The sequence below is a fragment of the Kribbella endophytica genome (genome assembly GCF_054781295.1).
The window spans coordinates 1,070,463-1,124,977 of sequence record NZ_BAAGUR010000001.1; the positions used below are offsets into that span (position 1 = coordinate 1,070,463).

The 54,515-nt window shown below is 69.3% G+C and carries 59 protein-coding genes and 1 riboswitch (2 of these 60 cut by a window edge); of the genes, 24 read left to right on the top strand and 35 right to left on the bottom strand.

Annotated features, from left to right (window positions below; translation table 11 throughout):
* Window positions 1-197, bottom strand: the beginning of a protein-coding gene (locus ACYVIO_RS05120) for an AAA family ATPase (RefSeq protein ID WP_460649472.1). 1,531 nt of this gene lie to the left of the window's left edge; the window shows 197 of its 1,728 coding nt (coding positions 1-197); its start codon is at window positions 195-197; its stop codon lies off the left edge, out of view.
* 78 nt (window positions 198-275) lie between these two features.
* Between ACYVIO_RS05120 and ACYVIO_RS05125 the strand changes: the two genes are divergently transcribed.
* Window positions 276-683 (top strand): nuclear transport factor 2 family protein, encoded by a 408-nt coding sequence (locus ACYVIO_RS05125; protein WP_460649473.1) that lies wholly within the window; start codon window positions 276-278, stop codon window positions 681-683.
* A gap of 84 nt (window positions 684-767) precedes the next feature.
* A complete protein-coding gene (locus ACYVIO_RS05130; protein ID WP_460649474.1) occupies window positions 768-1,100 on the top strand; it encodes a TFIIB-type zinc ribbon-containing protein in 333 nt (110 codons plus the stop codon).
* A gap of 1 nt (window position 1,101) precedes the next feature.
* On the opposite strand, the gene ACYVIO_RS05135 is transcribed toward ACYVIO_RS05130, so the two are convergent.
* On the bottom strand, window positions 1,102-1,413 hold the full coding sequence (locus tag ACYVIO_RS05135) for a WhiB family transcriptional regulator (protein WP_425553172.1): 312 nt from the start codon (window positions 1,411-1,413) through the stop codon (window positions 1,102-1,104).
* A gap of 75 nt (window positions 1,414-1,488) precedes the next feature.
* A complete protein-coding gene (locus tag ACYVIO_RS05140) occupies window positions 1,489-3,894 on the bottom strand; it encodes an immune inhibitor A domain-containing protein (protein ID WP_460649475.1) in 2,406 nt (801 codons plus the stop codon).
* 142 nt (window positions 3,895-4,036) lie between these two features.
* Here ACYVIO_RS05140 and ACYVIO_RS05145 point away from each other — a divergent pair, with 142 nt between their 5' ends.
* Entirely contained in the window at window positions 4,037-4,507 is a 471-nt protein-coding gene (locus tag ACYVIO_RS05145; RefSeq protein ID WP_460649476.1) for a GNAT family N-acetyltransferase, read from the top strand.
* A 108-nt stretch (window positions 4,508-4,615) separates the two neighbouring features.
* On the opposite strand, the gene ACYVIO_RS05150 is transcribed toward ACYVIO_RS05145, so the two are convergent.
* On the bottom strand, window positions 4,616-5,476 hold the full coding sequence (locus ACYVIO_RS05150; protein WP_460649477.1) for an NAD-dependent epimerase/dehydratase family protein: 861 nt from the start codon (window positions 5,474-5,476) through the stop codon (window positions 4,616-4,618).
* A gap of 109 nt (window positions 5,477-5,585) precedes the next feature.
* Here ACYVIO_RS05150 and ACYVIO_RS05155 point away from each other — a divergent pair, with 109 nt between their 5' ends.
* The 3 genes from ACYVIO_RS05155 to ACYVIO_RS05165 all read left to right on the top strand — a co-directional run bounded on the left by ACYVIO_RS05155 (window position 5,586) and on the right by ACYVIO_RS05165 (window position 8,897).
* On the top strand, window positions 5,586-7,064 hold the full coding sequence (locus tag ACYVIO_RS05155; protein ID WP_460649478.1) for a DNA polymerase IV: 1,479 nt from the start codon (window positions 5,586-5,588) through the stop codon (window positions 7,062-7,064).
* 64 nt (window positions 7,065-7,128) lie between these two features.
* Window positions 7,129-7,830 (top strand): hypothetical protein, encoded by a 702-nt coding sequence (locus ACYVIO_RS05160; RefSeq protein WP_460649479.1) that lies wholly within the window; start codon window positions 7,129-7,131, stop codon window positions 7,828-7,830.
* Window positions 7,831-8,105: 275 nt separating this feature from the next.
* Window positions 8,106-8,897, top strand: coding sequence for a maleylpyruvate isomerase family mycothiol-dependent enzyme (locus ACYVIO_RS05165; RefSeq protein WP_460649480.1), 792 nt, complete (start codon window positions 8,106-8,108; stop codon window positions 8,895-8,897).
* 203 nt (window positions 8,898-9,100) lie between these two features.
* Here the strand turns inward: ACYVIO_RS05165 and ACYVIO_RS05170 are convergent, their stop codons facing one another.
* From ACYVIO_RS05170 to ACYVIO_RS05195, 6 genes are all read right to left on the bottom strand, one after another.
* Window positions 9,101-9,940, bottom strand: a complete 840-nt coding sequence (locus ACYVIO_RS05170) for an amidohydrolase family protein (RefSeq protein ID WP_460649481.1) — start codon at window positions 9,938-9,940, stop codon at window positions 9,101-9,103.
* A gap of 206 nt (window positions 9,941-10,146) precedes the next feature.
* The gene (locus tag ACYVIO_RS05175; protein WP_460649482.1) at window positions 10,147-11,664 is read right to left on the bottom strand and encodes a sugar ABC transporter ATP-binding protein; all 1,518 of its coding nucleotides are present in this window, start codon (window positions 11,662-11,664) and stop codon (window positions 10,147-10,149) included.
* Window positions 11,661-12,656, bottom strand: a complete 996-nt coding sequence (locus ACYVIO_RS05180) for an ABC transporter permease (protein ID WP_460649483.1) — start codon at window positions 12,654-12,656, stop codon at window positions 11,661-11,663. The genes ACYVIO_RS05175 and ACYVIO_RS05180 overlap by 4 nt, the downstream gene beginning before the upstream one ends.
* Window positions 12,653-13,738 carry an ABC transporter permease gene (locus tag ACYVIO_RS05185; RefSeq protein WP_460649484.1) on the bottom strand — a complete coding sequence of 362 codons (1,086 nt, stop codon included), beginning with the start codon at window positions 13,736-13,738 and terminating at the stop codon, window positions 12,653-12,655. Before ACYVIO_RS05185 ends, ACYVIO_RS05180 begins: the two co-directional genes overlap by 4 nt.
* A complete protein-coding gene (locus ACYVIO_RS05190; protein WP_460649485.1) occupies window positions 13,735-14,820 on the bottom strand; it encodes a mandelate racemase/muconate lactonizing enzyme family protein in 1,086 nt (361 codons plus the stop codon). Before ACYVIO_RS05190 ends, ACYVIO_RS05185 begins: the two co-directional genes overlap by 4 nt.
* Window positions 14,817-15,917 carry a sugar ABC transporter substrate-binding protein gene (locus tag ACYVIO_RS05195; protein ID WP_460649486.1) on the bottom strand — a complete coding sequence of 367 codons (1,101 nt, stop codon included), beginning with the start codon at window positions 15,915-15,917 and terminating at the stop codon, window positions 14,817-14,819. Before ACYVIO_RS05195 ends, ACYVIO_RS05190 begins: the two co-directional genes overlap by 4 nt.
* Before the next feature lie 140 nt (window positions 15,918-16,057).
* Here ACYVIO_RS05195 and ACYVIO_RS05200 point away from each other — a divergent pair, with 140 nt between their 5' ends.
* From ACYVIO_RS05200 to ACYVIO_RS05210, 3 genes are all read left to right on the top strand, one after another.
* Window positions 16,058-16,753 (top strand): GntR family transcriptional regulator, encoded by a 696-nt coding sequence (locus ACYVIO_RS05200; RefSeq protein WP_344178134.1) that lies wholly within the window; start codon window positions 16,058-16,060, stop codon window positions 16,751-16,753.
* Window positions 16,754-16,773: 20 nt separating this feature from the next.
* Window positions 16,774-17,625: a fumarylacetoacetate hydrolase family protein gene (locus ACYVIO_RS05205; protein ID WP_460649487.1), complete on the top strand. Its 852-nt coding sequence runs from the start codon at window positions 16,774-16,776 to the stop codon at window positions 17,623-17,625.
* Between the two features lie 67 nt (window positions 17,626-17,692).
* Window positions 17,693-18,070 (top strand): VOC family protein, encoded by a 378-nt coding sequence (locus ACYVIO_RS05210; RefSeq protein ID WP_460649488.1) that lies wholly within the window; start codon window positions 17,693-17,695, stop codon window positions 18,068-18,070.
* On the opposite strand, the gene ACYVIO_RS05215 is transcribed toward ACYVIO_RS05210, so the two are convergent.
* The 5 genes from ACYVIO_RS05215 to ACYVIO_RS05235 all read right to left on the bottom strand — a co-directional run bounded on the left by ACYVIO_RS05215 (window position 18,071) and on the right by ACYVIO_RS05235 (window position 21,343).
* Entirely contained in the window at window positions 18,071-18,448 is a 378-nt protein-coding gene (locus ACYVIO_RS05215; protein ID WP_460649489.1) for a hypothetical protein, read from the bottom strand.
* A complete protein-coding gene (locus ACYVIO_RS05220) occupies window positions 18,445-19,695 on the bottom strand; it encodes an alpha/beta hydrolase (RefSeq protein WP_460649490.1) in 1,251 nt (416 codons plus the stop codon). The genes ACYVIO_RS05215 and ACYVIO_RS05220 overlap by 4 nt, the downstream gene beginning before the upstream one ends.
* 61 nt (window positions 19,696-19,756) lie before the next feature.
* Complete coding sequence (locus ACYVIO_RS05225; RefSeq protein ID WP_460649491.1) at window positions 19,757-20,317, bottom strand: histidine phosphatase family protein; 561 nt, start codon at window positions 20,315-20,317, stop codon at window positions 19,757-19,759.
* A complete protein-coding gene (locus ACYVIO_RS05230; RefSeq protein ID WP_460649492.1) occupies window positions 20,314-21,081 on the bottom strand; it encodes a CbtA family protein in 768 nt (255 codons plus the stop codon). The genes ACYVIO_RS05225 and ACYVIO_RS05230 overlap by 4 nt, the downstream gene beginning before the upstream one ends.
* A 64-nt stretch (window positions 21,082-21,145) precedes the next feature.
* The gene (locus ACYVIO_RS05235; protein ID WP_460649493.1) at window positions 21,146-21,343 is read right to left on the bottom strand and encodes a CbtB domain-containing protein; all 198 of its coding nucleotides are present in this window, start codon (window positions 21,341-21,343) and stop codon (window positions 21,146-21,148) included.
* Between the two features lie 31 nt (window positions 21,344-21,374).
* Window positions 21,375-21,511: riboswitch (cobalamin riboswitch) on the bottom strand.
* 90 nt (window positions 21,512-21,601) lie between these two features.
* Between ACYVIO_RS05235 and ACYVIO_RS05240 the strand changes: the two genes are divergently transcribed.
* Window positions 21,602-22,240 carry a LysE family translocator gene (locus ACYVIO_RS05240; protein ID WP_460649494.1) on the top strand — a complete coding sequence of 213 codons (639 nt, stop codon included), beginning with the start codon at window positions 21,602-21,604 and terminating at the stop codon, window positions 22,238-22,240.
* Here the strand turns inward: ACYVIO_RS05240 and ACYVIO_RS05245 are convergent.
* From ACYVIO_RS05245 to ACYVIO_RS05260, 4 genes are all read right to left on the bottom strand, one after another.
* On the bottom strand, window positions 22,221-23,585 hold the full coding sequence (locus tag ACYVIO_RS05245; RefSeq protein WP_460649495.1) for an MFS transporter: 1,365 nt from the start codon (window positions 23,583-23,585) through the stop codon (window positions 22,221-22,223). The genes ACYVIO_RS05240 and ACYVIO_RS05245 overlap by 20 nt on opposite strands.
* 46 nt (window positions 23,586-23,631) lie before the next feature.
* On the bottom strand, window positions 23,632-24,000 hold the full coding sequence (locus ACYVIO_RS05250; protein ID WP_460649496.1) for a DUF1304 domain-containing protein: 369 nt from the start codon (window positions 23,998-24,000) through the stop codon (window positions 23,632-23,634).
* Window positions 24,001-24,078: 78 nt separating this feature from the next.
* Window positions 24,079-24,975: a phosphotriesterase family protein gene (locus ACYVIO_RS05255; RefSeq protein ID WP_460649497.1), complete on the bottom strand. Its 897-nt coding sequence runs from the start codon at window positions 24,973-24,975 to the stop codon at window positions 24,079-24,081.
* 77 nt (window positions 24,976-25,052) lie between these two features.
* Window positions 25,053-26,837, bottom strand: coding sequence for a DEAD/DEAH box helicase (locus ACYVIO_RS05260; protein WP_460649498.1), 1,785 nt, complete (start codon window positions 26,835-26,837; stop codon window positions 25,053-25,055).
* A 176-nt stretch (window positions 26,838-27,013) separates the two neighbouring features.
* On the opposite strand from ACYVIO_RS05260, the gene ACYVIO_RS05265 reads away from it, so the two are divergent.
* The gene (locus ACYVIO_RS05265) at window positions 27,014-27,535 is read left to right on the top strand and encodes a DinB family protein (RefSeq protein WP_460649499.1); all 522 of its coding nucleotides are present in this window, start codon (window positions 27,014-27,016) and stop codon (window positions 27,533-27,535) included.
* 3 nt (window positions 27,536-27,538) lie between these two features.
* Here the strand turns inward: ACYVIO_RS05265 and ACYVIO_RS05270 are convergent, their stop codons facing one another.
* Window positions 27,539-28,579 (bottom strand): amidohydrolase family protein, encoded by a 1,041-nt coding sequence (locus ACYVIO_RS05270; RefSeq protein ID WP_460649500.1) that lies wholly within the window; start codon window positions 28,577-28,579, stop codon window positions 27,539-27,541.
* A 71-nt stretch (window positions 28,580-28,650) separates the two neighbouring features.
* On the opposite strand from ACYVIO_RS05270, the gene ACYVIO_RS05275 reads away from it, so the two are divergent.
* Together ACYVIO_RS05275 and ACYVIO_RS05280 are read left to right on the top strand one after the other, a co-directional pair.
* Window positions 28,651-29,010: a YybH family protein gene (locus ACYVIO_RS05275; protein WP_460649501.1), complete on the top strand. Its 360-nt coding sequence runs from the start codon at window positions 28,651-28,653 to the stop codon at window positions 29,008-29,010.
* Between the two features lie 187 nt (window positions 29,011-29,197).
* A complete protein-coding gene (locus ACYVIO_RS05280) occupies window positions 29,198-30,718 on the top strand; it encodes an ankyrin repeat domain-containing protein (protein WP_460649502.1) in 1,521 nt (506 codons plus the stop codon).
* Here the strand turns inward: ACYVIO_RS05280 and ACYVIO_RS05285 are convergent.
* Window positions 30,674-31,945 (bottom strand): calcium:cation antiporter, encoded by a 1,272-nt coding sequence (locus tag ACYVIO_RS05285; RefSeq protein ID WP_460649503.1) that lies wholly within the window; start codon window positions 31,943-31,945, stop codon window positions 30,674-30,676. The genes ACYVIO_RS05280 and ACYVIO_RS05285 overlap by 45 nt on opposite strands.
* A gap of 16 nt (window positions 31,946-31,961) precedes the next feature.
* On the opposite strand from ACYVIO_RS05285, the gene ACYVIO_RS05290 reads away from it, so the two are divergent.
* Window positions 31,962-32,798 (top strand): class I SAM-dependent methyltransferase, encoded by an 837-nt coding sequence (locus ACYVIO_RS05290; protein WP_460649504.1) that lies wholly within the window; start codon window positions 31,962-31,964, stop codon window positions 32,796-32,798.
* A gap of 2 nt (window positions 32,799-32,800) precedes the next feature.
* Window positions 32,801-33,301 carry a GNAT family N-acetyltransferase gene (locus ACYVIO_RS05295; protein WP_460649505.1) on the top strand — a complete coding sequence of 167 codons (501 nt, stop codon included), beginning with the start codon at window positions 32,801-32,803 and terminating at the stop codon, window positions 33,299-33,301.
* Between the two features lie 1,148 nt (window positions 33,302-34,449).
* On the opposite strand, the gene ACYVIO_RS05300 is transcribed toward ACYVIO_RS05295, so the two are convergent.
* Window positions 34,450-34,845, bottom strand: a complete 396-nt coding sequence (locus ACYVIO_RS05300) for a VOC family protein (RefSeq protein WP_460649506.1) — start codon at window positions 34,843-34,845, stop codon at window positions 34,450-34,452.
* 330 nt (window positions 34,846-35,175) lie between these two features.
* Between ACYVIO_RS05300 and ACYVIO_RS05305 the strand changes: the two genes are divergently transcribed.
* Window positions 35,176-36,048, top strand: coding sequence for an SCO6745 family protein (locus tag ACYVIO_RS05305; RefSeq protein ID WP_460649507.1), 873 nt, complete (start codon window positions 35,176-35,178; stop codon window positions 36,046-36,048).
* Between the two features lie 33 nt (window positions 36,049-36,081).
* Here the strand turns inward: ACYVIO_RS05305 and ACYVIO_RS05310 are convergent, their stop codons facing one another.
* Both ACYVIO_RS05310 and ACYVIO_RS05315 read right to left on the bottom strand, forming a co-directional pair.
* Window positions 36,082-36,276: a hypothetical protein gene (locus ACYVIO_RS05310; RefSeq protein WP_460649508.1), complete on the bottom strand. Its 195-nt coding sequence runs from the start codon at window positions 36,274-36,276 to the stop codon at window positions 36,082-36,084.
* 66 nt (window positions 36,277-36,342) lie between these two features.
* Window positions 36,343-36,954 carry a TetR/AcrR family transcriptional regulator gene (locus tag ACYVIO_RS05315; protein WP_460649509.1) on the bottom strand — a complete coding sequence of 204 codons (612 nt, stop codon included), beginning with the start codon at window positions 36,952-36,954 and terminating at the stop codon, window positions 36,343-36,345.
* A 46-nt stretch (window positions 36,955-37,000) separates the two neighbouring features.
* Between ACYVIO_RS05315 and ACYVIO_RS05320 the strand changes: the two genes are divergently transcribed.
* Window positions 37,001-38,224, top strand: a complete 1,224-nt coding sequence (locus tag ACYVIO_RS05320) for an FAD-dependent monooxygenase (protein ID WP_460649510.1) — start codon at window positions 37,001-37,003, stop codon at window positions 38,222-38,224.
* On the opposite strand, the gene ACYVIO_RS05325 is transcribed toward ACYVIO_RS05320, so the two are convergent.
* Complete coding sequence (locus tag ACYVIO_RS05325; protein ID WP_460649511.1) at window positions 38,175-39,062, bottom strand: LysR family transcriptional regulator ArgP; 888 nt, start codon at window positions 39,060-39,062, stop codon at window positions 38,175-38,177. The two genes, ACYVIO_RS05320 and ACYVIO_RS05325, sit on opposite strands and share 50 nt — an antisense overlap.
* A gap of 71 nt (window positions 39,063-39,133) precedes the next feature.
* On the opposite strand from ACYVIO_RS05325, the gene ACYVIO_RS05330 reads away from it, so the two are divergent.
* Together ACYVIO_RS05330 and ACYVIO_RS05335 are read left to right on the top strand one after the other, a co-directional pair.
* Entirely contained in the window at window positions 39,134-39,730 is a 597-nt protein-coding gene (locus ACYVIO_RS05330; RefSeq protein ID WP_460649512.1) for a LysE/ArgO family amino acid transporter, read from the top strand.
* A gap of 17 nt (window positions 39,731-39,747) precedes the next feature.
* The gene (locus tag ACYVIO_RS05335; RefSeq protein ID WP_460649513.1) at window positions 39,748-40,482 is read left to right on the top strand and encodes an MBL fold metallo-hydrolase; all 735 of its coding nucleotides are present in this window, start codon (window positions 39,748-39,750) and stop codon (window positions 40,480-40,482) included.
* On the opposite strand, the gene ACYVIO_RS05340 is transcribed toward ACYVIO_RS05335, so the two are convergent.
* The gene (locus tag ACYVIO_RS05340) at window positions 40,473-41,387 is read right to left on the bottom strand and encodes an SDR family oxidoreductase (RefSeq protein WP_460649514.1); all 915 of its coding nucleotides are present in this window, start codon (window positions 41,385-41,387) and stop codon (window positions 40,473-40,475) included. The two genes, ACYVIO_RS05335 and ACYVIO_RS05340, sit on opposite strands and share 10 nt — an antisense overlap.
* Before the next feature lie 52 nt (window positions 41,388-41,439).
* Here ACYVIO_RS05340 and ACYVIO_RS05345 point away from each other — a divergent pair, with 52 nt between their 5' ends.
* Window positions 41,440-42,123 carry a TetR/AcrR family transcriptional regulator C-terminal domain-containing protein gene (locus ACYVIO_RS05345; protein ID WP_460649515.1) on the top strand — a complete coding sequence of 228 codons (684 nt, stop codon included), beginning with the start codon at window positions 41,440-41,442 and terminating at the stop codon, window positions 42,121-42,123.
* On the opposite strand, the gene ACYVIO_RS05350 is transcribed toward ACYVIO_RS05345, so the two are convergent.
* The 3 genes from ACYVIO_RS05350 to ACYVIO_RS05360 all read right to left on the bottom strand — a co-directional run bounded on the left by ACYVIO_RS05350 (window position 42,051) and on the right by ACYVIO_RS05360 (window position 44,963).
* On the bottom strand, window positions 42,051-42,992 hold the full coding sequence (locus ACYVIO_RS05350; RefSeq protein ID WP_460649516.1) for a DMT family transporter: 942 nt from the start codon (window positions 42,990-42,992) through the stop codon (window positions 42,051-42,053). The genes ACYVIO_RS05345 and ACYVIO_RS05350 overlap by 73 nt on opposite strands.
* Before the next feature lie 69 nt (window positions 42,993-43,061).
* Window positions 43,062-44,264: an MFS transporter gene (locus ACYVIO_RS05355; protein ID WP_460649517.1), complete on the bottom strand. Its 1,203-nt coding sequence runs from the start codon at window positions 44,262-44,264 to the stop codon at window positions 43,062-43,064.
* A gap of 90 nt (window positions 44,265-44,354) precedes the next feature.
* Window positions 44,355-44,963 carry a DUF4865 family protein gene (locus ACYVIO_RS05360; protein ID WP_460649518.1) on the bottom strand — a complete coding sequence of 203 codons (609 nt, stop codon included), beginning with the start codon at window positions 44,961-44,963 and terminating at the stop codon, window positions 44,355-44,357.
* A 60-nt stretch (window positions 44,964-45,023) separates the two neighbouring features.
* On the opposite strand from ACYVIO_RS05360, the gene ACYVIO_RS05365 reads away from it, so the two are divergent.
* The gene (locus ACYVIO_RS05365) at window positions 45,024-45,896 is read left to right on the top strand and encodes a hypothetical protein (protein ID WP_460649519.1); all 873 of its coding nucleotides are present in this window, start codon (window positions 45,024-45,026) and stop codon (window positions 45,894-45,896) included.
* On the opposite strand, the gene ACYVIO_RS05370 is transcribed toward ACYVIO_RS05365, so the two are convergent.
* From ACYVIO_RS05370 to ACYVIO_RS05380, 3 genes are all read right to left on the bottom strand, one after another.
* Window positions 45,883-46,275: a GNAT family N-acetyltransferase gene (locus ACYVIO_RS05370; protein ID WP_460649520.1), complete on the bottom strand. Its 393-nt coding sequence runs from the start codon at window positions 46,273-46,275 to the stop codon at window positions 45,883-45,885. The two genes, ACYVIO_RS05365 and ACYVIO_RS05370, sit on opposite strands and share 14 nt — an antisense overlap.
* A complete protein-coding gene (locus ACYVIO_RS05375) occupies window positions 46,276-47,172 on the bottom strand; it encodes a pyridoxal-phosphate dependent enzyme (protein ID WP_460649521.1) in 897 nt (298 codons plus the stop codon). It lies immediately after the preceding gene.
* A gap of 105 nt (window positions 47,173-47,277) precedes the next feature.
* Entirely contained in the window at window positions 47,278-47,637 is a 360-nt protein-coding gene (locus ACYVIO_RS05380) for a helix-turn-helix domain-containing protein (RefSeq protein ID WP_460649522.1), read from the bottom strand.
* 126 nt (window positions 47,638-47,763) lie between these two features.
* Here ACYVIO_RS05380 and ACYVIO_RS05385 point away from each other — a divergent pair, with 126 nt between their 5' ends.
* Entirely contained in the window at window positions 47,764-48,336 is a 573-nt protein-coding gene (locus ACYVIO_RS05385) for a ClpP family protease (protein ID WP_460649523.1), read from the top strand.
* Window positions 48,337-48,396: 60 nt separating this feature from the next.
* On the opposite strand, the gene ACYVIO_RS05390 is transcribed toward ACYVIO_RS05385, so the two are convergent.
* Window positions 48,397-49,530, bottom strand: a complete 1,134-nt coding sequence (locus ACYVIO_RS05390) for a trans-sulfuration enzyme family protein (protein ID WP_460649524.1) — start codon at window positions 49,528-49,530, stop codon at window positions 48,397-48,399.
* Between the two features lie 137 nt (window positions 49,531-49,667).
* Between ACYVIO_RS05390 and ACYVIO_RS05395 the strand changes: the two genes are divergently transcribed.
* Both ACYVIO_RS05395 and ACYVIO_RS05400 read left to right on the top strand, forming a co-directional pair.
* Window positions 49,668-50,156, top strand: a complete 489-nt coding sequence (locus ACYVIO_RS05395; RefSeq protein WP_460649525.1) for an Lrp/AsnC family transcriptional regulator — start codon at window positions 49,668-49,670, stop codon at window positions 50,154-50,156.
* A 222-nt stretch (window positions 50,157-50,378) separates the two neighbouring features.
* Entirely contained in the window at window positions 50,379-51,884 is a 1,506-nt protein-coding gene (locus tag ACYVIO_RS05400; protein WP_460649526.1) for an alpha/beta hydrolase, read from the top strand.
* 84 nt (window positions 51,885-51,968) lie between these two features.
* Here the strand turns inward: ACYVIO_RS05400 and ACYVIO_RS05405 are convergent, their stop codons facing one another.
* Together ACYVIO_RS05405 and ACYVIO_RS05410 are read right to left on the bottom strand one after the other, a co-directional pair.
* A complete protein-coding gene (locus ACYVIO_RS05405; RefSeq protein WP_460649527.1) occupies window positions 51,969-52,988 on the bottom strand; it encodes an LLM class flavin-dependent oxidoreductase in 1,020 nt (339 codons plus the stop codon).
* 29 nt (window positions 52,989-53,017) lie between these two features.
* Window positions 53,018-54,515, bottom strand: partial view of a right-handed parallel beta-helix repeat-containing protein gene (locus ACYVIO_RS05410; protein WP_460649528.1) — the 3' portion only. 179 nt of this gene lie beyond the right edge of the window; only the last 1,498 of its 1,677 coding nucleotides appear in the window; its start codon lies off the right edge, out of view — the gene reads right to left on this strand; the stop codon is at window positions 53,018-53,020.

Genomic DNA, 54,515 nt, shown 5'->3' on the forward strand with positions numbered 1-54,515 from the left:
GCCGCGTGGAACCCGAGCCAGGCATCGGTCATCCCCGGATCCAGCTCGACCGCCTTGGTGAAGTTCTCCAGCGCCGCCGGCTTGTCCACCGTCGCCGCCTTCTCGTCGGCCTTGGCGAACCCCAACTGCCGCGCCCCACGCACCCACAACCCGCGAGCACGACGCCGCCCCAGCAGCCCCGCGGCCTGCTCAGCCATTCCCACACTCCTCGTCGACCGGATCGGGTTGCATCCTCTCATCACAGAATGTCGGCCCCCGGGTCTACCGTCGCCGCCATGACCGCCACCGAACACACCCGCACCGTGGCCGAGCGCTACTTCAGCACCATGAACGCGCGCGCCTGGTCCGATTTCGGCGCCCTCCTCACCGACGACGTCCGCTACGAGCTCCCGCAGACCGGCGAGCAAATCACCGGCCGGGACACCTACCTGCGGTTCAACCAGGACTACCCGGGCGACTGGCAGTTCCGCGTGACCCGACTGATCGCCGATGGCGGTACGGCGTCGGCGACGCTGCTCTTCACGGTCGGTGAGCAGCAGCTGGTGGCGGTGGTCTTCCTCGAGCTGCGTGACGGGCTGGTCGCGCGCATCACCGACTTCTGGCCGGAGCCGTACGACGCTCCGCCGGGCCGCGATCACCTGACGGAGCAGGCGGTCTCCGACCAGGATCGGTTCGTTTCCTAAGAGTTTCCAGCCGTCACTGTGTGGGTTCCTGAGAGTTCGCTGAAACCGCGTCAGGGCGGGCTTTTCGTCACTTAGGGTGGTGCGATGGAGAGCCTGATCTGCCCCAAGTGCCGGGGCGCTATGCGGATGTACGAGCGCAGCAACGTCACCGTCGACCAGTGCACCGAGTGCCGCGGGATCTTCCTCGACCGGGGCGAGCTGGAGAAGCTGGTGGACGCCGAGGTGGCCTACAACGGGCCGCAGCAGCAGACCCGCGCGCCCGAGCCCCGCTACGAAGAGAAGCGGTACGAGGAGAAGCGGTACGACGACCGCCGCCACGACAGCGACCGCCGGTACGACGACCGCAACAAGTACGGCCAGCAGCAGTACCCGCAGCGCAAGAAGAAGAAGTCCTTCTTCGACGAGCTGTTCGACTGAGTTAGCGGTGCCGGCCGTGGAGCGCGGGTTCGCGCTCCTCCTCGGTCGTGCCGCCCCAGACGCCGTACATCTCGCCGACCATCAGCGCGTGTTCGCGACACTGCTGCCGGACCGGGCAGGTCCCGCAGAGGGACTTCGCGAGCAGTTCGCGGGCGTGCTTGCGCAGCCCGCGTTCGGACTCGGCGGAGAAGAACAACTCCGGATTCACGTCCCGGCACGCGGCGTGGTCGTGCCACGCCCAGTTCTCGATCATCGCCGACGGCAGGCCGTCGGGCGCCTTGGTGACCGCCCCCGCGGGCGGTTTACGCCTCATGAGGGTGTCCTCAGCAGCAGACGGTAGACACTCACCCCAAATCGGTACCCGCTGACAAACGCTCACCCAGCGTGGCTACCGCCCGACCACCACCCGCACGTTCGTGCCCCGCTGGCCGATCACCTTGATCTTCACCCCGACGTGCGGCACCTTCACGCCGTACGACGGCACCTTGTCCGACCAGAACTCGTTGCGGTCGTCGAACGTCGCGACGCCGTCCGGCCCGGCGAAGTGGTTCTTCTTGCCGTTCACGGTCAGGTCGAACGAGTCCGACTTCTGCAGCCCGAACGTCGAGTCGTAGCTCTGCAGCGTGCTCTTCCAGAACCCGCCGGCCGGGTTCGGCCGCAGCGTCGGGTTCGCGTCGATCGGCAGCCACTGACCCTGGCCCGGGTGCACCGCGGTCTCGTTGTCGGACTGCGAAGTGTCCCAGTACGAGACGAGCAGTCCGTCCTGGTACGGGTAGTGCTCGACCCAGTTCGGCCGCGGGTTGCCGACGAAGTTGTACGGGCCGGTCTGCAGGTAGCGGTTGAACGAGTTGTACGTGTAGTTCGACGCCAGGTAGTAGTGGTCGTACTCGGTGGTGACCGTCTGACCGGCCGCCTGGAAGCCCGCTGCTGTCCAGCCGCCCGTGCCGCTCTCGGCGCCGTCGGTGACCAGAGTTTGCCCGTTCGCGGTCAGCTTGATCTCGTCGGCGAAGAAGCCGAGCTCGTGCGTCGCCGAGTCCGTCGCGTACCGGAACCGCAGGTCGACCGTCTTCCCGGCGTACGCCGACAGGTCGAACGTCGCGGGCTTCCAGCCGCCGGAGTTGCCGTCGATGCCGTTCGCCTCGGCAGCGTGCGTGATGTTGCCGGCGATCGCCTTGAAGCCCGAGCCGTCGTTCACCTCGACGTACGCGTAGTCGCAGGCGTCGGCGCCGCAGTCCTCGATGCGCCAGTTCGCCTGGAACGCCAGCGAGGCCTTGCCGGCCGGCAGCGTGACCTTGCGGGTCAGCGTGTTGTCGAGCTTGTCACCGGTCCCGCTCCACCACGACTTCGCGCCGGCCGCCGGAGCGACCAGCTGCTTGGTCACCTTCTTCTTCGGCAGCGAGACGACGAGGCCCTGCGCTCGGGTCGAGTTGTATTCGTGCGGGCCGAGCTCCACCGTCTTGGTCTGACCGGCCTTGACCGTCACGTGGTCGAGCCAGCCGAGCTGCAGCTTGTCCCAGGTGCCGAGGTCCTGCGGCTTGAGGCCGATCCCGACGTCGCCCTTGGCACCCGACCGCGACTGCGACATCACGCTCCACCAGTTCACCGGGTTCTGGCTCGGCCGGCCGGACGTGTCGTAGTGGTCCGGCAGACCGAGGTCGTGGCCGTACTCGTGCGCGAAGACGCTCAGGCCGCCGTTCTCCGGCTGGATCGTGTAGTCGCCGACCCACAGACCGGTCGTGCCGACCTGGACGCCGCCGAGCTTGTTGGTGGCCGGGCCGGTCGAGTTGTTCTGGTCGGCGTACCAGCGGTGCGACCAGATCGCGTCCTCACCCTGGTGCGGATCGCCGTCGGCCTGATCGCCGCCGGCGTGCACGATCTGGAAGTGGTCCAGGTAGCCGTCCGGCTCGTTGAAGTTGCCGTCGGCATCGAAGTCGTAGCGGTCCCACTGGTCGTAGGACTGCAGCGTGCTGCGGATGTCCGCGGCGGACTTGCCGGCCTTCTGCTGCAGCGTCACCCACTGGCCGACCGCGTCGGTGATCAGCGCCCAGGTGTTGCTGCAGATCGTGTCGGCGCACGGCGTACCGTTCGACCGGCCGTACCGCGCCTCGTTGTAGGGCACCTTCACCCAGTCCGAGACCGTGCCCTCGACGCTGTACCGGCCGGACGACTGCTTCTCGTAGTACGTCTTGACCGACTCGCCCTTGCCGAAGTACAGGTCGCGGTAGTGCTGCGCGGAGTAGTCGGCCTGCCAGACCGTCGAGTTGTCGGTCTTGCGGTCGGGCGCCGGGATCGCGTTGTGCAGCGGTCCCTCGTACGTCGTCGGCCCGGCGGTGTCCGGGTCGGTGTCACGGTCGGGAAAGTCCGGGTGCCGCTTGGTGCCGAACTCGGCCAGGATGACGAAGATCTTGTCGGTCTTCTCGCGCGCCAGTTCGACGTACTGGGCCTTGCGCTGCTCGGCGAACTTGATCCTGCCGAGCCCGTCCCTGACCGCCGGTACGGCGACCTCCTGGCCGACCTTGACCACCTTGCTCGCGCCGCGCTGCTCGGCCTTGACCGAGCCGCTGAGCACGCCGTTCAGCGCGGCCTCGCGCAACTCGCGCCGCTTGTCTTCGAGCGGGTTCGCCAACTCGTCGGCGTGTGCTCCCGTGCTGCCCTGGGAGGCGGCCGGGCCGCCACCTGACGCCGTACCGGTCGTGTCGGCAGCGGCCGATCGCGACGGCAGTTGCCCGATTCCGATCGCGACCGCCGCGGCGAGGACTCCGACCGCCGTGGTGCGTACAGGTGACACGCGCACGTTTGTTCCTCCTGGTGGCCAAGGGCAACTACCTCGGCAGACACCCTATGAGCACTGTGCGTGACGGAGCGCTCTGTGAACCAACAGAGCGCCGACCGCAACACGATCGCCATCTGGCCGCCCGAGGACTATCGTCGGCGAAATGAGCACCCCGCCCCCGGTCACGCTGCGCACGATGACCGACGCCGAGTACGCCGGCTGGCAGGACCGCAACGCGCAGTCGTTCGCCGCGGGGATCGGCCCGCTGCGTGGCCTGGACGGCGACGCAGCGCTCGCGTTCGCGCGCGCCGAGGTCGACAAACTGCTCCCGGACGGCCTCGGGACCGACAAGCACCTGCTCTGGACGGCCTTCGCCGGCGACGGCACGCTGGTCGGCAGCCTGTGGATCAGTGTGCTGACGCCGGTCCCGTACATCTACGGCGTCGAGGTCGCCGAAGCCCAGCGCGGCAAGGGCTACGGCCGCTCGATCATGGTCGCCGCGGAAGAGGAGTGCCGGCTCCGGGGTTACGCCCAGTTGGACCTGAACGTCTTCGGCAACAACGCGACCGCGATCAACCTGTACGAGTCGCTGGGCTTCGAGACCGTCAGCCAGATGATGCGCAAGCAGCTGTAGCTCCCTTTCGTTGCGGCAGGGGGCTGAGGCCAAGGCGCCGGGGACTCGCGCTCACCGCCGGGGCTGCGCCTTCAAATCTTCCCCGGACCAAGGAGTCCGGTGCCCGACTCAGCGCCCCGCGCCGAGGTCCTTGACCGCATCCAGGTGCTGCGGAATCCACCCGAGCTCTTTCCGCGCCCGCTCGCCGGTCATCCGCTGATCCAACGCGAACGCCTCGGCGATCGGGCCCATCTGCTCAGCCGCGTCCTGCAAGTGCCGGACCTCTTCCTGCCCCGCCGCCTGCGCCAACGCCGGCCCGAGTTCCGCGAACGTCGCGTTCTCCGCCACCCCGACGTACACCGATCCCGCCGGTGCCTTCTCCAACGCCAGCACGTACAACTCCGCGACATCGTCCACATGCACCAACGTCGTGTAGTTGGACCCGTCGCCCACCAGCCCGACGGCCTTGTTCTCCCGCGCCGGCTCGACGAAGAACGTCTCGATCAACCCTTGGGACCGCCCGTAGACCAGCGCCGGCATCACCACCACCGGATGCCATCCACGCTCGACCGTCGCCAGCACCCGCGCCTCGTTCTCCAACCGCCACGCCGTGATCGCCGGCGGCTTCTTCACCGCATCCTCGTCCACGACACCGTCGGTATCGCCGTACACCCAGACCCCACCGGTGTGCACGTACGTCCCGCGCCCGTCGAGCCCTTCCAGCAACGCATCCGCCGCAGCCCGGTCCACTTCCGCACTCCGCTCGTACGACGCCCCCAGATGCAGTACGCCGTCCGCCGCGCCTGCTGCTTCCCGCAGTACGTCGACGTCGGTCAACTCGCCAACCACCGCCTTCGCGCCAAGCGCCGTCACCACCTCAACAGCCCGATCACTCCGCGCCAACGCGGTCACCTCATGCCCGTGCCGCAGCAGCGTCTCGATCACGACGCCGCCGATGTAGCCGGATCCACCGGTCAGGAACACCTTCATGCTTTCTCCTTTGTTCTCCTTCCACTCTGCTGTGGCTCGGCCCCGGATTTCCAAGACCTGTTCGGGGGCCTGTGATACCCCTGAGGTATCAACCTCGGAGGAGCCCCCGATGAGAGCCTCGGAAGCCGCCCCAGCCCCGGACCCCGCCGACGCGGGCGCCGGGCCGGTGGGTGCGGGCGCCGGACCGGAGGATGCGGGCGCCGAGCCGGAGGGCGCGAGTGCTGGGCCGGGGAGCGCTCCCATCGGCGGGGAGCCCGGTCCGGTCGGCGCGGACGCCGAGCCGGAGGGCGCGGACGCCGAGCCGGAGTGTGCGGGCGCCGGACCGGAGCGTGCGGGCGCCGGACCGGAGGGCGCGAGCGCCGAGCCGGAGGGCGCGGACGCCGGACCGGAGGGCGCGAGCGCCGAGCCGGAGCGTGCGGGCGCCGGACCGGAGGATGCGGGCGCCGGGCCGGCGGGTGCGGGCGCCGAGCCCGTCCGCGCGGCGCCCGGCCCGACCGGCACGGCATCGGCAACCGGGGGAGCTTCCGGTGCGGACTGGTGGTTGCTGCACGTCGACATGGACCAGTTCATCGCGGCAGTGGAGATTCGGCGGCGGCCCGAGCTGCGGGGATTGCCTGTGGTGGTGGGCGGGTCGGGCGATCCGCAGCAGGCGCGGCAGGTGGTGGCGACGGCGTCGTACGAGGCGCGTGTGTTCGGCGTCGGTTCGGGGATGCCGCTGAAGGCGGCGTACAAGAAGTGCCCGGACGCGGTGTTCCTCCCGTCGGACCCCGCGGCGTACGAGGCCGCGTCGACCGAGGTGATGGACGTGCTGCGGTCGTTCCCGGTGATCGTCGAGGTGTGGGGCTGGGACGAGTGCTTCGTCGGCGCGACAACGGATGATCCCGAGGCGCTGGCTGTCGAGATGCAGGCCGCCGTCCTGGCGCGGACCGGGCTGACCTGCTCGATCGGGATCGGTGACAACAAGGTGCGCGCCAAACTCGCGACCGGGTTCGCGAAGCCCGGGCCCGACCAGCGCGCCGGCGACGGCGGGACGTTCCGGCTCACGCAGGCGAACTGGGCCGAGGTGATGAACCACCGCCCGGTCCGCGACCTGTGGGGCATCGGCGCCCGCATGTCGCAGAACCTGAACGACCTCGGTCTGCAGACCGTCGCCGACCTGGCAGCCGCGGACCTCGACGCCCTCCGCGAACGCTTCGGCCCGAAGATGGGCACCTGGTACGGCGCCCTCGGCCGCGGCCTCGGCGACACCGAAGTCACCGACGTGCCGCGCGAACCCGTCTCCCGCAGCCACGAGGTCACCTACCCCGAGGACCTGTCCGACCCGGCCGAGATCCAGGACAAGGTCCGCGAACTCGCCGAGGAGCTCACCCGCTCGGTCGTCGCCGAAGGCCGCTGGATCCAGCGCGTGCACGTGAAGGTCCGCTTCATCACGTTCTTCACGCCGATCAAGTCCCGCAAACTCTCCGCGCCGACCCAGGACCCCACGGTCGTCGCCGACGCGGCATTGACCGTCCTGGCGAAGTTCGAGTTCCGCCGCCCGGTCCGGCTGCTCGGCGTACGAGCTGAATTCGCCCCACCGCCCGACTGACCGCCAACTTTTCCGAGGCTCACGGCATCCAACCCGCCGCCAGCTCCACCGGGAAAGGCGTTCCATGAGGCCTCGTACGCGCGTCATCACCATCGCCGCAGCTGCTCTGCTCGCGGCCGGCGCCACCACAGCGTTCCTGCTGGCCCGCCCAGCCAGCTCGGCTCCCGCGGCAAGCGCTCCCAGTACGCCGACCGCCAGGCCCCCGGCGATCACGCCGCCCGCTGGCCCGGCCAGCACGAAGCCCAGCAGCCCGGCGACCACGGCTCCCCTCACCACCCGGGGCCTCACCTACGTCAACCGAGTCTGGGGCGACCCGAAGACCGAGCTAGGCGTGATCGTCCCGATCCCGAACACCTGGTCGATGGCAAAGGTCTCCACCTTCGAGTCCCGCTTCACCAGCCCGAACAAGCTCTGGACGCTGCGCCTCAACGGCGTACTAGCCAAACCCCAGCCGCGAGCCACCTACGTCACCCAAAAGCTGGCCGCGCTGCAGTCCACCCCCGACTTCCGCCTGATCTCCCGAACAGACACCACAGGCAAGGCCACCAGCCCGGTCTTCGCCGGCCTCACCTTCCAGTACACGACGCTGACGTACACCTACACCGACCCAGCACGAGGCACCCGCCTGGTCCTCGAGCGCTACGTCACCATCGACAACGCCACCAACACCGGCTTCGAACTATCCGCCTCCGGCCGCCCCCAGGACCTCCCCGCCCTCCAGACGATCGCCACCAAGGCAACCCTCGGCTACGTCCGCCTCCCCTGAACCACCAACAGCAGACAGGGCACACCACCCGAGCGGCAGGCCACCATGCGTCCAGCACGCCAGCAACCAGGAGGGCTGACGCCGGCCGCCGGCCAACCGTGGCTGGCACGACCAGCAAGCCGCCGGCGCGGAGCGACTGCTGGCAGTGGGAGCGGTGGGGTGGCGGGGCTGGCGGGCTGGCGGGCTGGCGGAAATTCTCGGGCTGATCGGGAAGTAATCGGGTGGTGCGGTTGCTGTAGTTACTTGATCGTTCATCCATCACCGGGAGACACCTGATGACCAGCAAGGCCGAGCGCGCGATCAGCGCCCTTCGTACCGGTTACGACACCCTCGCCGAGCAGGTCGGTGGGCTGCAGCCGGACGACCTCGTCCGTCCTTCCGGCGCGAGCGAGTGGAAGGTCGCCGACGTGCTGAGTCACATCGGCAGCGGCGCGGAGATCAACCTCGCCATTCTCGAAGGCGCAATCGACGGCACCGGCGTCCCGGCGGCCGACTTCAACACGTCCACCTGGGACCGCTGGAACGCGATGAGCCCCGCCGACCAGGCGTCGAACTTCCTCACCGCCAACCAGAAGCTCATCCAGCGCTACGAAGGCCTGAGCGACGAGCAGCTCACCGACCTGCGCATCGACTTCGGCTTCCTGCCCGAGCCCGTCGACGTGGAGACCGCGGTGGGGATGCGACTGAGCGAACTCACCCTGCACAGCTGGGACGTCCGGGTCGGCTTCGACACCAACGCGGCGCTGGCTCCCGAGGCGACCGAGTTCCTGCTCGACGGCATCGCCCGACTGCTCGGCTGGGTCGGCAAGGCCGACCAGTACGACGGCACCGCGGCGCTGAGGGTCAACACCACCGCCCCCGACCGCACCTTCGGCCTCACCATCGCCGACACCGTAGAACTGACCGACGCCCCGGCCACCGCCGACGGCGAACTGACCGCCCCCGCCGAGTACATCGTCCGCCTGATCACCGGCCGCAACGCCCCGCAGTACACCCCGACCTCCGTCACCCTCACCAGCGAAAAGATCACCCTCGACCAACTCCGCAAAATCTTCCCCGGCTTCTGACCCCGTCGCGCGGACTGCCCACCGACCAGCCCGCGCGACAAAGTCAGCCGCCAACAGCTCACACGCACGCCAAGCCGCCCCCGAAGCTCCAACCGATTGCCCGACAGCCGGGTCGCCGAGGCCGAAAGGCGGGCGCGGCCGGTTGCCGGGCGCTGGGTGCCGACCAGCGGCTCGTGTGGGCTGCGTGTTGCCTTTGGCTGCGTCTACAAGTGGTACGTACGGCGGGCTGTTTCGGCGAAGATCTGGTTGCGTTCGGCGGTGGTCAGGCCGGCGGTGAGTTGCTCGGCTGCGTCGACTACCTGGCCGTACGTCGCGGCCAGCAGGCACACCGGCCAGTCGGAGCCGAACATCACTCGGTCTGGGCCGAATGCTTCCAGGACCACGTCGGCATACGGCTTCAGGTCGGCGACCTTCCAGTCCGCCCATGAGGCCTCGGTGACCATGCCGGAGAGTTTGCAGGTGACGTTGGGCTCGGCGGCGAGGTCTCGCAGGCCAGTGGCCCAGGGCTCGAGGTCTTCGCCGATGACCGGCTTGGAGATGTGGTCGACCACGAAGCTCAGCTCGGGCAGGGCCCGGACCGTCTCGACTGCAGCCGGTAGGTGCGGCGCTTTGGTGAGCAGGTCGTAGGCCAGCCCGGCCTCCGCGACTACCGCGAGACCGCGCCGTACGTCGGGGCGGTTGAGCCATTCGACGTCGGGCTCGTCGTGGACCTGGTGTCGGATTCCCTTCAGCCATTGACCGTCTGGACGCCCAAGCAGTCCAGCCAGAGCGTCCTCGACGTCGTCGGCGGTCAGGTCGACCCAGCCGACCACGCCCGCTACCAGGTCGTTGCTGGAAGCAACAGCAAGGAACTCCGGTGTCTCGGCGGCCAGGCCGACGGTCTGCACCAGGACGGTCTGCGTGACGTCGGCGGCCGCGGCGAGCGGCGCGAGGTCGTCCACGAGGAAGTCACGCCGGATCGGGTCCATCGCGGACCCGACCATCCAGCTCTGCTTGCGGACCCCCAGGTCCCAGACGTGATGATGGGCGTCGACCCTGCTCATGCGACTCTCACTCCTTCATTGCTCACTTGACCACGCGCGCGGCGGGCGAGGTGGCCGACCAATCACTTGACCACGCGCGACGGGCGAGTGATCGTCCAGCTGATCCGCGCCGACCACTGGCCGAGCTTCAGCGGCGGCTTCGAGTACAACCTGCGCACGCTGCTCGAGTTCCGCTAGCACCTCGGTCCACTCAGGCTCGGAACCGCTCATCCGGCCGTCACCTTCTCGGCGTGGATCAGCCGGATGACCTGCTGGCTGATCCGGTCGTAGTCGTGGTCGTTGTCGACCTCGCCCTGGACGCGGTGGTCGCGCATGACGACGACGCGGTCGGCGAGGGTGATCATCTCGGGCAGGTCGGAGGTGATCAGCAGGATCGCCAGGCCGTTCGCGGCGAGGTCCCAGATCAGGGTGTGGAAGGCGTCCTTGGTGCGGACGTCGATGCCGACCGTGGGTTCGTCGATGATCAGGATCTCGGTCTGCGCGGCCAGCCACTTCGCCAGGGAGACCTTCTGCTGGTTGCCGCCGGACAGCGTGCCGGCCATCTGCGCCGGCGAAGCGATCCGGATGCCGAGCTGTTCGACGTACTGCGCGACCAGGGCCGACTCGGCCTTGGCCGGAACGTAGCCGAACAGTTTGCGCAGCCGGTCCCAGATCGTGACAGCGATGTTGCGGCTGACGGACTGCTCGAGGAAGACGCCTTCCTCCTTGCGGTTCTCGGTGACGTACCCGATCTTGTGGTTCCGCAACGCATCCCGAACGTTCTTGATCCGAACCTCGCGCCCCCGCACCCGCACCGTGCCCGCGGTGATCCGATCCAAGCCCAGCAACGCCTTCGCCAGCTCGCTACGCCCAGCACCGACGAGCCCGTACAGCCCGACGATCTCCCCCGGCCGCACGGCCAGGTCGACATCGGCGTGACCGGTCGCCGTCGCCACACCGGACAGCTCCAGCAACGGATCCACCGAGCGATCCACGGTCCGCGGCGGAAGGCTCAACGCCTCGTGCACGCGCCCGACCATCAGGTCGACCACCTGATCACGCGTCAGATCACCAAGCGCACCCGACTCCAGCACCGAGGCCCCGTCCCGCAGAACGGTGACCGTGTCGCAGATCTGGAACACCTCTTCGAGCTTGTGGCTGACGAACAGCACCGCGCGCCCGTCGTTCTTCAGCTTGTCGACCACGCGGAACAACCGCTCGGCCTCGTTCGGCGTGATCGACGCGGTCGGCTCGTCGAGCAGCAGCACGCGGCTCTCCACCGACAGCGCCTTCGCGATCTCGACCAACTGCGCCTGCGCGACCGACAGTTCGGTCACCGGCTGATCCGGATCGATGTCCAGATCCAGCTCGGCCAGCCACCGCGAGGCCTCCGACCGGATCGCCGCACGATCCACCAGCCCGCGCGACGTCGGCAGCTTCTGGAGCAGGATGTTCTCCCCGACGGTGAAGCCCGGGATCAGGTTGCGCTCCTGGTGCACCACGCCGATGCCCGCCGACGCGGACTCGTGCGGCGACCCGAAGGTCACCTCCGACCCGTCCAGCAGCAGGCGCCCACCATCCGGCTTGTACAGCCCGGTGATCACCTTGATCAGCGTCGACTTACCCGCGCCGTTCTCCCCGAGCAGCGCGTGCACCGAGCCCGCTTCGAGCGACAGCGTCACCCCGTCAAGCGCCCGTACGCCGGGGAACAGCTTGTCCACCTTCTCCGCCACGAACAACGTCACGAGACACCTCCGGCCACGGCCGCGTCGGGCGCTTTCACGACCGTACGGCGAAGTTGCCGCCGGGTCCGGACCTGTCCGAGCACCACCGACCCGAGCACCACCGCGCCGACGACGAAGTTCACCCAGCTCGGCTCGAGCGAGAACTCGGCCCGCGCGGTGTCGACGAAGCGCACGATGAACGCGGCCAGCACCGTCCCGAGCACCACCGCGGAACCACCCGTGAGCAATGCACCGCCGATGATCGGCGCCGCGAACGACGGCAGCAGCCAGTCGCCGCCGATGCTCTTGTTCACCCCCGGCGAGGACGCGACGGTCAGGATCGCCGCGACGCCGAGGATCGCCCCGGACAACGTGTGCGCGAGGATCACGGACCGGTCGTTCGAGATCCCCGACAACCGCGCGGCGATCGGGTTCCCACCCGAGGCCAGCAACTGCCGCCCCGGCACGGTCCGACGCAGCATCAACGCCAAAAGACCCGCCACGGCCAATGCCACCAGGAAGATCAGCGGCAGCACCCCGAACAACGCGTGCGACCCGAAGCTCTTCAACCCCGCGGGATAGGCATCGACGGTCCGCGTGCCGACCAACCGGTACTGCACACCGAGCAGCACCGTCATCGTCGCCAGCGTGACGATGAACCCGTTGATCCGCGTCAGGACGACGAGCAGCCCGTTCGCCAGCCCCGCCGCGGTCGCGAGCAGGAAGCCGAACAGCAGTGCCAGCGGCACCGGAACTCCGTGGTCGGCCATCATCACCCCCATCGCGGCTGCTGCGAATCCCCCGACGGCGCCGACCGCCAGGTTCAGTTGGCCCACTGCGAGGACCACCATTTGAGCTAACCCGATCAGGACGGGCACCGCCAGGAACTGAAGGAGCACTCTTAGGGAATTCGCTGAGAGCAGGTCACCGTGCGAGGCGATCACCAGACCGACGAAAAACACCACACAGATGACCAGCAAGGTCATCTCGGTCGTCTTCACGAACCGCTTCATCGTTGTCGCACCTCCTGCCGCTCCGACAGCACGGTCCGGATCCGGTCGGTGCTCAGGGCAACCAACAGGATCAGGCCGAGGTAGATGTTCAGGCTCTCCAGCCCGACCCCGAGCAGGTCGAGCCCCTTGCGGATCACCGAGGTCAGCGCGGTCCCGAGCAGCGTGCCCCAGACCGAGATGAACCCACCGGCCAGCAACGTCCCACCGAGGATCGGCCCGAGGAACGACGGCAGCATGAACTCCTCGCCGATCGTCGCCTTGATCGACCCGGTGCTCACCGCGAGCATGAACCCGGCCAGCGCCGCCAGGCAGCCCGACATCGCGTGCGCGGTGATGACGCGCCGCGCGGTCGGGATCCCGGACAGCTCGGCCGCCTTCACCGACGTACCGGTCATCAGCAGCTCGCGACCGAGCTTGGTGCGGCTGTAGACCCAACCGACCACGCCCATCGCGATCACCGCGAACAGCGCCAGCTGCGGGACCGCCGGGGATCCACAGACGTTGCCGATGCAGATGTCGGCGAGCGAGTAGTTCCGCATCTCCCGCATGCCGTCCGGCTTGGTCACGAACGCCGCGTTGTCGGTCAGGGCCGTGTAGACGAGCGGAATCAGACCGAGCAGCAGGAAGTCCAGCGCCAGCGTCACGACGAACGAGTTGACGCCGGTCCGCGCGATCACCCAGCCGGCCAGCGCGCCGATGGCCGCGCCGGCGATCAGGCCGACCAGCAGCCCGGCGTACAGGCTGAAGTGCCACAGGTCGTAGGAGATGCCGGTGATCATCATCGAGAACGCGGCCATCCGGCCGACGGCCAGGTTCATGTGCCCGATCGACAGCACGCACAGCTGCGCCAGCCCGACCACGGTGAACATGGCGATGTCCCGCAGCAGCGGGAACACCACCAGTTGCTGATTGAAGAACGCAGGACGCAGTACGCCGAACAGCACCGCCAGCAGCACCACCAGGATCAGCAGACCGACCCGCTGGTTCGCCCACCAGGGAGTCCGACCACCCCTGGACGAAGGAGGCGGCTGGTCCGGCTCCTGGAGTGCCGCGGTGGCGGTCTCCGAGACCGGAGCGCTCACGACACCCGCCGGTCGTCGATGGCGTCCCGGTCCCAGTCGATGCCCAGGCCCGGCGAGTCCGGTGCGACCGCGTGCCCGTCGGAGATCTCCATCTCGGTCCGGGTGATCGCCCGCAGCTGCGGGATGTGCTCGACGTACCGGCCGTTGGGTACGGCGGCGGTCAGGCTGACGTGCAGCTCCATCAGGAAGTGCGGGCAGACCTCCAGGTTGAAGGTCTCGGCCAGGTGCGCCACCTTCAGCCACGGGGTGATGCCACCGACCCGCGCCACGTCGACCTGGACGATTCCGGCAGCACCGGCAGCGACGTACTCGCGGAACTGCGAGACCGAGTACATCGACTCGCCAACTGCCACGGGGATCGACGTGGACTCAGCAAGCCGGACGTGCCCGCTGAGGTCGTCAGCGGGCAGCGGCTCCTCGAACCAGCTCAGGTCCAGCGGCTCGAAAGCGGCAGCACGCCGCTTGGCCTCCGGGTACGTCATCGACTGGTTGGCGTCGACCATGATGTCCAGCGCAGGCCCCACAGCATCCCGTACGGCGTGCAGGCGCTCCACGTCCTCGTGCACCCGCGGCTTGCCCACCTTGAGCTTCACCCCTGGCCAGCCGGCCTTCTGGGAGGCCAACGCGCCAGCGACCAGCTCGTCTGTCGTCAGGTGCAGCCAGCCGCCCTCGGTGTCGTACAGCGGCACGTTGCGGCGGAACCCACCCGCCAGCCGCCAGAGCGGCTCACCGGCCCGGCGGCAGCGCAGGTCCCACAGGGCGGTGTCGACCGAGGCCAGTGCGAGCGACGTGATCGCACCGACCGTGGTGGCCCGGGTGGACGCGAACAGGTCGTACCAGAGCCCCTCGATGTTGCGGGCGTCCGCACCGAGCAGCCGCGGCAGCAGGTGGTCGCGCAGCATCGCCAGCACCGCCGTACCGCCGGTGCCGATGGTGTACGAGTAGCCGAGCCCGACAGCCCCGTCAGAGGTCTCCAGCTCGACGAAGATCGTCTCCTGCTTCAGGAACGACTGGACCGCGTCGGTCCGAACGGTCTCGACCTCAAGGTCGACCAGGAAGGCTTCAGCGCGTGTGATGGTCACTGGCAGCTCAACTGGCTCGCGAACTCGGTCTGGAGCTCCTTGGTCTTGGCCTTGCGCTCGTCGTCGTAGGTGTCCACGTTGTCCTTGGTCACCACGAACGAGCCCGAGTCTACGATCACGCCGGGCGTCTTCATCGTGCACTGCTTCGAGCCCAGCAGCGCGAGCAGCCAGCCACCGACGTACGCCTGGCCGACCGGGTTCTGCGCGACGGTCGCCGAGACGCCGCCGGACTTGATCCCGGACAGGATCTTGGCGTCGTCGTCGATCGCGACCACCTTGATCGGCAGCTTGCTGCTGGACACGCCGTCGGCCGCGGCCACGGCCGGGTTGTACGCCGTGGTGACGATCCCCTTGATGTCCTTGCCCTTGGCCGCCAGCAGGTCGGCGACCGAGCGCTGCGCGGTCTGCAGGTCCTTGTCGATGTCGGTGACCACCGGCAGCTCGGTCACCTTGCCCCCGGTCTCGCCGACCGCCTTCTTCACGCCGGCGATCCGGCGCTGGGTGTTGGAGTCGACGTTGTTGCCGGTCAGGTGCACGATCGTGCCCTCGCCGCCGATCGCCTCGATCGTCGCCTTGGCCGCCTTGTACGCCGCCGCCTCGACGTCGGTGGACAGGCAGAAGTCGGCGGAGTTCGTGTCGCCGGCCGGGCAGGAGGCCAGCGAGCCGACCGCGAAGCCCTTCGACTTCAGGTCCTCGAAGGTGGTGTTGATGTCGGTCGGCGAGACGCCGAAGATGCCGAAGGCGTTGAAGCCCCGCGCCGCCAGCGAGCTGACCACGTTGTTCTGCTTGCTCTGGTCCCACTCGCCGGTCTCGTCGAAGGTGACGTCGCCGAGCTTGAACTCGGTCTTGTCCAGCTCGGCGGTGGTCTTCCAGGGCTGGAAGTAGGGGTGCGCGCCGCCCGGGATGAGCGCCAGCTTCACGCTGGAGCCGTCCTTGAGGGTGACCGGTCCGCCGGTGGAGCCGGTCGACGCGTCGTCACCCGCCGTACCGCCCGAGCTGTCGTCGGAGCTCTTGGTGCTGCAACCGGTGGCGGCCAGGGCGACCACGGCCAGTCCGGCGACGGCTGTCCTTCGGTACCACAACGCGGGCTTGGGCATGGGGCGCTCCCTCAAAGATCCTATAGGATATTGCGAAGCTGATGCTGCCGCTTCACACTGGTGGCGTCAACCCTTGCCCGGGTAACGACTGAGCACGACCGCCGGGTCAGGCAGAATGGGATGCTTCGGGAGGAGCGACGGTGACGGATGCGCATGTGGGTCTGGCGGGGCAGCTCACGCGCCTGCCGCAGCGACAGGTACTGAGCGACGACGTCTACGAGACGGTCAAGGGCCTGATCATGGACAGCGTGGTCGCGCCGGGCACCCGGCTGAACATCGACGCGCTGACCCGGGAGCTGGGCATCTCCCAGACCCCGATCCGCGAGTCGCTGGCCCGGCTGGAGTCCGACGGGCTGGTGATCAAGGAACCGCTGCGCGGGTACCGGGTCTCCTCGACGCTGACCCGGGCCGAGTTCGAGGACCTCTTCGAGTACCGGCTGCACATCGAGCCGTGGGCCGCGGGCCGGGCGGCGGAGCGTACGTCGGCCGAGGACCTGGTCCGGCTCAAGGACGAGATGCTCAGCTACACCGAGGTCCCGGAGCGGCCGGACTACGACTCGTACAAGGCGATGGCCGGCCACGACCAGCGCTTCCACGACCTGGTGCTGGAGCTGTCCGGCAACGAGACGGCCCGGCAGTCCTTCGCCCGGACGCACTGCCACCTGCACCTGTTCCGCCTGTACTACGGCGGCGGCATCGCCACCCAGGCGCTGCGCGAGCACAAGGCGGTCGTCACCGCGGTCCGCAAGGGCGACCCCGAGCAGGCCGCCGCCGCGATGCGCTCGCACATCGAAGCCTCACGGGCCCGGCTGCGGCCCGTGTTCGACCAAGAATGAATCCGCTCTAAGGAGATTTCGTGGAACTGCTGCGCCTCGGCGCGGTCGGTGAGGAGCGCCCGTACGTGCGCGCCACCGACGGCACCACCTACGACCTGAGCTCCGTCACCGCCGACATCGACGGGACCTTCCTGGCCTCCGACGGCATCGCCCGGGCCCGCGCCGCGCTGGAGGCCGGTTCGCTGCCGGCCGCCGACGTCGACGGCCTGCGGATCGGCGCCCCGATCGCCAAGCCGGCCGCCGTGGTCTGCATCGGCCAGAACTACGCCGCCCACGCGGCCGAGTCCGGGGCCGAGCCGCCGAAGGAGCCGATCGTCTTCTTCAAGCACCCGAACACAGTCGTCGGCCCGTACGACGACGTGCTGGTCCCGCGGGACAGCCGCAAGACCGACTGGGAGGTCGAGCTCGCGGTCGTGATCGGCAAGACCGCCCGCTACCTGACCTCCGACGAGGAGGCGCTGGCCTGCATCGCCGGGTACACGGTCTCCAACGACGTCTCCGAGCGCGCCTTCCAGCTGGAGGTGTCCGGCGGCCAGTGGTCGAAGGGCAAGTGCTGCGAGACCTTCAACCCGCTCGGCCCGGTGCTGGTCCCGGCCGACGAGGTCGGCGACCCGCAGGCGCTGGACCTGAAGTCGTTCGTCAACGGCGAGCCGCGGCAGGCCTCCAACACCCGCGACATGATCTTCTCGGTCGCCGCGCTGGTCCGCGACCTGTCGCAGTACATGACGCTCGACCCGGGCGACATCGTCAACACCGGTACGCCGGAGGGCGTCGCGCTGTCCGGCCGCTTCCCGTACCTGGCGCCGGGCGACGTCGTCGAGTGCGAGATCCAGGGCCTCGGGCGGCAGCGCCAGGAGCTCCGGCAGGCCTGACCCGCCGATCACCCCGCCGCCGTATTCCGGTGGCGGGGTGAGCCGTCGGTGCGGCATCGTCTGCCGCATGACTTCGATCGTGCGCACGGTGACCTTCGACGCGGCCGACCCGTACGGGCTGGCCGGGTTCTGGCTGCAGGTGTTCGGCGTCGAGCGGCCGGACGACGACTTCCCCGACGACCCCTACGCCGCGGTGGACACCGGGCCGGTGAAGCTCCTGTTCGAGCGCAACAACGACCCCAAGCGCGCCAAGAACCGGGTGCACCTCGACCTCGAGCCGGACATCCCGCGCGACCAGGAGGTCGAGCGGCTGGTCGGCCTGGGCGCGACGATCGAGCACGACCACCGCGAAGCGAACGGCTTGGGCTTCGTGGTGATGCTCGACCCGGCCGGCAACGAGTTCTGCGTGCTCCGCTCGGCTGCCGAGCGTGCAGCGACCAGCTGACTAGACGATCTCCGGGGTCTGTCCCGAGAGCGTGAGCCGCCACTCGCCGTCCCAGCCGTGCACGACGATGCCGTAGCCGTCGCGGGTCGCCGAGGCCCGGTGGTGCCGGCCCTCGACCGGCTGGACCTCCGCCTGCCAGCCGCGACCGGTCAGCGCCGCCACAGCCGCCTTGACCTCGCCCTCCGGGTCGATCACCGTCGGGTCGCCGTTCTCCACGGTGATCAGGCAGACCGACTGCGGCCCGTCCCCGTCCTCCAGCACGTGCGGGTTCACCGGGCCCACGTCGTGCGTGACGACGCCCTGCTGGCCCGGTACGGCGGCCGCCGCCACTGCGAGCAGCTCCTCGCGAAGGAGGTCGCGGGCCTCGGTCAGCGTCATCGGGTAGGTCCTTCCGGTCGTCTGGTGACGCCCGGGCTCGGCGCACGCCGTACCCGGGCTCCGTCGTTCACAGGTTCTGGCCGCGCGGTGCTGAGCTTGCCGAGCGCCCGTACGCCGTCGAACACCTTCGCCAGCGGTACGGCGGCCGGACTGGCCGCCGCCTGACGCAGCGGCTCGGCCCAGGACACCCCTGGCAGCACCCGGCTCTCCTCCTCCGGCGTCGTGCTCGTCAGGGTCACCGCCCGCAGGTCGCGGCGGATGATCCGGCCGATGTTGCGCATCGACTCGCTGTCGTGGACGAAGTAGCTCACATGACCGCGGACGGGCACCTTGCCGTCGTTGGTCTCGAACCGGATCGCGTCGGGGAACGACGCCGGGTCCGGGCCGTGCGGTTCGGCGTACGAGATGAAGTCGCCGGGCGCCCGCGCGACGTACAGCGGCACCCCCTTCGGGACGAAGTCGGCCGCGCTGCGCACGCCCGGCTCGACGCCGGGGCAGCCGGTCAGGATCACCCGGTCGAAGCGCACTCCCTCACGCAGCATCGCCTGGCCGGCCACCTGGCCGCCGTAGCTGTTGCCGATCAGGATCCGGTCCGCGTCGGGCCTGACCTCGGTGCCGAGCCCGGCGGCGAACTTCGCCAGCGGGCGCGCCGCCGCGATCGAGCTCTCCTTCGACATCGCCCCTTCGAGGGTGAGTGGAGCGTCGTACCCGAGCCAGACCACCGTCGCCGATCCCGGCCCGGACTCCGTCTGCAGGTCCTGGGCGCGCGCCATCTGCGAGCGCACCTTGTCGAGGTTGTTGTTCATCCCGGGCACCAGGACGCTCACCCGGTCGGCCGCGGCCAGGTCGCCGAGCACCTCGGCCATCCGGCCCTGGCCCTCGGGCTCGACCAGCAGGAACTGCCGGTGCACCGGGACCTCGATCCTGTTGCCCTCGGCATCGACGTCCAGCCGCTTCCCGACCGGCTGCAGCATCTCGGAGAGCGTGTTGAACCGGATCACCTCGTCGGTGGAGGCGCTGTCGAGGTTCGCTCGAAGCCTCTCGTGCGCGTCGACCAGGCGGAGGTGGTTGGCGCGGTACCGCAGCTGGGCCGGTACGCCGTCGAGCCCACCGACCTCACGGATCCGGCTCTCCGCGAGCGCCCACGCGGCATCCGCCGGGAGCGCGTCGAAGTAGTCCCTGACCTCCCGCGCGGACTTCTCGGGCGGCAGATCGGTCACACGGTCCAGCAGTTCGTCGAAGCTCATCGTCATCCTCTGGGGCGTTGGGATGCTTTGGGCGAACGATAAACCGCGGTGAACCGGTTTGTCAGTGCAAGTTGAGTGACCAGGAGGTGGCGTGGGCGGAAAGGCCCACGGTCGCCAGCGGGCGGACGTCGACGTACCGGAGCGATTCGGCCGGGGCCTCCAGCGCGTAGAGCACCGCCGCACGCACCACGGCCGGGTGGACCACAGCAACGACCGTACGGCGCTCAGCGTGGCCCGGGTCCTCGGTCAGGTCGCCCAGCCAGTCGGCGACGCGAGCGATGAGGTCGTTGGCCGTCTCCCCGGCGGGCGGAGCCGTGTGGGGCCGCTCCAGCCACGCCGAGACCGCTGCCGTCTCCGTGACCAGCAGCTCCTCCAGGTCGCGGCCGGTCCAGTCGCCGTACTCGCGGTCGCGCAGTGCGCCGACCACGACCGGCTGCAGGCCGATCGCCTCGGCCGTCAGGATCGCGGCGGGCTCTGGCCCGCAGTACGTCGTACCGGCGTCGACCCGCAGGTCGCGGGCCGCCTCCAGGCTCGCCTGGTCCGGCGCGGGCTCTCCACCGAGGACGAGCCCGCGCAGACCAGGCGTCAGCGCATGCGCGACCAGGGTCAGCGTTGTCGTCACGCGGCGACGGTCTCCTTGGTCACCTTGGAGTTACGATCCACCAACGCAGCGTAACCGAATCCCAGCAAGGTCCACAGCACCGCCTGCGTGCCGAGCGAGGCGAACCGGAACTGCCACAGCAGCGTCGCCGGGAACGACCCGGGCACCTCGTTGATCGCCGGCAGGATCAGGTACGCCGCGACGATCGTCACCACGAAGGCGAGACCTCCGCCGGCCAGCCGGATCCAGGGCGCGTCGCCGAAGCGCTGCGCCCAGCGGGCCGCCGCGACGCCGGCCCAGACCGCGAGCAGGCCGATCACGAGCGTCAGCAGGTACGTGACCGTGCGCTTGGTGATCGTCTCCGGGTCGCCGACCGCGGGCGGGTTGGGCGGGTACTTGAGGAACGGCACGAGCACGATCCCGACGAAGCCCGCGGCAGCCAGCCCGAGGGCGGCGTACGAGTCGCTGGGGGTGCGCAGCCGGCGGCGGAGCAGCGCGAAACCGACGGCGAAGATGCCGCCGAGCGCCACGCCGTACAGGCTGGTGGCCAGGAAGAGGCCGAAGCGCTGGCCGTTGCGGCTGACGAGGGGTTCCTCTTCCTCGGCGGCCGGAGCTTGAGCGGCGGGTTCCTCGCCGTGGGTGTGCGCGGCGCCGCCGGCTTCCTCGATCGCGATCGCGGCGTCGATGTGCGGTTCGCCCATCACGTACGCGAAGGTTCCGGCCAGCAGGCCGGCGAAGAGGCCGACGATCAGTCCGCGCACCAGGAGATTTCCGAAGGTACGCATGACGGTCCTGTCAGATGTTCAGCCCGAGCGAGTCGGGAACGGGAGTACGGAGAACTGCAGGACGTCAGTGGCAGGGCACGCCGAGCAGGTGCCGGCCGTCGTGCATGAGTTCGTGCATGTACATCCCGGACTGGGAGATCGCGCCCTGGTCGAAGGCGACCAAGTAGGCCAGGACCAGCAGCAGGCCGACGGTGAGCAGGGCGACCGCGAGCAGGCGCGGCGAAACGGCCGGTACGGCGACCGAGCGAGCAGGAGCAGACATGTGAGGACCTCCTGGGGAAGTGCGCGTCCCCATCGAAAGGCTGCGAGTGCCCGAGCGTCCTGACTCACGAGCAGCTGCTCGCTCACAGTGGCGCGGCCGTACCGGTCTTTCACCGGTTTCCCTCATGGCACCGCAGGTTGACCTTTGAACGGTAGCGGCCGGGTTCGTGACAGGTCAACGGACACCGGCGCGGCGGTGATGTTCCCCACCTGGTGAGATCACCTCGTCCGCCGGGCCGTCTGCGCCTAGCCTGACGGGATGCCGTCCGCTCATCACTTGGTGGCCTTCGCCGTCACCGCACTGATCGTGATCGTCGTCCCGGGGCCGAGCGTCCTGTTCATCGTCGGGCGCGCCCTGGCCGTCGGTCGCCGGGAGGCGATGCTGACGATGGTCGGCAACACGGTCGGCGCCGCGTTCCTGCTGGTCGCCGTCGCCCTCGGGCTGGGAACGCTGATCGCGGCGAGCGCGATCGCGCTGACCGTCGTGAAGCTGGCCGGCGCGGCGTACCTGATCTACCTCGGCATCCACGCCTTCCGTACTCGCAAGTCCCTGGCTACGGCTCTGACCGGTGGAGTCCGGCCGGCGAACACTCGCCGAGTCCTGCGTCAGGGCTTCCTCGTCGGCGTGACCAACGCGAAGACCGCGGTCTTCTTCGCCGCCGTACTCCCCCAGTTCGTCGACCCGGCTGCCGGTGCGGCGACGCTGCAGATCCTGCTGCTCGGGCTGGTCTTCATCCTGATCGCCCTGATCTCGGACACCGTCTGGGCAGTGGCCGCGGGCTCGGCCCGGGACTGGTTCGCCCGGTCACCTCGCCGCCTCGAGCTGGTCGGCGGCACCGGAGGCCTGATGATCATCGGCCTCGGCGCCAGCATCGCCGTCAGCGGCTCGAAAGACTAGTCCGCCGAGCAGCGAAGACACCGACGACAGCCAGTACGGCGGGCAGGCCGAACGCGGTCAGGAACGCCGTCGTCGGCGAGTGCGGCTCGATCGCCGCGAAGAGCGAACCACCGATCGCCAGCACCGTTGCTGTGAGCAACGAGTCGCTGAGCTGCAGGGCCGAGCTGTTCGCACCTTGCTGCTCGAGGGTCGAGTACTCCAGGACGAGCACCGACACGGTCGGGAACACGGTCCCCAGTCCCAGCCCGGCCAGCGCCCAGCCGAGGACGCCGACCACGACCGGGACCCGGTCGTCCAGCGTGGCAGCCGCGACCCCGATCCCCAGCAGGACCGAAACCATGCCCGCCTGCAAGAACACCCGGTGCTCGAACGGCTGGTTCGGACGGCCCCGGTACCAGGACGCCGCAGACCAGCTCAGCGCGCTGACGGTCAAGGCCAGTCCCGCGAACGCCGGCGACAGCCCTCGCTCCCGGGTGAGCATCAGCGGCAGGAACACCTCGGCGCCGAAGCCGGCCGCCGCGACCAGGCCGCGCAGCGCGATCACTGCCGGAAGCCCGGCGCGGATCGTGAACGTCCCCTTCGGCAGCAGCTTCGGGGCGAACACCACCACCGCGGCCAAGCCGACCGCAAGCAGGATCAGCTGGACAGCGCCGTGCTGCTGGCCGCCGTAGTGCAGCAGCCCCACGCCGATCGCGGCGCCAACGGCGTACCAGGCCTGCCGGGTCCAGAGCCTGCCCGACCGCGTCACGCGCTCGCCCTTGGAGAGGCCGGGCCGCATGATCAGCGCCGCCGGAACCGCCAGGACCGGTACGGCCAGGAAGACGATCCGCCAGTTCGTGTGCTCGACGATCAGCCCGGCGATCGCCGGGCCGACCAAGGACGGGACGACCCAGCCGGTCGAGAAGGCGGCGAAGACCCGCGGCCGGAGCTCGGCCGGGTAGAGATGCCCGACGACGACGTACAGGGCGACGGTCAGCAGCCCACCACCGAATCCCTGGATCACCCGGCCGATGACCAGGACCTCCATGGTCGGCGCGAGTCCGGCGATCATCAGGCCCGCCAGGAACCAGCCGGTGCCGTGCCAGAGCGGGCGCGTCGGGCCCTTGAGGTCGGACCAGGTGCCGGAGACCACCATCGCGATGACGCCCGACGCGAGCGGGCCGCCGAACGCCAGCGCGTACAGCGAAAGCCCGTCGAGGGACTGCGCGACGGTCGGCATCGCGGTCGTCACAGCGAGGGCCTCGAACGCGACGAGCGTGATCAGCGCGACCATCCCGACGGTCAGCGCACGGTACTGCGGGGCGAGAACTCCGGGCGGGCGGGGCGCTGCGATCGTCGTGGTCATGCCGAGTACTCTCGGACTTCAAGCGCCCTTGAAGTCAACCGTTCGGCTACAGAACGGCGGCCAGCACCAGTGCGAGGATCGGCGGCACCGCCTGGATCGCGGCGGACTTGGCCATCCGGCGGTCCGAGCCGATCAGCACGAGCCCGGCGCCGAGCATGCACGCGCACGAGAACAGCGCGATCGCGTGGCCGCGGTCGCCGCCGGCGATCAGACCACCGATCGCACCGGCCGCCAGGAACAGGTTGTAGAACCCCTGGTTGAAGGCCCACGGCCGCGCTGCCTCGGCCTCTGCCTCGGTCTTGATCAGGAACCGCTTCTGGACGTTCGGATTGCGGAAGAGCACGCTCTCCAGTGCGAAGAAGACCAGGTGCAGGACCCCGGCCAGGGCAACGAAGATCTGCGCGACGGTGTTCACCTGCGAACCGTACCGCCCGGATGCCCCCGGCAACAGAACGTCACCGGTGACGAGTTCGTGCCGACTTGCCGTACGGCGCTACTTCCAGTCAGCAGCGAAGGCGCGCGCGGGGTTGGTGACGAAGATCTGCCCGATCGCGTCCTCGCTGATCCGGCGGGTGAGCCGCGGGCGCAGATTCGTCAACAGGTACGGCATTCCCGGGCCCTCACCGGTCGCCAGCCGAGCCCGCGCGGTCGTCGTGTCGCCGCCGAGCAGCAGCTGCTCGGCGTACCCGGCCTCGACGAGCGCCGCCAGGCAGTCGACCATCCGCCAGTCGGTGGCGTGATTGGCCCGCGACGGCCCGTCGAAGGCGAGGAACGCACCGCGCGCCGCCAGCTCCTGGTGGACCTGGTGGTCGGGGAAGCGGTTGAGGTGGCCGAGCACGATCCGGTCCGGAGCAACCCCGTGTCCTTCGAGGCGGTCCAGTACGGCGTCCGCTCCGGTGCCCAGCTCGTGGTGAATGCCGATCGGCGCGCCGGTCGCTCGCTGCGCCTCGGCGGCCGCGTCCAGAACCCGGGTGGTGTGCTGGTCGAGTCCGTGGAAGCCGCCGGCGATCTTGATCATTCCGGCGCGCACCTCGCTGTCGCCGATGCCCTCGGTGAGCTCGCGGACAAACAGCTCAGCCAGGTCGACGTCCGGCACCTCGGCGTAGTGCTCGGCCCGGTGCAATCCGGTCGCGGCGACCACCTTGACGCCTGTCTCCTGGGACAGCCGCGGCAGCAGGTCGGCTCGGCGGCCCAGCCCGTGCGGTGTCCACTGGACGATCGTCCGTCCACCGGCCTCGGCGTACAGCGTGGCCTCCTGTACGGCGGCGTCGTAGTCGTCGAGTTCATGGCCCGGCAGCATGACGCTGCGGAAGAACAGGTGGTCATGAGCGTTGCAGACGCCGAGCTCCTCGGGGGCAACGTCACCCAGCACGGTCCGTACGACGGCCATCGGTTCTCCCCTCAGAACAGGACAAGGCCCAGGTTGCCATGGGCATCCTGGGCCTTGTCCATCGGGTTTTGTCGAGGTCAGCGACCGCGACGACCGCTGCCCGCGCGGGTGCCGGCCGAGAAGGCCGCGGCTCCCGCCGGACGGGCGCTGGCGCCCGGAGTCGTGGTGCTGTAGCTCTTCGGTGCGCCGCCGGAACCGCTCCGGCCGGCTGCGCCGCCGCGTGCTCCACCAGTGGTGCGCTTTCCGCCGGAGGAGCCACCGCGGGCTCCACCGCCGGAGCCGCCACGGCCACCGCCGCTGGCTGCGCCACGGGCCGCCGGAGCGGACTGGCCCGGGCCGGAGGCCGAGCGCCGGCCACGGCCGCCGCCGCGTCCCCGCCCGGTCGACTCGCCACCGCTGCGGCGTACCTGGTCGCTCTCCGTCTTGACCGGAGGCTCGAAGTAGGTGCGCTCACCCGGGGCGAGCTCGGTCAGCAGCGGGTCGCCGACGCGCAGCTTGGTGACCTTCGGCGCGATCCCGGCCTTGCGGGTCAGGTCGCGGACGTCACTGACCTGGTCGTCGGTCATCAGCGTGACGACGGTGCCCTCGGCCCCGGCGCGCGCCGTCCGGCCGGAGCGGTGCAGGTACGCCTTGTGCTCGATCGGCGGGTCCGCGTGGATCACCAGCGACACGTCGTCGACGTGGATCCCGCGGGCCGCGATGTCGGTGGCGACCAGCGTCCGGGCGGAACCGTCGGAGAAGGCCTCCAGGTTCCGGGTGCGAGCACCCTGGGACAGGTTGCCGTGCAGCTCGACCGCGGGCACGCCCTGGGCGATCAGCTTCTTGGTGAGCGACTTGGCGCCGTACTTGGTGCGGGTGAAGACCAGCGTGCGACCAGGGGCCGCGGCCAGATCCACCAGCACCGGGAGCCGGCTGTCGGCCTGCAGGTGCAGGACGTGGTGGGTCATCTTCGACACCGGCGACTGCGCCGAGTCGACGCTGTGCGTGGTCGGGTTGCGCATGAACCGCTTGACCAGGACATCGACGCCGGCGTCCAGCGTGGCCGAGAACAGCAGCCGCTGGCTGTTGGCCGGAGTCGCCTCGAGCAGACGGCGTACGGCGGGCAGGAAGCCCAGGTCGGCCATGTGGTCGGCCTCGTCGAGCACGGTGATCTCCACCGCGTCGAGCTTCGCGTGCCCGGCCTTGACGTGGTCCTCGAGCCGGCCGGGGCAGGCGACGACGATGTCGACGCCCTTGCGCAGCGCGGTGATCTGCGGGCCGTGCCCGACGCCACCGAAGATGGTCATCGTGCGCAGACCGAACGCGTCGGTCAGCGGCGTGATCGAGGCCTGGATCTGGGTGGCCAGCTCACGGGTCGGCGCCAGAATCAGGGCGCGCGGCTGGTTCGGCCGGCGGCGGGTGCCGCTGGACGCGAGCCGCGCGATCAGCGGCAGCACGAACGCGTAGGTCTTGCCGGAACCGGTCCGGCCGCGACCGAGCACGTCCTTGCCGGCCAGCGAGTCCGGCAGCGTCGCGGCCTGGATCGGGAACGGCTTGGTGACACCGGTCTTGGCCAGCGCGGCGACCAGCTCGGTCGGCAGACCGAGGTCGGCGAAGGTCAGGTCGTCGGGGACCACGAGCGGCTCGATGTCGTCGTACTGCTCGTTGGCCTGCACGCTCGGCGTGGCCGGGGCCTTCTTGCCGCCGCGGCGACGCTCACCTTGCGTGCGGTTCTCGTTGCTCTGTGCGTTGTTCTGGCCGGTGACGGCCGGTGCGGATTGGTTGCCGCTGGCACCTGAACGGCGGCGGCGACGAGGGCGCGCCGGTCCGTCCGGGCGAGCGGAACGTGTTTCGGGCGTGGGCATGGGGCGGCTGACCGCCATCTGGTACTCCAAGAAAGTCGAAAAGGGTCGTCCTGCCCGGCGCGGCATCACAGGCCGCGGCGCGTGGGGGTCGACTGCCAAATGGTCCGAGGCAGAACTGGGCGGACCGTCAACAACCAGCATACGGCATCGTGGTTCGCCTCCCCAGGGACTTCGTGCGCGGTACGGTCTTGGCTGTGACGACCGACACCTCTTCGCAGTTCCGTGCGGACCCGCCGTCGACCGGTGACGAACGCGCCATGCTGCAAGGATTTCTCGACTTCCACCGGGGCACGCTGCTCTGGAAGGTGTCCGAACTGAGCGGCGAGGACTTGGTCCGGCCGACCGTCGATCCGTCGGGAATGACGCTGCTGGGACTGGTCCGCCACCTGACCGAGGTGGAGCGGTACTGGTTCCATCTGTCGCTCGACGGGCGCATGGATTCGTTGAAGTTGTGGACGGACGAGCATCCGGACGGCGACTTCGACCTGGTGTCGGCCGCCGAGGCCGAAGCGGATCTCGCGACGTTCCGCCAGGTGGTCGCGGAATCAGATGCGATTGCCCGCGGCTACGAGCTGGATCACGTGTTCACCCGGCCGCGCGGTGGGCCCGACCTGTCGGTGCGCTGGCTGTACATCCACATGGTCGAGGAGTACTCCCGACACAACGGGCACGCCGATCTGCTGCGTGAGCGGATCGACGGGCTCGTCGGGGAATAGTTCTTAGCGGATCCGGCGCCCGTGGAGGATCACGGCGGCTGGGGTCGCGAGGGTTTCGGGGTGTTCGCGCGGGTCTTCGTCGTACGTGACCAAGTTGCCGCCGTCGTCGAGCAGGCCGAGGTAGTCCCAGGCCCTTGTGGTGGCCGCGGCCATCGCCTGGGTGACGTCGAGGCCGTGCTGGGTGAGCAGTTCGATCTCACGCGCGACCGAGCCGACGACGTCTGATCCGGTCAGCACTGTGACGCCGTACTGGTCGGCGAGTTCGAGCATGCTGGTCAGGTACTTCGCCTTCGTTCGGCGCCTGTCGCGCTGTTCCGGGGTTTCGCTTCTGTGCGTATCGATCGAGGCCGACAGGGTCGGCGTCCAGGCGCCACCGCGGGCGCCGAGGATCTCGAGGTCCTGCTCGGTGATGCTGGTCCCGTGCTCGATCGAGTCCACGCCGACCCGGATCAAGTCGCTCACGACTTCACCGTTGGTGTGCGCCGCGACCCGCCCACCCTTGGCATGCGCCGCGGCGACCACCTGCTCGACCAGGCCGATCTCGTACGTCGGCTCGACGGCACTGCCGCGGATCGGGCCGTCCGGACCGACGGCGGGGAAGTCCGCGACCAGCTTGACCCAGGTCGCGCCGTCGTCCAGCTCGGCCTCGACGGCGGCGAGCAACTCGTCGGCCTCGACCGGGTCGTGCATGCGCGGGAAGTACCGGCCCTTCGGCGCAAGGAACCGGCCCGCCGCGAGCACGATCGGCCGGTCCTCCCGCGGTTCGCGCGCGAGCCGGAGCGTGACCTCGCGCCGGCCGCCGACGTCGCGGACCGCGCTCACACCGGCCTGAGCAAGCTGTTCCAGGCGGGCGACGGCCTCCTGCTCGCCGCCTGCGAGCAACGGTCCTTGCTCGTCGGCGTCGACGGTCAGGTGGCAGTGCGCGTCGACCAGCCCCGGGAGCGCGAACCGGCCGGGCAGCTTCTCCTCGTCCCCCGTGCCGAACCTGAGGCGGACCGACTTGTCCACAGGCAGCGAAAGTCCCTCGAAGGTCCAGGTCGTCATCTTCGTATCTTCTCTGGCAAGAGGGCCCGAACGGCCTTCGGAGCGGCTCTTCGAGGAGGCAGGATGCAGACATGCGGGAGAAGGACCTGGACAAGTGGGTCGGGCGGTACCGGCGGGCCTGGGAGTCGAACGACCCCAAGGACATCGGCGCGCTGTGGACCGAGGACGCCGTGTTCTTCCGGCGCCCCGACGAGGAGTCGGTGCAGGGCCGGGACGCGATCGTGCGCGCCTGGCTGGAGGTCGCCGACGCCGCGGGCGAGACCGCCTTCGAGTACGAGGTGCTCGGATTCGGTGACGGGGTCGGGTTCGTCCGCGGCTGGACGACGTACCTGACCAGCCCGCCGACGATGTTCAGCAACCTGTGGGTGATCCGCCTGGACCGGAGCGGACGCGCCCACGAGTTCACCAAGTGGTGGATGCAAGCGCCGTGATCGGCGTACTGTGGAAATCGGCACGCAGGGTGCCACCGGTCCGCGGGAAGGGCTCAGCCCACCTGAGCGGTTGAGGTTGTGCACCACCGGGGTGCCCGATCAGCTCTTGTGCGCTGACGGGTGATCCGAGCCCACCTCCTTTCTCGCCTGACGACGCGGACAGCAGGCACACAGAGAGGAGGTCGCTATGCCGACCCGCCGTCTTCCCGATGACCCGAACCTCGAGCACCTGCGCAACCAGGCCAAGACCCTGCTGAAACAGGTCCGCTCCGGTGACGCCGAGGCGCTAACGCTGGCCACCGAGTTCCATCCAGCAGCATCCGAGCGGCCCGCCGCCGAGCCGTTCCGTGGTCTTGCCGACGCGCAACTGGTGATCGCCCGCAGCTACGGCTTTCCCAGCTGGCCTCAGCTCGGCCGGCACCTGGGGATCGTCGAGCGGTACACGCGATCACCCCACCTGGAGCCCACCGGTGGTCCGATCGAGACGCCTGGTCAGCGAGCCGACGAGTTCCTCCGCCTCGCAACCCTGCACTACGGGCAGGACGACCCTCAACAGCCCGTTGCGGCCCGTGCCCTCCTGACCCGCTTCCCGGAAGTTGCCGTCAGCAACATCTTCACCATGGTCGTCGCGGGTGACGTCGGCGCCGTTCGCGCCGAGCTCGACCGTTCACCACGCCACGCCGTACTCCAAGGCGGCCCGTTCCGCTGGGAACCCCTGCTCTACCTCACCTATTCACGCCTGGAGGTGGCCCCCGAAGCCCCACTGGAGATCGCCCGTCTCCTCCTCCGGCACGGCGCCGATCCCAACACCGGCTTCCTCTGGGCAGGCCTGACGTCGCCTTTCACCGCACTGACCGGCGTCTTCGGCCGGGGCGAAGGCAATCAACCGCCGCACCAGAGCCGACTGGAGCTGGCGCGTCTGCTGCTGGAGGCCGGCGCCGATCCGAACGACACTCAGACGATCTACAACTGCGGCCTCGGCTGCCCACCGCCGTACGACGACGACCATCTGCGGATGCTGCTGGAGTTCGGACTGGGTCATGGCGACGGTGGGCCGTGGCACCAGCGCCTGACCGTGGCGCACCCGACGCCTCGGGAGCTGCTGGAGGACGAGCTGGTGTTCGCCTCGTCAGCGGGCCTGATGGATCGGGTGCGACTGGTGCTGGCGGCGGGTGCCGATCCGGAGGGGCGAGGGACGGAGCACCCGGTCTTCTGCGGGCACCGAGCCTTCGAGCTGGCCGCGGTGCATGGGCACACCGCGGTCGCCGAGCTACTCCGTGCGGCGGGAGCCGCGCCGCTGGACGACGTCCACGAGCTCTTTGCCGCCGTGATGAGTGGTTCGGTGGGCGAGGTGGATCGGTCGCTTGCGGCGCGAGCGGTGCAACGCAATCCGTTCCTGCCGATCCGCGCGGCCGAGCTGGGCCGGACGGAAGCCCTGCAGCCTTTGAAGGATCTCGGCTGGGACCTCAACCTGCTGGGCAGGGCGACCCCGTTGCACCAGGCGGCGTTCCACGGGCACTTGGCCACTGTGCGGAAGCTGATCGAGTTGGGCGCGGATCCGGCGGTCCGCGATCCCTTCCATCAGGGCACGCCGCTGGGCTGGGCCGAGTACAACCACCAGCAAGAGGTCGTCGACTACCTGACCGCTGTGGAGACTCCCGATCTAGGGGCTGACGGCAAGGAACAGGAAGGCGCTGAAGACCATTAGGTGAGTCGCTCCCTGCAGCAGGGTGGCCCGACCGGTCGCCAGGGTGAGCTGACTGATCACCACGGTCAAAGCGAACAACACCATCTCGGTGCCGCTGAGGCCGAGCACGAGCGGGCCGTCGAGCCAGATCGACGCGACCGCGATGGCCGGGATGGTCAGCCCGATGCTGGCCAGCGCGGACCCGAGCGCGAGGTTGAGGCTGGTCTGCAGCCGGTTCCGCAACGCGGCCCGGACGGCAGCGACCGTTTCCGGCAACAGGACAAGGAGAGCGATGATCACACCGACCACGGCGACCGGAGCCCCCGCCGACGCGACCGCGTCCTCCAGCTTCGGCGACACGGTCTTCGCCAGCCCGACGACGGCGATCAGACACAGAAAAAGCATTCCGAGGCTGACCAACGCCACCCGCCCGCTCGGCGCGGCAGCATGCGTCTCCTCGTCGTCTTCCTCGCCCTCGACGATCACAGCCACCGCGTCGGCGCCGACCTCCGCATCAGCCTCTGGTACCTCCGGGGCAGTGCGGGGCGGTGCCGCAACGGCTTCGTTCTCCACCGGAAGGAAGTAGTCGCGATGACGAATGGTCTGCACGAACACGAACACGCCGTACATCACCAGCGAGACGACCCCGGCGAACGCGAGCTGCGCGCTGCTGAAGGTCGCGCCGGGCGTGCTGGTGGTGAACGTCGGCAGCACCAGGCTGAGCGTGACCAGCGCGGTGATCACGGCGAGCGCGCTCCCCGAGGCACGCACGCGGAACTGCTGGGTCCGGTGCCGCAGCGAGCCGACGACGAGCGACAGGCCGAGGATTCCGTTGCAGGTGATCATCACCGCGGCGAACACGGTGTCCCGCGCCAGCGACGCGGCCTTGTCGCCGCCGGATGCCATCAGCGTGACGATCAGCGCGACCTCGATCACCGTGACCGCCAGCGCGAGGATCAGCGTGCCGAACGGTTCGCCCACCTTGTGCGCGACAACCTCGGCATGGTGCACGGCCGCGATCACGGCGGCTCCGAGCCCGGCGCACACCAGAACCAGGAGGATCGTCCCGAGATCCCGTCCCCAGGACAGCACCAGCACGACAAGCGCGAGTGGGGGCACGGCCAGACTCCAGCGCGGCAACCCATGGACCACGGAGTTCGTCATCCCCCGAGATTCTATTCGCTCGACGGCAAACCAGTTGGCATCCCGCCGCTCCCGCCGTGATCCTTTTCGCACCGATCCGATCACCACGACAACCCCGGAGGTGGAAGTGCGCTATTACCAGCAGGAGCACGAGTCCGCCTACCGAGAGATCGAGAAACACGGCCACACCCAGTGGAACGACCTCTTCGATCCCGTCGGCACCTGGACCTACGACCACTTCCAGAACCGGGCTTTCCTCGAGCGTGCCCTCCCCCAGCTCGACCTGCTCGGGGCGAACGATGCTGCCCGGCCGGGTGATGCTGGTGCGCAGCGTCGGGCTTCACGTTCTCCGCGAGCCTTCGAGTACGGCTGCGGCACAGGCCCGGCTGCGTGCTGGCTGGCCGCTCAGGGCTGGCAAGTGGATGCGATCGACCTCATCCCCGAGGCCATCGCGATCGCCCGCAAGCTGGCCGATGACCGCGGCGTCCAGGTCGCCTTCGAGGTCGCTGACATCTGCACCCTGCCCATAGGACCGAACGTCTCCGCGGGCGCCTACGACCTCGTTGTCGACAGCTACTGCCTGCAGTCCATCGTGATCGACGAGGACCGTCGCGCGGTGTTCTCGGCGGTGCGGGCACGTCTGAAGCCGAGCGGGTACTACGTCATCTCGACCGCCTTGCGTGGCGCAGGACGGCGGACCGAGCCCGGCTTCCACTACGACGATGCCACCGGGATCTACTACCGCCAGGTCCCAGCCGGCGCGGTCGGCGATCAGGTCGTCGAGCTCGGCGGCCGCTGGTACGTCCCTCATAGAAGACACCTCACCGCCGATGCCCTGCGCTACGAACTCGCCTCGGCAGGCTTCGAAGTACTCAGCCTCGAAGGTTCAGACCCAGTGGACGTCATCTGTCGCCCGGTCGGTATCGACAGCACCCCAAGGAAAGCAGGACCACTGTGACGGTGAAGATCAGAGACGCCCAGCCCGAGGACTGGCCGGCCATCCTGCCCTTCTTCCGCGAGATCGTCGACGCCGGCGAGACCTACGCCTACGACCCCGACCTGACCGACGACCAGGCGCGCACCCTCTGGATGTCTCCCTCCAGCGCCGCCAAGAGCCGGACCACGGTCGCGGTCGATGCCGACGGCACCGTTCTCGGCAGCGCCAACATGTACCCCAACCGCCCCGGCCGCGGCGCTCACGTCTCCAGTGCCAGCTTCATGGTCTCCTCCACCGCCCGAGGCAAAGGCGTAGGCCGAGCCCTCTGCGAAGACGTGATCACCTGGTCCACCACCGAAGGCTTCCGAGCCATCCAGTTCAACGCCGTAGTAGAAACCAACACCCCAGCAGTCCACCTCTGGCAGTCCCTGGGCTTCACCATCCTCGCCACAGTCCCCGACGCCTTCCACCACCCGCGACTCGGCTACGTAGGCCTCCACGTCATGCACCGCCCCCTCCCGTAACCACCGCCTCCGGCGCCAACCCCCAACCCCCCACTCCCACAACCACCACACGCGCCAACGCCAGCAAGCCACCGCCCCGCGCCAACCCCCCAAACCGCTCACTCCCGTAAGCCACCGCCCCGTGCCAAATCCCCAACCGCCCACTCCGACAACCACGCATGCGCCCAACGCCAGGGCTCGTGCCGGCCCGAAGCGCTCGGCCATCGCGCCAGCGCCCGATCGAAGCCCGCGACGTGCGTGCCACCCGTTGGCGAACTTGCGGCGCACCGGCAGCTCAGCTCACCAGGCGCGCCCGCGCCAGGTCCGATGCGACCCCGAAGGTTCTCGTCATCTACGCCCACGCCTCACGCATGTCGTCCTCGTCGTGGATGTGCCGCCAGATGTTCCTGCGCGGAACCGACGTTGCAACCGGTTCAGCGTCCCCGGGAGTAGTCAGTCGCTGGGGGTAGGCGACGGCCGCCGCGGTCCAGCCTTCGAGGGACTCGACGCCTGAAACCAGCAAGTCTCCGGGTGGACCGCGTCCGCCCGCAGTGGGGACCGCACGGCGGCCGCCGTACAGGTCGGTGAGCTAATCGCGAAGCGCGGCTGGAAGGTGGAGTCCGACGCCCCGCGCTCACCACGCAGCAACCTGCACGCCTGCCTGCTCGGCGGCGGGCTAGCTGACTTGCTCGGCGTTCAGCGCCAGCACCTGGCTCCGGCCGATCTCCGCACTCTCCGCCAGCGCTTTGCAATCGCCTGCGTCGTACGTTGGCCGGCGACGCGTGGGCGCATGGCGACGGCTGGACTCCCGCGACTCCGCAGGTGGTGGCCTCTGGTCGGGGCGGCCGGCTTGGTTGGTGGGTCTTCTGCTGGCTCAGCCTTGCCAGGGTGGTCGCCGACTTGGTTCGTGCCGGGGCACACCGACCCAACTGGGCCTGGGGCACCGACCCAGCTAGGGCTGGGGCACCGACCCAACTGGGCCTGGGGCACCGACCCAGCTGGGGCTGGGGCACCGACCCAACTGGGGCTGGGGCACCGACTCAGCTGGGGCTGATCGCCGCAGCGGCGTACAGACTGCTGTAGCTGGGGCACCGGTTCAGGTGGGGAAGGGGCACCGACTCACGTGGTGGGTGCTCCCGGAGGTGGTGGGGTGTCCCGGCTCTGGTTCGTCAGAACGACGCCAGCTCTTCTGGGGTGAAGGCTCGGAGGACGCAGAACTCGTTGCCTTCGGGGTCGGTCATGACTACCCAGGAGGCGGAGTCGTCCTGGCCGATGTCGATCTGCTTGCCGCCGAGGGACTCGATGCGGGCTACTTCGGTGGCCTGGTCTTCGGGGCGGAGGTCCATGTGGAGGCGGTTCTTGAGGGTCTTGGTCTCGTCGGCGGGGACCCGGAGGAACAGGATGTCGGGGACGATGCCGTCCTCGGGGCTGCCGGCCGGGGGCTCCAGGACGTACTCCTTCTCGTGCTCGAAGGTGATGCGCCAGCCCAGTACCTCGGCCCAGAAGCGAGCCTGCGCGGCGGGGTCGATCGCGTCGTAGTTCACACACTGCACCCGGATTCCCATGCAGGAACCCTCTCATTCAGGCAGTCCGCACTCCGCCGAGGGGAGGCCGCTGACCTGCACCGTCCGCCGGCCTCGGGGATGCGAGGGGCGGGTGCGGAGCGCGGGCAGCAGGTGACGGGCAACTGGAGGCCGCTGACCTGCACCGTCCGCCGGCCTCGGGGATGCGAGGGGCGGGTGCGGAGCGCGGGCAGCAGGTGATGGGCAACTGGTGGCAGGTGATGGGCAACTGGTGGCAGGTGATGGGCAACTAGGTGGCAGGCAGCGCGTGGCGGGGTGGCTGGTGGGTCACATGGGGGTGTGAGGAAGGTGTGGGCGTGTTTGGATCGGGGGATGACGGAGACTCGGGCGCGGCGGTTGTGGCGGGTGTTGGAGCCGGTTCATGCGGTGACCTACTTCGCGCCGGAGACTCGGCAGGCGACGGACGCGTTGGGGTTGCGGGGTGGGTGGATGAGTTACTTCGCCTGCCGGGCGGCTCCGTTGGGGGCGGTGGGGCCGGAGGTGGTGGCGGCCGTGTTCTACAACTTTCATCCGGGGATGGTGGCGCGGGCGATCCCGGACGCTTGGGGGTATGCCTCGCCGGAGCAGTTGCTCGGCGTACGGCTGGAGGCTGTGGACAAGGCCGTACGGCGGTTGCTGCCTGAGGTGGTGAGCAGCCCGACGGTGCGCCAGGCGGCCGAGATCGCGCGAGAGGCGGCTGAGGTGGCTCCGACGGCGGGGCGGCCGCTGGCGGCGGCGAACGCCGTACTGGAGTGGGCGGACGAACCGCATCTCGTGCTGTGGCAGGCGACGACGATCCTGCGGGAATCGCGGGGTGACGGGCATGTCGCGGCGTTGATCGCGGCCGGGATCAGCCCGTGTCAGGCGAATCTCACGCTGACGGCGTCGGGTGGGCCGTCGAAGGAGGTGTACCGGCAGAGTCGGCGGTGGAGTGACGACGAGTGGGCCGAGGCCGAGCGGGATCTCCGGGAGCGCGGGCTGCTCGACGATGACGGCGTACTGACCGAGCGCGGGCACGCCGTACGGCGGGAGGTCGAAGCCACGACCGATCGGCTGGCCGAGCAGGGGTGGCGGGCGCTCGGCGACGAGAAGGCTGATGAGCTCGAGCGGTTGGTGCGGCCGATGAGCACGCTGATGATGTCGTCGGGGTTGATCCCGCCGGACAACCCGATGGCGCTGCGCTGGCCGGAGTCCGAGCTCAGCTAGCTGTGCCTGGTCAGTACAGCTAGCCGTAGCGAGTCAGCGCTTCGGCTGGCCTCGGAAGGTGACCCACAGGAGTGAGACTCCGAGCGCGGCGACGACCGGGCCGACGACGGCCCAGAAGCTGCTGCCGGTCATCGAGCTGCCCTTGAGGTAGCCGAGACCCTGCAGGGTCCAGACCACGCCGGCGACGGTCAGCAGAACACCGAAGGCGCTCGCGACGATCTTCTTCACAGCAGGACGACCTTTCGACCAGAGGAACGCGGCCGGGGATGCGGAAACCCGCCGGGTGAGGCGAGCCTAGCGGGCGAGTTTCGCGGCCATCAGCTGGATCGACGCCGACAGGTCCTCGCCGCTCGGCGCTCGCTCGGGGTCGAACATCGTCAGCGCGACCACCCCGAGCAGCAGCGCCTGCAGGAACGAGCCGACCTGCTGCGCGGTCGCCTCGTCGGAGTCGGCGTCGGTCGCGCCGAACAGCGCGGCCAGCCCGTCGCGCGCCTCGACCTGCATCGCGGAGACCGCCTGCAACAGGTCGGGCAGCTGTGATCCCTGGCTGAGGATCTCGAACTGCGTTGTCCACAGGGCCCGGCTCGCCGGGTTGGACAACGTGTCGGCGACCAGCGCCCAGGTCGCGACGAAGCGGTCGTCCGGTACGGCGTCCGCGGTGGGACCGGCGCTCATCGTGCGGCCGAGCTCGTCACCCCACTCGCTCAGCGCCTGCCGCATCGCCTCGTTCAGCAGCGCGTCCTTCGACCCGAAGTGGTAACCGATCGCGGCCAGGCTCACCCCGGCCGCGGTCGCGATGTCCCGTGCGGTCGTCCGGGTGTAGCCCTTCTCCCGCAGGCAGGTCTTGGCGCCCTCGATCAAAGCCTCGCGATTGCCCATGCCGTCGATCGTAGCGAAAATCTTCACACGAACGTCTTGCACAACTGTCTAAGACTTACGTACAGTCGATGGCATGACAACAATCCTGATCTCCGGAGCCAGCGTTGCCGGCCCGGCCCTCGCGTACTGGCTGCAGCGGTTCGGCCACTGCGTGACCGTCATCGAAAAGGCGCCCGCACCCCGCCCCGGCGGCTACGCGGTGGACTTCCGCGGTGCGTCCCTCGACGTCCTCGACCGGATGGGCCTGCGGGCCGCGGTCGAGGCGCGCGCCACCCGGATGGGCGGCATGGACTACGTGAACGAGTCCGGCAAGACCGTCGCCCGGACCTCGCCGACCGCGTTCAGCGGTGAGCTCGAGGTACTCCGCGGCGATCTGGTCGAGGTCCTGTACGACGCTACGCGTGACCGCGTCGAGTACGTGTTCGGCGACTCGATCACCGGCCTGAGCGAGGATGCGGACGGCGTACTGGTCGAGTTCGAGCGCGGAGCGCCGCGTCGGTTCGACCTCGTCGTCGGGGCCGATGGACTGCACTCCAACGTGCGGCGGCTCGCGTTCGGGCCTGAGGAAACCTTCCGGCACGACCTCGGGTACGCCGTGTCGGTCGCGACCGTGCCGAACCATCTCGACCTCGACCACACCGGCCGTCTGCTCAGCGTGCCCGGCAAGACGGTCGGCGCGTACTCCGCCTGCGGCAACACCGAGGCAAAGGCGCTCTTCTACTTCGCCACCGAGGGCCTGAACGTCGATCGCCGGAACACCGCCGCCCAGCGCCAGCTCGTCGAGGACACCTTCGCGGGCATCGGCTGGGAGGTCCCGCGTCTGCTCAGCGAACTGCGGGTGGCCGACGACTTCTACTTCGACTCGATCAGCCAGATCAAGCTCGACAGCTACTCCCGCGGCCGGATCGCGCTCGTCGGCGACGCCGGCTACTGCGCCTCACCGCTGTCCGGGATGGGCACCAGCCTGGGCATCGTCGGAGCGTACGTGCTCGCCGGCGAACTGCAATCAGCCCTCGACAACGCCGACCCTACGACGGCTCACGCGCGGGCGTTCGCCGCGTACGACGAGGTGATGCGGCCGTTCGTCGCGGCCTGTCAGAAGCAGGCGGTCGACGGCGCTCGCTGGTTCATCCCCGGCAGTCGCGCGTTCCTTGCCCTGCGCAACCTCACGTTCCGGCTGATGCCGTACCTGCCGTGGCGCAAGCTGATCGACGAGCTGCCGTTGAAGGTCGGCAACGCGGTCGACCTCAAGCAGTACGGAGCCCGTCGGCCGCTGCCTGCCGAACAGCTTCGGTGAGCGCGTCCAGAACCGGCGAATCGAGCTTCCAGTACTGCCAGTACAGCGGCACGTCGACGTACTTGCCCTTAGCAACTTCCACCAGCTTGCCGGCGGCCAGGTCGTCCTCGACCACCTCCTCCTCGATCATCCCCCAGCCCAGCCCGAGCCGGATCGCGCGGACGAACGGCCCGGGCGCGGGGATCGAGTGCACCGGCGGATCGAGCCGTCGCCGGGTCACCTTGCGCATCAGCCGGTGCTGCAACATGTCCTTGGTGTTGAACACCAGCAGCGGCGCGTCCCCGAGCGCCTCCGCGAGCGGGCGGCCGGTGAGCCAGCGTTCGGCGTACGACGGTGTGGCGATCGACAGGTACCGCATCCGGCCGAGCGGCATCACTCGGCAGCCCTGCACCGGTCGCGGGTCGGCGGTGACGGCCGCGAGTACCGAGCCAGCGCGGAGCAGCTCGGCGGAGTGGTCCTGGTCCTCCTGGTGCAGGTCGAACGCCGTCACCAGATCCTGCGGTACGGCGAGCAGCGCGGGCAGGAACCAGCCGTTCAGCGAGTCCGCGTTGACCGCGATCGGCACGCGTAGCCCTTCGACCGTGCCCTTCACCGCGGCGATCGCCTCGACCTCGAGCAGCGAGACCTGCCGGGCCAGTCGCAGCAACGCGTCGCCGGCGGCCGTCGTACGGGCCGGTTTGCCGCGCTGGATCAGGACCTGACCGACTCGGCTCTCCAGCGCCTTGATCCGTTGGCTGACCGCCGACGGTGTGATCCGCAACCGCCGGGCCGCCAGGTCGAAGCTGCCTTCGTCGATCACCGCCGCGAAGGTGTCGAGCTGGGACGAGTCGATCTGCATGTGAAGTGATGCTAATGGTAGTGAAGAATCTTTAGCTGGTTTGTGGGCGCCGATCTTCCTACCGTCAGAGGGTGAACCTCCTGGCCGGCTTCGCCACGACCCTGTCCATGATCGTCGCCATCGGCGCGCAGAACGCCTTCGTCCTGCGCCAAGGGCTGCGGCGCGAGTTCGTTCTGCCGGTCGTCCTGATCTGCGCCCTGTCCGACGCGCTGCTGATCACCAGCGGCATCGCGGGCCTCGGCGCCCTGCTCACCGGCAACGCCACTGCCCTCGCGATCACCAAGTACGCCGGTGCGCTCTTCCTCTTCGGGTACGCCGTGGTCGCGGCCCGCCGCGCGTTCCGGCCGAGCGCGCTGACCGCCGCCGACCACGCCCCGGTCGCGCTGCGCAGCGTGCTGCTGACCTGCCTCGGGTTCACCTACCTCAACCCGCACGTCTACCTCGACACCGTCGTCCTGCTCGGCTCGCTCGCCAACCAGCGCGGCGCCGACGGCCGCTGGCTCTACGGCATCGGCGCCGTCATCGGCAGCTTCTTCTGGTTCTTCTCCCTCGGCTACTTCGCGCGCAAGCTCGGCCCGGTCTTCTCCCGCGCTCGCGCCTGGCAGTTCCTCGACGGCGCCATCGCCGTCGTGATGACGGCCCTCGGCACCTGGATGCTGCTCCCCTGAGTCCCAACAATGGGCGGGTGGACGTGACGGTGCTGTGTGACGCGGTGGCGGTGTTCCCTGAGCCTGTCGGCGACGCTCTGCCTGGCTGGTCTGCCGAGCAGCAGAGCTGGACCGAGTCGGCGGCGCCGGGAAACGTTGCGGCTGATGGGGGGTGGTTGCTGCACTTCCACTCGTACCTGGTGACTACCGACCAGCACGCTGTGCTGGTGGATACCGGGGTCGGGCCGGCTGGTGGGGAGGCGGCTGAGTGGTTGGGGACGGCGGGGCGACTGCCTCAACTGCTGGAGGCGGCTGGGGTTGGCGCTGATGAGATCGACACGGTGATCCTCACGCATGTGCATCTCGACCATGCGGGGTGGAACACCGATGGCGATCGGCCGCGGTTCGGCAATGCGCAATACGTCGTGCAGCAGGCTGAGCTGGATCATGCGCGGGGCAGTACGACGTACCGGAATCTCATCGAGCCGCTCGGGTCGCAGCTGCGGGCTGTGGACGGACGGGTGTCTGTTGCCGGCGTGACGCTGCTGCCTACGCCCGGGCATACCCCGGGGCACCAGTCGGTGCTGACCGATCGCGCACTGATTGCTGGGGACGTGCTGGTGCATCCAGCTCAGGCCAAGTGGCCTGAGCTGGTCTACGTCTACGAGCGGGAGCCTGCTGTGGCTACGACGTCCCGCCGGGAGGTACTGCGGCTTGCGGCCGAACTGGGCGTGCCCATCGCGGCCGCACACCTCAGCTGCGATCAGCGGTAGCCCGTGGTGTCGGCGGGCCTGCCGGCGTCCTGGACCTCGACGATGTACCGCCACGCGTCCGGCTGGCTGCCATCGGCGTCGGTGAAGCCGTAGACCTGGGCGAGCTGACCGCTCGACAGGGACTGCTGGTTCCATCGCGCGACCTCGGGGTCGGCCGCGAGCGCGGCGACCGCTCGGCCGACGTACAAGGGGCTCTCCGAGATGGCGAAGTGCGGGATCTTCTCGGTCGCGTCGCGCCAGTTCTCCTCGGTGACGCCGAAGCCTTCGAGCATCGCCTCGGACCGGAGCCAGCCCGGCGTGAGCGAGAGCGCGGTGCCGCCGTGCGACTTGAGCTCGTGGGCCAGCGAGAAGGCCATCCGGTTCACCGCCGCCTTGGCGAGGTCGTAGAAGAACGAGACGCGGTAGTTGGTCGCGTTGTACTCGTCGGTGCCGTCCGTCATCTCGATCACGAGACCGCCCGGCTGCTTGATCAGCAGCGGCAGCGCGAAGTGGCTGGTGATCGCGTGCGTCTCGACCGCGAGCCGGAAGGTCCGCAGCCCGACGTCGAGCGACGACTCCCAGACGGTCTTGTCCCACTCCATCGTGGTCAGGCCGAAGATGTCGTTGACCAGGATGTGCAGCGCGCCCTGCTCACGCTCGATCCGGGCGATCAGGTCGCGGACCTGGTCCTGCTCGAGGTGGTCGACCTGGACAGGGATCCCGTGGCCGCCGGCCCGCTCGACCTGCTCGGCGGTCTCCTCGATCGTCTCCGGCCGCTGCATCTCCGACTGCTGGGTGCGCGTGGTCCGGCCGGTCACGTACACCGTCGCACCGGCTTCCCCCAGGGCGATCGCCGTCCCACGTCCCGCCGCCCGGGTCCCACCCGCGACCAGCGCCACCTTGCCGTCCAGAGGCTTGCTCGACATCCCACCCACCGTCCTTATCCATACACTGTACGATTCCGCTACCATACGGCGTATGAATAGTGCTGGCAAGCCGGGTCGGCCGCGCGCCGGGGCGGAGCGGCTGAGCCGGGACGCGATCCTGACGGCGGCGCTGAAGATCGTCGACGACGAGGGCGTCGAGGCGATGACGATGCGCCGGCTGGCCGGGACGCTCGGGGTGAACCCGATGTCGATCTACCACCACCTGCCGAACAAGGCGGCCGTGTTCGCCGGGCTGGCGGAGGTGGTCTTCGCTGGGCTGGACGACGTACAGCCGCGGGCCGGGCTGTCGTGGCAGGAGGAGTTGAAGGACGCGGCGCGGGCCTATCGGGCCGCGTTGCAGGCGCACCCGAATCTGGCGCTGCAGGTGTTGTCGGATCCGTCAGCCGTGTCGGACGTCGTGGTGGTGACGGTCGAGCCGTTCTACCGCGCGCTCGACCGTGGCGGCCTGGCGCCGCGGGCGATCTTCGAGTCGGTGAACACGCTCGTCGACTTCGTGCACGGCTTCCTGCTCGGCGAGCTGTCGGTGCGGGCCGCGACCTTCGACCTCGCGCCGGATCTGGTCGACCGGGTGGAGAAACTGCCCGAGGGCAAGGCGCCGACGTTGAGCCGGGTGGTGCTCGCCCTCGGGCGGGACGGACTGCACTACGACTTCGACAGCGGATTCGAGTCGGCGTTGACGGTCTTGGTCAGCGGCATCGAGTCGACCTTGCGCTGACCGGCCTTCAGGCGGGAGATCGCGACCCCGAGCAGGCAGAGCGCGCCGCCGGCGTACGCGAGTGGCGCGGGTGACTCGTCGAGCAGGAGCCAGCCGAGGAAGATCGTGAGCGGCGGGACCAGATACGTCGTCGCGCCCATCCGGCCGGCGCTCGTCCGCGCGAGGGCGTAGGCCCAGGTGGTGAAGGCGAGCGCGGTCGGGAACGCGCCGAGGAACACGACCCACCAGATCGTCGACGGTCTCGCGTCGGCGGTCTCGCGGACGAGCGCGGGCGCGAACGGCAGGCAACTGATCGCGCCGATCGTGCACGCGATCCAGGTGACCTCGAGCGCGGGAAGCCTGGCCAGCAAGGGCTTCTGGGCTACGACGCCGATGGCGTAGGCGACGGCAGCTGCGACGCAGAGGATGACTCCCCAGGTTTCGGCTTGGCCGCTGGACGACGAGGTCCCGATCAGCAGTACGCCGGCGAACGCGACCGCGCTGCCGATGACCAGACGGCGCGGGAAGCCTTCGCTGAGGAGCAGACCTGCCAGTACGGCGATCAGAAGCGGGCCGATGTTGACGAGCATGGCCGCCGTACCGGCGTCGAGGCGTTGCTCGGCTTCGTTGAGCGCGACGTTGTAGACGCCGAACCAGAGCAGACCGCAGACCAGCAGGAGCTTCCAGTCGCGCTTGGCCGGCCAGCGGCGTGGGCGGGTGAAGACGAGGGCACCGAGGATGACGCTTCCGACGACGAGGCGGCCGAGGGAGAGCGCGCCGGCCGAGAACTCGTGGCCGACGTGCCGGATCGCGACGAAGGCCGAGGCCCAGAGCACGACGGTGATGGCCGCCGCACCTCCCGCGAGGACTGCTTGTCGCCGATCTGTCACTGCGTACTCCTCGGTGTTCTCATGAGTTGACCGTAGGTGCTGGACTGTTCGGCCGACACCGAATTCTGTTCATGGAACGGACGGCGGCGCGGTGGTGTGAGTGGGCTGGTTCTCCTCCTTCGGCGGTGGGGGTAGAGCCTTCGGGGTGATGAGTGCGGTGAGGAGCACGGGGACGGTCAGGCCGGCGACCAGGACCGGCAGGCTGACCCAGACGGCGCCGAGCGCGAACCCGGCGTACACCGAGACCGCGAACACCTCGGCGAAGAAGCCGGACACCGACGTCACGGTCGCTCGTGCCGGACCCTCGATGGCGTCCTGCAGGCGGGCGTCCGCGACGACGATGACCAGCTGCATCACGCCGTACCCGACCGCGATCGGAACGAACCCCGCGGCCGTCCCGCTCAACGATCCCCAGGAGATCAGTCCTGCCGTGGCTCCCAGCCCCACCGCGAACACCGAGGCAGGCAGCCGGTACGCCGGTCCCGCCAGCGCACCACCGATCGCCTGCGCAGCCACGGTCCCCGCGATCAGCAGCGGCACCAAGGTGGTGGTCGCCCCCACTCCCCTGGCCAGCAAGGGAAAGTACTCGTCGAACGCGAGGAAGCCACCCAGCAGAGCAACCAGTCCTACGGCCCGCCGAACCACGCGACTGGTCGAGGCTTCCTGGAGGCCGGCGCGCAGCATTCCGGCGTACCGGTCGAGAGCACCCCGCCAGCCACCGTCCTTTTCCTCAGGATCGGTTTCGTCGGCTGAAGCTACTCGGGTTGCCTCCGGAAGAGACGCTGCGACTAGTAGTTGCGCTAGGCAACTTAAAACGCTCAGCACACCGACCAGCAGGTAGCCACCCAAGGCGAACAAAGGGATTGCCAGCAGGGTAGCCGTCAGGTTCGCGATTAGGGCTGCTGATCTTGCCTTGCCCAGGAGGCTTGCGTACTTGCTGGTGGTGCCGCGGGCTGCCAGCTCGTCGTACACGAAGGCTTCGTACGTGCCGGAGATCAGGGCGGACCCTGCTCCCCACAGGATGAAGCCGAGAGCGAAGGCGGCGTACGACGGCACGGTGATCCACGCTGCGTAGCCCATGCCGGTCAGCGCAGGGCCCAGCATCAGGAGCTTGCGGCGGGAGAAAACGTCGGCCAACGCACCGGACGGAATCTCCAGCAGGAACGCTGTCGCCGACCAGATGATGAACAGGGTCGAGATCTCGGTGGGCGTCAGCCCGTGATCCTCGAACAGCAACTGGTACAGCGGATACAGCGGGATCAGGTCCTGCAACGCCTCGTAGGCGACGATGCGGACCGAGAGGCGGTCAGGACGTCAAAGGAACGGGCTCGGATATCTCATGCCTAGAAAATACCCGCGACCTCACCCGGCGAGAAGCTCTTTTGTCCCGGGTGTGGATAAGTGCAGCACCTGGTAGCGGGTCCCCGGCACGATCCCCGGCTCGCCGCTCCACAGCGTGAAGTGGACCAGCTCCCAGCGGGTCGGATCCACCGCGATCGCCGAGCTGTGCACCCCCGGCAGCTGAGCGACCGAGCGCAACGACTCGACAGCCTCCGCCACGGGACCGGTCGGATCCACGTCCGGCGGCAGCACGAGCGTGTTCCTCGTCGCCGCGACAGCCGGCTGGTCGACGTCCGGCCCGGGCAGCGAGTCCACGCCGGTCCAGTGCCGCACGCTCGGCCGACCGAACGACTGGCAGATCCCCGTGAAGAACCCGCCGCCCCACAGGAACCTCGCCATCCCGGCGGAGTCGTTCCACAGGTAGAACGGCGCGTACTGGTTCACCGCGGCCCCGTTCGCCTGGTCCTGGATCAGGTAGGCCTTCAGCCCCAACCCCTCGAAGTCGTCGGTCGCCGCGCCGCGCTCCACCACCCGGCGCCGGATGATCCCCATGTCGTAGTCCGCCGGCAAAGTCACCTCGTACTGCATCGCGTACACGGTCCGCTCCTTCTCGGTCGACGTCCTGAACATACTAGTAGGTACAGAGCTAATTAGCGCGCGCCCGTCCACACTTTCGGCCAGGCTTGGCCCATGACGAGCGATCGGATCTGGTCGAAGCTTCCCGCCGGGACCCGGGAGGCGCTGGTCGACGGGCTGAGTCCGTCCGACCTGCAGAGTGCGCTGCTGGACGTCAGCCGTGAGCGCGCGGGCAAGCTCGCGCCGGCCCGGGTGATGGACCGCTGGCGCAACGACCGCTTCGTCCAGCCGTCGCAGGCCGACCCGCGGGCGCTGGTCCGGACTCAGGCGCGCCTCTGGGACCTGCTGCCGGACCGGTTCGCCGGTGTCGAGCTGTCGCCGGTCACGCCGCTCGGCACGTGCTCGGCCGTGTCCACCATCCACCAGAACATGGTCCTGAGCACCATGCGGAACACCGAGGTCGCCAGCGATCCCACCAACGAGCTCGCGCTCGAGGCCGCCGTACGGCGACGTGCCGGTGCCGAGCGCGTCGACCTGGCGACCTGTCAGCGCGTGGTGCGCGCGCAGGTCAACGAGGCGCCGGGGATGTCCGCGCACTTCCAGCTGTTCGCGCTGGTGTCGTCGGCGCGGGACACCGGGTCGGGCCGCACGGAGGCGGAGCTGCTGCTGGATCACCTGCGCTACTGGTACGCCGTACTAGGTGAGCAGGCGGACTTCAGCTTCACCACGTTCGAGCCGAGTGCGGTCCGGGAGCGGATCGACGACACCGTACGGCCGGGGCTTCCGGTGAAGGTCGTGGAGGACACCGAGCGCACCAAGGGCGCCGGGTACTACTCCGGTACGGCGATCGGCGTCGGTGTCGCCGGCAACGAGCTGGGCGACGGTGGCTTCACCCGCTGGACCGCTGACCTGCTGGGCGACGCCAAGGAGCGCTGCCTGATCTCCTGCGTCTCCACCGAAGGCCTGACTGCGATCAGCGCAGCTTGAGCAGCCCGGCTTCGGTCGGTGTGAAGCCGCACGCGTCGAGGTAGAAGCTCTCGAGGTGCGGCTCGTAGTCGACGTGCAGCCACTCGCAGCCGGCCGCCCGCGACTCGTCGGCGGCCCGGGCCACCAGCTGTGAGCCGATCCCTTTGCGGCCGTGGTCCGGGTGGACGGCAGTGTCCAGGACGAACGCGTGGGCGCCGCCGTCCCAGCAGACCTGCACGAAGCCGACCAGCTCGTCGTTGTCGAAGGCACCGACCCAGGTGAGTGCGTGGCGCTCCAGGCGGGTAGCCCAGGGCTGGATCTCACCCGGTGCGCCAAAGGCCAACGAGTGAAGGGCCGAGAGCACCTGGTCGTCGACGGGGAATCGCACCCGCAGTTCCATCTAGCGGCCTTCCGTGCTGATCAGTACGACGGTGCTGTCGGCGGTCAGGTCGAGCTCGGCGCGTGCAGCGCGCAGTCCGGCCAGCGTGGCTGCTCCACTTGGACCGGACGAGATGCCCAACGCTGCAAGGTCTTCTGAGGCCTGCAGCGCTTCTGGGTCATCCACAGTGACCGACGCGTGGAGCCCGTCGCGCAGGACCGGCCAGGCGAGGCTGGACGGCGTACCGCAGTTCAGGCCGGCCATGACCGTGCTGCTGGTTTCCACAGTCACCAGGTGACCGGCCAACAGGCTGCTGGTGACGCAGGCGGCGCTGCTGGGCTCTACGCCGAGGACTGTGCTGCAGTGGGTGACTGCGGCTTGGGCGACTGAGCCGACGCCCATCGGTACGACGACCAGGTCGGCGTCGAGGTCGAGCTCGTGGAACAGGGTCGAGTAGCCGTCGACGATGAGCTGCGGGATCTCCTCGTAGCCGGGCCAGGCGGAGTCCTGGATCAGTAGGCGACCTGGGGTGATGGAGTCGGCAGCGGCGAGCACCGCGTCGTCGTACGAGGTGGGGAGGACGGTGACCTCGGCGCCCTCCGAGCGGATGGCGTCGATGGCTGCGGCGCTGACCACGTCGGGGATGAAGACGTGGGAGCGCAGGCCCAGCATGCGGGCTCGGCGGGCGACGGCGCGGCCGTGGTTGCCGTCGGTGGCGGTGACCAGGACCTCGGTGTCGGGCTGGAGGGCGCGGTGGATAGCCCACCAGGCGCCGAGCGCCTTGAAGGCGGGCAGGCCTAGGCGCTGGGACTCGTCCTTCACCAGCACCCGGCCTAGGCCGAGCTCATTTGCCAGGGTCGGTACGTCGTGGACCGGCGTGGGGGCGTAGTCGGCCAGGCTCTGGTGGAACGCCAGCACCTCGGCAGGCGCCGTACGCAGAGAGCCTGGCGAGGCAGGGACCGGCAGACCGGGAGCCGGGCCAGAGCCAGGAGCGTTCCCCCGGGCTGACCGGTACAGCACCGGCTACGCGACCAGGGCGAACGCCTGCGCGGTGGTCGAGTACGACTGCGGCGAGGAGGTCCCGATCCGGTGCGGAGCGGACTCCTGGACACGGATCGCCGCCGTCTGCAGGCGGACCGGCATCGTGGCCCGGACCGCGGTGGCAAGGTCGAACTGCACCTCGGCCAGCAGGTCGGACAGCTCCAGGTCGAGCGCCCGGCAGATCGCGGCCAGGATCTCCGACGAGGGCTCCTTGCGGCCGCGCTCGATCTCGGACAGGTACGGCACGGACACCTGGGCCACCTCGGCGAGCTCGCGCAGGGTGATCCCCCGCTCGCGCCGCAGCCGGCGGAAGACGTTCCCGATCACCTGGCGTAGCAGCACGTCTGGTCCTCCTCGGTTCAGTGGTTCCTGTACCGAGTGTGCCACCCCGGACGGGTCTGCGGTGGGCAGATCTGCCACGGGCAGATTCCCGGGACGCCCGGCCCCGCGGCGGTCACGCTGGGAGACATGAGCGAGAACCAGCGAACCACCGACCTCGACCAGCACATCTACCAGCGCCTGCTCTGGCAGCGCATCATCGTCCTGCGCGACGAGATCAAGGACGAGAACGCCAACGCGCTGTGCGCCCAGCTGGTGCTGCTGAACGCGGAGGACCCGAAGGCGGAGATCTCGCTCTACATCAACTCCCCCGGCGGCTCGGTGTCGGCCGGGCTGGCGATCCTCGACACGATGAACTTCATCAGCAACGAGGTCTCGACGTACGCGATGGGCCTGGTCGCGTCGATGGGACAGGTCCTGCTGGCCTGCGGTACGCCGGGCAAGCGGTTCAGCCTGCCGCACGCGCGGATCATGATGCACCAGCCGTCCGGCGGGATGGGCGGGACGGCCAGTGACATCAAGACCCAGGCGGAGCAGTCGCTGCTGGCCAAGAAGCAGCTGGCGCAGCTGCTGGCCGACCGGACCGGGCAGTCGGTGGAGCGGATCACCGAGGACTTCGACCGGGACAGGTGGTTCACGCCGGAGCAGGCGCTCGACTACGGCATCGTCGACCGGGTGCTGACCCAGCCGGTCAGCGTCTGAGCCAGGTGGACGTCGTACTGGCCGGAGCCCGCTCCCCTGAGTGCGGGCTCCGGGGCTGTGTCAGGCCAACGCCTGCGCGAGGTCGTTGACCAGATCCTCGGGGTCCTCCAGGCCGATGCTGAGGCGGAGCAGGTCCTGGTCGGGCTTGGCCTCGGCTGCGACCAGGCGGTGGGTCAGCGCGGCCGGGTGCTGGATCAACGTGTCCACACCGCCCAGTGAGACCGCGTGGGTGATCAGCTCGAGCCTGGCGAGCAGCTGGTCGGCCCGGCTCGTCCGGAACGCCAGTACGGCGCCCGGCCCCTTCTGCTGCCGTCCGACCAGTCCGCGCGGATCGCACTCGGGCAGGCCGGGGTAGTAGACCTTGTCCACAGCCGGGTGGGTGCTCAGCCAGTCAGCCACCTTCGCGGCGCCGGCCTGCTGAGCGCGGACGCGGACCGGCAGCGTCTGCAGTCCGCGGTGCAGCTCGTACGCCGCCAGCGGGTAGAGCAGCGCCCCGGTCACCGCACGCAGCTGCCGGATCCTGGCGACCCACTCCGCTGGGCCCGCGACCAGTCCGCCCATCAGGTCTCCGTGGCCACCCAGGTACTTGGTCGCCGAATGCAGCACGAGCGTGGCGCCGTGCTGCGCGGGCTGCTGGAGTACGGGTGTCGCGAACGTGTTGTCCACAGCCACCGGTACGCCGGACGCCTGGCGGACCACGTCGGCGATGTCGACGAGCTCGACCGTCGGGTTGGCCGGGGTCTCGATGAGCACGAGCCCGGTGTCGGGGCGGAGCGCATCGGCGACGGTGTCGGGGGTCGCCCAGCTGACCGTCGTACCGAGCAAGCCTGTGGACAACAGGTGGTCCGAGCCGCCGTACAGGGGTCGGACGGCGACGACGTGCGGCTTGCCGCCGGCGACTGTGGCGAGCAGGACCGCGGTGAGCGCGGCCATGCCGGTGCTGAAGGCAACTGCGCCGTCGCAGGCCTCCAGCTCGGCCAGAGCGGTCTCGAGGCGGGCGACGTTCGGGTTCCACAGCCGCTGGTAGACGAGGCTGCCGCCGGCCGGGTCGCTGCCGGTCGCCAGGCGGTCGTACGCCGCGCCGCCCGCCTGCAGGTCGGTCAGCGGGTACGTCGTACTGAGGTCGATCGGGGGGACGTGCACGCCGAGTGCGGTCAGGTCGTCGCGGCCGGCGTGCACTGCACGGGTGTCCATCGTGGCCTCCTTCGGTCCGTCTGCGGTGCGGCCACTGTGGAATCTTCTGCGAGTTTGGGGCAAGAGTTCCGAAGAAAATTCGTCCACAGGTCTATCCACACGCTGTGGATTCTGTGGATGGCCCTTACAGTGAGGTCATGCCGAAGGATCGCCGGAGCCCCGGACCGGCCCCCCGGCCGGTCCCCGCGGGACTCGACGAGGTCGACCTGGAGCTCGTCCGGCTGCTCACCGCGGACGGCCGGATGCCGAACACCGCGCTCGCCGAGGCGACCGGGATCGCCCCGTCGACCTGCCTGGCGCGCGTCCGCGCGCTGCGCGACCGCGGCGTGATCCGCGGATTCCACGCGGACGTCGACCTGGCCGCGCTCGGGCGCCCGCTGCAGGCGATGGTGGCGATCCGGATCGGAGCCCACTCCCGCGACGAGATCGACCGCTTCCGCGCGATGGTCCCGCGGCTACCCGGCGTCCTGTCGCTCTTCCACGTCAGCGGCGCCAACGACTACCTGCTGCACGTGGCAGCCGAATCTCCCGACGCGCTCCGCGACTTCGTGCTCGACCATCTGACGGCGGATCCCGCGGTGGTCCACGCCGAAACCAGCCTGATCTTCGAGCACGTCAGAACCTGACCTGTGGATAACTCTCCTCAGTCCGCATCCGCTTCACGCAGGTGCCCCTTCATTCGTCACTCGCCGTAGCCGGCCCTGTCATCCCTTCGGAGACTCGCCGGTCATCCGATCGAAGGCGGAACGGGGACCGATGGTGCTGTCGCCCGGGTACCGCCGCGCCGAAGACTGGCTGCATCGTGACCGTTTCGGCGCCGGCGAGCGCCTCTGTGGAGGAAAATCAGAATGCGAAGAACCCTGAAACCTGTTCTTGCCGCTGTCGCGGTGGCGGCGGTCGCCGTACCGGCCTTGGCGCAGGTAGCGACGCCCGAGGTCTCAGCGGCGAGCACGCCGACCGCGACCACCAAGGCCCCGGCGAGCACCCTGAAGTGGGCTCCGTGCCCGGCGGACCTCGACCAGTTCGTGCCGCTGGAGTGCTCGACGCTCGACGTACCACTGGACTACCAGAAGCCGAACGGCCGTCAGATCGAGATCTCGATCTCCCGGCTGGCGTCCAAGGACCCGTCGCAGCGCCGCGGCATCCTGCTGACCAATCCGGGCGGTCCCGCCTCGCCGGGGCTCAACTACCCGTCGTCCATGGTCCAGTACGGACTGTCGAAGGGGCTGCAGAACGCCTACGACATCATCGGCATGGACCCCCGCGGCGTCGGCCGCAGCACGCCGGTGACCTGTGACTCCACGCCGGCCCAGCAGGTCGCCGGCGCCTGGCCGAGTTACGCGACCAAACCGTCCGATGTCGTCCGGGAGGCCAAGTACGCGCAGACCGTGGCCAAGCAGTGCGCCACCTCGAAGACCGCGTCGCTGCTCCCGCACATCACGACCGCGAACACCGCGCGGGACATGGACCGGGTCCGGGTGGCCCTGGGTGAGAAGAAGGCTTCCTACCTCGGCGCCTCGTACGGCAGCTACCTGGGTGCGGTGTACACGACCCTGTTCAAGAAGACCACCGACCGGGTCGTGCTCGACAGCATCATGACCCCGCAGGGTTACACCGCCGAGCAGATGCGGCTGTTCGGCCGTGGGCTCGAGGACCGTTTCCCGGACTTCGCGAAGTGGGCCGCCAAACACCCTGAGTACAACCTGGGCAGCACGCCGCAGCAGGTTCGGGCGAAGTACTTCGAGCTCGCGAAGCAGCTGAAGGCAGAACCGGTCCCGGGCATGGACGAGCGGACCTTCCGCGCGACCACGTTCGGCTACCTGTACGCGGCCGACGACCTGGCGATGCCCGCGATCGCCAAGATCTGGCAGCTGGTCGACAACAACCAGCCAGTCCCGGTCCAGCCGGCTGAGGGCGCCGACAACGCACTGTCCGCGCGGCTGTACGTGGTCTGCGGCGACTCGCAGTGGCCGACCTCGATCCGGCACTACCAGCGTGCCGTCGTGATCGACCGGATCAAGTACCCGATGCTGGGTGGCTCGACGGCCAACATCAGCCCGTGTGCGTTCTGGCCCGGCAAGCACGCCGAGCCGCCGGTGAAGATCACCGACCGTGGACCGTCGAACATTCTCCTGGTCCAGAACGAGCGTGACCCGGGCACGCCGCTGGCCAGTGCCCAGCAGATGCGTAAGGCGCTCGGGCAGCGGGCCACGATGGTGACCGTCGACGGAGCGGGACACGGCATATACCCGAACAGTCCCAACACCTGCGGGAAGAACACGGTGGACGACTTCCTGATCCGCGGAGAGCGTCCGGCTCAGGATCTCGCCTGCGCGGCGGTTCCCAGCAAGTAGCCGACACACCGAGTACCGGCGCGGGCCGGCTCGACACCGTCTCGCGGTGGTCCACGCACCTGTGGACCACCGCGAGAGTCGTGTTCAGCGGGGTTTGAGGCCCCAGGCTTCCGCGAGGAGCGTGAAGGAGTGGCGGCGTTCCGCCGGGTCGTGGATGGCTGTGGTGATGATCAGCTCGTCGGCGCCGGACTGGTTGGCTCGGCGGCCTAGGTCGGCGGCTACCTGGTCGGGGGTGCCGACCGAGACGACGTTGGTCCACTCCTCGACGGCGGCCTTCTCGCCCTCGGACCACGGGTAGGCGGCGGCTTCCTCGGGGGACGGGAGGGGGCCGGGGCGGCCGGAGCGGAGGCGGAGCATGGAGAGGGCGTTGGCCTGGGCCAGCTGCTGGGCGCGTTCTTCGGTTTCGGCGACGATCGCGGCCAGGGCGAGGATCGCGTGGGGCTCGGATTGCTCGGGCGACGGCTGGAAGATTTCCTTGTACTTGCCGATCACGCCGGCGGGGTCGAGCGTGCCGAAGTGGCCGGCGTACGCGAAGCCGGTGCCGAGGATCGCGGCGGCCTGGCCGCCGTACGTGCTGGAGCCGAGGATCCAGACCGGGGGCAGCGGTACGTCGGACGGCTGCGCGGTGATCGGGGCGAAGGGGTGGTCCGCGGGGAAGCCCTCGGCGTACGCGCGCATCTCGGCGTACTGGTCGGGGAAGTCGTCGGCCGCGAGCGCCTCGCGGCTGCGGCGCAGCGCCAGCGCGGTGCGCTGATCGGTGCCGGGCGCGCGGCCGATGCCGAGGTCGATCCGGCCGGGGTGCAGGCCTGCCAGGACGCGGAAGGTCTCGGCGACCTTCAGCGGGGAGTGGTTCGGGAGCATGATGCCGCCGGAGCCGACGCGGATCGTCGAGGTGACGGCGGCGACGGCCGCGATCATCACCTCGGGCGTGGAGCTCGCGACGCTCGGGATGTTGTGGTGCTCGGCCAGCCAGAAGCGGCTGTAGCCGGCCGCCTCGGCGGTCTTCGCCAGTTCCAGCGTCTCGTGCAACGCCTCCGACGGCTTGGTCCCGGTCGGCACGGGAGACAGGTCGAGCACGGACAGCGGCATCACTTCACTCGTCACGTACAACCCCAACCGGCCGGTCCACCGAGCTATTCCACCGACACGTCGGTACACCCGGTGAAGGTGTACGACGGCTTGCCGCCAACCACCCGGTTGCCGGTGAAGACCAGCCCGCCGACGCTCTTCGCGCGCAGGACCTCACCGTCGCCGGTCAGCTGGAACTCGTTGTCCTCGATCCGTACGCCGCGGTGCACCGGCTCGCCCTCGACCTGGTTGGTCGGGTCGAACCAGATCACCGGCGTCGCCGGCCGCAGGAACTGGTTGCCCCGGACGACGAGATCGCGCACCGGCCCCGACTCGTACCACTGGTGCGCGTCGGCCGACACGTAGATGCTCGCCATGCTCATCCCGTCGAACACGTTGTCCTCGATCACGCTGCTCCCCCGCGTCGTGAGCAGGACGCCGCGGGTCGGGATGTTGCGGAAGGTGTTGCCGGCGATCCGCACGGACGGCGTGTAGGTGAGGTTCTCGACGACGTACCCACCAGGGACGACAACCTCCGGTACGGCGCGGTCGAGCGTGATCATCATCGTGGTCAGCGGTTTGCTGCTGTCGACACCCGTCGGGCCGTCGACCCTGGTGACCGTCGCCTGGCCGACGCCGACCATCGTCAGCTTGTCGACGAGCTCGACGACGTCGCCGGGGTGGAACTGTGGAAAACCCGCCGTCTCGTCGTGCATGTACCGCAGGTTCAGCTGGTCGCGCGAGCGGGCGACGACCTCGACGTACGTGCCGTGCACGTTGATCGGGTCGTCGTGCGCGCCGTCGAACAGGTTGCCCGTGATCGTCACCGTGCCGCGCACACCCGACATCTGCAGGATGTCCGCGAACGCCGCTGTACTGCGTCCGATCGAGCGGTTGGCGTGGAACTCGTTGTCCGTCACCGTGAGGTCCGTGCTGAGCTGTCCGACGATGCCGAAGCCGTGCAGGTAGCCGGCCTTCAGGTTCGTGACCGTGACCTGTGAGGACTCCCAGATGAAGCCGGCCGCGGTGTCGCGGGTGGGTTCGCGGAGCTGGTAGACGAGGCCCTCGTCCTCAGGATCCACGGCGTCGGAGTAGTCGACGCGCACGCGGTGATCGCCGAGATCGGTCAGCGCAGAGACGTCGGTGAAGAGCGGGTTCGGCCCGCGCCAGGTGCGCTGGGTCGCCGGGTCGTGCAGCTGGGAGTACCACATCTCGTCGGTGGTGTGGCTCCAGTACGGCGTACCGGTGGCTGGGCTGGTCTCGCCATGGAAAGCGAGCTGACCAGGTGAAACGACATAAGGATTACCCGGCGGAATGCTGAGGACCCGGTACGCCGGACCGGTCTCCGCGACGGTCACGTCGACGACCTTCGGCGCCGAGGTGTCGAAGGCGAAGTTGCTGATCGTCACACGCTCGGACCGGACGACGGCGAACAGGCCCATCAGGCCGTGCAGCTGGAACGTCGAACCGTCGCCGTCGATCGTCAGATCGGCTAAGTCCTCGATCAGGAACGCGAAGCGCTTGAGCCGGTGGGCCTGGTCGGCGCCGACCGTGTTGGAGATG

Excerpts from the sequence above, each read along its gene's own strand:
- ACYVIO_RS05235 (WP_460649493.1), bottom strand. The coding sequence starts at position 21,343 with ATGTCTGCTCCTGCTCGCTCGGTCGCCGTACCGGCCGTTTCGCCGCGC.
- ACYVIO_RS05385 (WP_460649523.1), top strand. The coding sequence starts at position 47,764 with ATGAGCGAGAACCAGCGAACCACCGACCTCGACCAGCACATCTACCAG.
- ACYVIO_RS05165 (WP_460649480.1), top strand. The coding sequence starts at position 8,106 with ATGACCAGCAAGGCCGAGCGCGCGATCAGCGCCCTTCGTACCGGTTAC.
- ACYVIO_RS05145 (WP_460649476.1), top strand. The coding sequence starts at position 4,037 with ATGAGCACCCCGCCCCCGGTCACGCTGCGCACGATGACCGACGCCGAG.
- ACYVIO_RS05135 (WP_425553172.1), bottom strand. The coding sequence starts at position 1,413 with ATGAGGCGTAAACCGCCCGCGGGGGCGGTCACCAAGGCGCCCGACGGC.
- ACYVIO_RS05345 (WP_460649515.1), top strand. The coding sequence starts at position 41,440 with ATGAATAGTGCTGGCAAGCCGGGTCGGCCGCGCGCCGGGGCGGAGCGG.
- ACYVIO_RS05340 (WP_460649514.1), bottom strand. The coding sequence starts at position 41,387 with ATGTCGAGCAAGCCTCTGGACGGCAAGGTGGCGCTGGTCGCGGGTGGG.
- ACYVIO_RS05180 (WP_460649483.1), bottom strand. The coding sequence starts at position 12,656 with ATGAAGCGGTTCGTGAAGACGACCGAGATGACCTTGCTGGTCATCTGT.
- ACYVIO_RS05125 (WP_460649473.1), top strand. The coding sequence starts at position 276 with ATGACCGCCACCGAACACACCCGCACCGTGGCCGAGCGCTACTTCAGC.
- ACYVIO_RS05260 (WP_460649498.1), bottom strand. The coding sequence starts at position 26,837 with ATGGCGGTCAGCCGCCCCATGCCCACGCCCGAAACACGTTCCGCTCGC.
- ACYVIO_RS05325 (WP_460649511.1), bottom strand. The coding sequence starts at position 39,062 with ATGCAGATCGACTCGTCCCAGCTCGACACCTTCGCGGCGGTGATCGAC.
- ACYVIO_RS05160 (WP_460649479.1), top strand. The coding sequence starts at position 7,129 with ATGAGGCCTCGTACGCGCGTCATCACCATCGCCGCAGCTGCTCTGCTC.
- ACYVIO_RS05400 (WP_460649526.1), top strand. The coding sequence starts at position 50,379 with ATGCGAAGAACCCTGAAACCTGTTCTTGCCGCTGTCGCGGTGGCGGCG.
- ACYVIO_RS05220 (WP_460649490.1), bottom strand. The coding sequence starts at position 19,695 with ATGAGCTTCGACGAACTGCTGGACCGTGTGACCGATCTGCCGCCCGAG.
- ACYVIO_RS05150 (WP_460649477.1), bottom strand. The coding sequence starts at position 5,476 with ATGAAGGTGTTCCTGACCGGTGGATCCGGCTACATCGGCGGCGTCGTG.
- ACYVIO_RS05240 (WP_460649494.1), top strand. The coding sequence starts at position 21,602 with ATGCCGTCCGCTCATCACTTGGTGGCCTTCGCCGTCACCGCACTGATC.
- ACYVIO_RS05195 (WP_460649486.1), bottom strand. The coding sequence starts at position 15,917 with ATGCCCAAGCCCGCGTTGTGGTACCGAAGGACAGCCGTCGCCGGACTG.
- ACYVIO_RS05360 (WP_460649518.1), bottom strand. The coding sequence starts at position 44,963 with ATGTTCAGGACGTCGACCGAGAAGGAGCGGACCGTGTACGCGATGCAG.
- ACYVIO_RS05370 (WP_460649520.1), bottom strand. The coding sequence starts at position 46,275 with ATGGAACTGCGGGTGCGATTCCCCGTCGACGACCAGGTGCTCTCGGCC.
- ACYVIO_RS05255 (WP_460649497.1), bottom strand. The coding sequence starts at position 24,975 with ATGGCCGTCGTACGGACCGTGCTGGGTGACGTTGCCCCCGAGGAGCTC.
- ACYVIO_RS05365 (WP_460649519.1), top strand. The coding sequence starts at position 45,024 with ATGACGAGCGATCGGATCTGGTCGAAGCTTCCCGCCGGGACCCGGGAG.
- ACYVIO_RS05280 (WP_460649502.1), top strand. The coding sequence starts at position 29,198 with ATGCCGACCCGCCGTCTTCCCGATGACCCGAACCTCGAGCACCTGCGC.
- ACYVIO_RS05130 (WP_460649474.1), top strand. The coding sequence starts at position 768 with ATGGAGAGCCTGATCTGCCCCAAGTGCCGGGGCGCTATGCGGATGTAC.
- ACYVIO_RS05210 (WP_460649488.1), top strand. The coding sequence starts at position 17,693 with ATGACTTCGATCGTGCGCACGGTGACCTTCGACGCGGCCGACCCGTAC.
- ACYVIO_RS05275 (WP_460649501.1), top strand. The coding sequence starts at position 28,651 with ATGCGGGAGAAGGACCTGGACAAGTGGGTCGGGCGGTACCGGCGGGCC.
- ACYVIO_RS05300 (WP_460649506.1), bottom strand. The coding sequence starts at position 34,845 with ATGGGAATCCGGGTGCAGTGTGTGAACTACGACGCGATCGACCCCGCC.
- ACYVIO_RS05230 (WP_460649492.1), bottom strand. The coding sequence starts at position 21,081 with ATGCGTACCTTCGGAAATCTCCTGGTGCGCGGACTGATCGTCGGCCTC.
- ACYVIO_RS05215 (WP_460649489.1), bottom strand. The coding sequence starts at position 18,448 with ATGACGCTGACCGAGGCCCGCGACCTCCTTCGCGAGGAGCTGCTCGCA.
- ACYVIO_RS05155 (WP_460649478.1), top strand. The coding sequence starts at position 5,586 with ATGAGAGCCTCGGAAGCCGCCCCAGCCCCGGACCCCGCCGACGCGGGC.
- ACYVIO_RS05320 (WP_460649510.1), top strand. The coding sequence starts at position 37,001 with ATGACAACAATCCTGATCTCCGGAGCCAGCGTTGCCGGCCCGGCCCTC.
- ACYVIO_RS05270 (WP_460649500.1), bottom strand. The coding sequence starts at position 28,579 with ATGACGACCTGGACCTTCGAGGGACTTTCGCTGCCTGTGGACAAGTCG.
- ACYVIO_RS05170 (WP_460649481.1), bottom strand. The coding sequence starts at position 9,940 with ATGAGCAGGGTCGACGCCCATCATCACGTCTGGGACCTGGGGGTCCGC.
- ACYVIO_RS05395 (WP_460649525.1), top strand. The coding sequence starts at position 49,668 with ATGCCGAAGGATCGCCGGAGCCCCGGACCGGCCCCCCGGCCGGTCCCC.
- ACYVIO_RS05245 (WP_460649495.1), bottom strand. The coding sequence starts at position 23,585 with ATGACCACGACGATCGCAGCGCCCCGCCCGCCCGGAGTTCTCGCCCCG.
- ACYVIO_RS05305 (WP_460649507.1), top strand. The coding sequence starts at position 35,176 with ATGACGGAGACTCGGGCGCGGCGGTTGTGGCGGGTGTTGGAGCCGGTT.
- ACYVIO_RS05390 (WP_460649524.1), bottom strand. The coding sequence starts at position 49,530 with ATGGACACCCGTGCAGTGCACGCCGGCCGCGACGACCTGACCGCACTC.